The organism is Aeromonas sp. R10-2, assembly GCF_040908445.1.
GTDB lineage: Bacteria > Pseudomonadota > Gammaproteobacteria > Enterobacterales > Aeromonadaceae > Aeromonas > Aeromonas veronii.
In genome coordinates this window covers 57,672-102,800 of record NZ_JBFODS010000058.1, presented here as the reverse complement: position 1 = coordinate 102,800, position 45,129 = coordinate 57,672, and the positions used below count along the sequence as shown (strand labels likewise).

The 45,129-nt window shown below is 55.0% G+C and carries 37 protein-coding genes and 2 pseudogenes (1 of these 39 cut by a window edge); 27 read left to right on the top strand and 12 right to left on the bottom strand.

Going from position 1 to position 45,129, the window contains the following annotated elements; translation table 11 throughout:
* Positions 1-8: 8 nt before the first annotated feature.
* Positions 9-989, bottom strand: a complete 981-nt coding sequence (locus AB5Y97_RS12380; protein ID WP_368157187.1) for an IS5-like element IS5 family transposase — start codon at positions 987-989, stop codon at positions 9-11.
* Here AB5Y97_RS12380 and AB5Y97_RS12375 point away from each other — a divergent pair.
* The 12 genes from AB5Y97_RS12375 to AB5Y97_RS12320 all read left to right on the top strand — a co-directional run bounded on the left by AB5Y97_RS12375 (position 988) and on the right by AB5Y97_RS12320 (position 15,262).
* Complete coding sequence (locus AB5Y97_RS12375) at positions 988-2,079, top strand: acyltransferase family protein (protein ID WP_368158071.1); 1,092 nt, start codon at positions 988-990, stop codon at positions 2,077-2,079. The two genes, AB5Y97_RS12380 and AB5Y97_RS12375, sit on opposite strands and share 2 nt — an antisense overlap.
* A 1-nt stretch (position 2,080) precedes the next feature.
* Positions 2,081-2,887 (top strand): glycosyltransferase family 2 protein, encoded by an 807-nt coding sequence (locus AB5Y97_RS12370; protein ID WP_368158069.1) that lies wholly within the window; start codon positions 2,081-2,083, stop codon positions 2,885-2,887.
* Positions 2,887-3,843: a UDP-glucose 4-epimerase family protein gene (locus AB5Y97_RS12365; protein WP_368158067.1), complete on the top strand. Its 957-nt coding sequence runs from the start codon at positions 2,887-2,889 to the stop codon at positions 3,841-3,843. Before AB5Y97_RS12370 ends, AB5Y97_RS12365 begins: the two co-directional genes overlap by 1 nt.
* On the top strand, positions 3,843-4,868 hold the full coding sequence (locus AB5Y97_RS12360) for a glycosyltransferase family 4 protein (RefSeq protein WP_368158065.1): 1,026 nt from the start codon (positions 3,843-3,845) through the stop codon (positions 4,866-4,868). The genes AB5Y97_RS12365 and AB5Y97_RS12360 overlap by 1 nt, the downstream gene beginning before the upstream one ends.
* Entirely contained in the window at positions 4,865-6,850 is a 1,986-nt protein-coding gene (locus tag AB5Y97_RS12355; protein WP_368158063.1) for a polysaccharide biosynthesis protein, read from the top strand. Before AB5Y97_RS12360 ends, AB5Y97_RS12355 begins: the two co-directional genes overlap by 4 nt.
* 281 nt (positions 6,851-7,131) lie before the next feature.
* Positions 7,132-8,049 (top strand): IS5 family transposase, encoded by a 918-nt coding sequence (locus AB5Y97_RS12350; protein WP_368158061.1) that lies wholly within the window; start codon positions 7,132-7,134, stop codon positions 8,047-8,049.
* A gap of 400 nt (positions 8,050-8,449) precedes the next feature.
* Positions 8,450-9,721, top strand: coding sequence for a hypothetical protein (locus AB5Y97_RS12345; protein WP_227094981.1), 1,272 nt, complete (start codon positions 8,450-8,452; stop codon positions 9,719-9,721).
* On the top strand, positions 9,718-10,551 hold the full coding sequence (locus AB5Y97_RS12340) for a glycosyltransferase family 2 protein (protein WP_368158059.1): 834 nt from the start codon (positions 9,718-9,720) through the stop codon (positions 10,549-10,551). The genes AB5Y97_RS12345 and AB5Y97_RS12340 overlap by 4 nt, the downstream gene beginning before the upstream one ends.
* 1 nt (position 10,552) lies before the next feature.
* The gene (locus AB5Y97_RS12335; protein ID WP_227094979.1) at positions 10,553-11,644 is read left to right on the top strand and encodes a glycosyltransferase family 4 protein; all 1,092 of its coding nucleotides are present in this window, start codon (positions 10,553-10,555) and stop codon (positions 11,642-11,644) included.
* On the top strand, positions 11,637-12,734 hold the full coding sequence (locus AB5Y97_RS12330; RefSeq protein ID WP_227094978.1) for a glycosyltransferase: 1,098 nt from the start codon (positions 11,637-11,639) through the stop codon (positions 12,732-12,734). Before AB5Y97_RS12335 ends, AB5Y97_RS12330 begins: the two co-directional genes overlap by 8 nt.
* Before the next feature lie 76 nt (positions 12,735-12,810).
* Positions 12,811-13,947, top strand: a complete 1,137-nt coding sequence (locus AB5Y97_RS12325) for a glycosyltransferase family 4 protein (protein ID WP_227094977.1) — start codon at positions 12,811-12,813, stop codon at positions 13,945-13,947.
* Between the two features lie 43 nt (positions 13,948-13,990).
* Positions 13,991-15,262: a sugar transferase gene (locus AB5Y97_RS12320; RefSeq protein ID WP_227094976.1), complete on the top strand. Its 1,272-nt coding sequence runs from the start codon at positions 13,991-13,993 to the stop codon at positions 15,260-15,262.
* Positions 15,263-15,409: 147 nt separating this feature from the next.
* Here the strand turns inward: AB5Y97_RS12320 and AB5Y97_RS12315 are convergent.
* Positions 15,410-16,054: pseudogene (locus AB5Y97_RS12315) on the bottom strand (transposase); the annotation flags it as partial.
* Between the two features lies 1 nt (position 16,055).
* Between AB5Y97_RS12315 and AB5Y97_RS12310 the strand changes: the two are divergent.
* The 3 genes and pseudogenes from AB5Y97_RS12310 to AB5Y97_RS12300 all read left to right on the top strand — a co-directional run.
* A pseudogene (locus AB5Y97_RS12310) lies at positions 16,056-16,506 on the top strand (IS3 family transposase); the annotation flags it as partial.
* 160 nt (positions 16,507-16,666) lie between these two features.
* A complete protein-coding gene (locus AB5Y97_RS12305; RefSeq protein ID WP_227094975.1) occupies positions 16,667-18,385 on the top strand; it encodes a PglL family O-oligosaccharyltransferase in 1,719 nt (572 codons plus the stop codon).
* A gap of 600 nt (positions 18,386-18,985) precedes the next feature.
* A complete protein-coding gene (locus AB5Y97_RS12300; protein ID WP_005344269.1) occupies positions 18,986-19,396 on the top strand; it encodes an H-NS family nucleoid-associated regulatory protein in 411 nt (136 codons plus the stop codon).
* A 537-nt stretch (positions 19,397-19,933) separates the two neighbouring features.
* Here the strand turns inward: AB5Y97_RS12300 and AB5Y97_RS12295 are convergent.
* The 6 genes from AB5Y97_RS12295 to nadK form a co-directional block, all read right to left on the bottom strand.
* Positions 19,934-21,298, bottom strand: a complete 1,365-nt coding sequence (locus tag AB5Y97_RS12295) for an efflux transporter outer membrane subunit (protein ID WP_368158056.1) — start codon at positions 21,296-21,298, stop codon at positions 19,934-19,936.
* Positions 21,299-21,300: 2 nt separating this feature from the next.
* Complete coding sequence (locus tag AB5Y97_RS12290) at positions 21,301-23,274, bottom strand: MacB family efflux pump subunit (protein ID WP_227094974.1); 1,974 nt, start codon at positions 23,272-23,274, stop codon at positions 21,301-21,303.
* Positions 23,271-24,434, bottom strand: a complete 1,164-nt coding sequence (gene macA, locus AB5Y97_RS12285) for a macrolide transporter subunit MacA (RefSeq protein WP_227094973.1) — start codon at positions 24,432-24,434, stop codon at positions 23,271-23,273. The genes AB5Y97_RS12290 and macA overlap by 4 nt, the downstream gene beginning before the upstream one ends.
* A gap of 243 nt (positions 24,435-24,677) precedes the next feature.
* A complete protein-coding gene (locus AB5Y97_RS12280; protein ID WP_227094972.1) occupies positions 24,678-25,568 on the bottom strand; it encodes a manganese-dependent inorganic pyrophosphatase in 891 nt (296 codons plus the stop codon).
* Between the two features lie 307 nt (positions 25,569-25,875).
* Positions 25,876-27,540 carry a DNA repair protein RecN gene (gene recN / locus AB5Y97_RS12275; RefSeq protein WP_227094971.1) on the bottom strand — a complete coding sequence of 555 codons (1,665 nt, stop codon included), beginning with the start codon at positions 27,538-27,540 and terminating at the stop codon, positions 25,876-25,878.
* Between the two features lie 251 nt (positions 27,541-27,791).
* Positions 27,792-28,676, bottom strand: coding sequence for an NAD(+) kinase (nadK, locus tag AB5Y97_RS12270; RefSeq protein ID WP_005338038.1), 885 nt, complete (start codon positions 28,674-28,676; stop codon positions 27,792-27,794).
* Positions 28,677-28,967: 291 nt separating this feature from the next.
* Between nadK and grpE the strand changes: the two genes are divergently transcribed.
* The 8 genes from grpE to AB5Y97_RS12230 all read left to right on the top strand — a co-directional run bounded on the left by grpE (position 28,968) and on the right by AB5Y97_RS12230 (position 39,742).
* On the top strand, positions 28,968-29,543 hold the full coding sequence (grpE, locus tag AB5Y97_RS12265) for a nucleotide exchange factor GrpE (protein WP_005338036.1): 576 nt from the start codon (positions 28,968-28,970) through the stop codon (positions 29,541-29,543).
* 298 nt (positions 29,544-29,841) lie between these two features.
* Positions 29,842-31,770 carry a molecular chaperone DnaK gene (gene dnaK / locus AB5Y97_RS12260; RefSeq protein ID WP_042053028.1) on the top strand — a complete coding sequence of 643 codons (1,929 nt, stop codon included), beginning with the start codon at positions 29,842-29,844 and terminating at the stop codon, positions 31,768-31,770.
* Positions 31,771-31,871: 101 nt separating this feature from the next.
* On the top strand, positions 31,872-33,014 hold the full coding sequence (gene dnaJ, locus AB5Y97_RS12255) for a molecular chaperone DnaJ (RefSeq protein WP_005338032.1): 1,143 nt from the start codon (positions 31,872-31,874) through the stop codon (positions 33,012-33,014).
* 264 nt (positions 33,015-33,278) lie between these two features.
* The gene (locus tag AB5Y97_RS12250; protein WP_368158053.1) at positions 33,279-34,769 is read left to right on the top strand and encodes a carbohydrate porin; all 1,491 of its coding nucleotides are present in this window, start codon (positions 33,279-33,281) and stop codon (positions 34,767-34,769) included.
* Between the two features lie 115 nt (positions 34,770-34,884).
* On the top strand, positions 34,885-35,841 hold the full coding sequence (locus tag AB5Y97_RS12245) for an aminoimidazole riboside kinase (protein WP_368158051.1): 957 nt from the start codon (positions 34,885-34,887) through the stop codon (positions 35,839-35,841).
* A gap of 83 nt (positions 35,842-35,924) precedes the next feature.
* Positions 35,925-37,289 carry a sucrose-specific PTS transporter subunit IIBC gene (locus tag AB5Y97_RS12240; protein ID WP_368158049.1) on the top strand — a complete coding sequence of 455 codons (1,365 nt, stop codon included), beginning with the start codon at positions 35,925-35,927 and terminating at the stop codon, positions 37,287-37,289.
* Positions 37,289-38,704 carry a glycoside hydrolase family 32 protein gene (locus AB5Y97_RS12235; protein WP_368158047.1) on the top strand — a complete coding sequence of 472 codons (1,416 nt, stop codon included), beginning with the start codon at positions 37,289-37,291 and terminating at the stop codon, positions 38,702-38,704. Before AB5Y97_RS12240 ends, AB5Y97_RS12235 begins: the two co-directional genes overlap by 1 nt.
* 27 nt (positions 38,705-38,731) lie before the next feature.
* On the top strand, positions 38,732-39,742 hold the full coding sequence (locus AB5Y97_RS12230; protein ID WP_201974204.1) for a LacI family DNA-binding transcriptional regulator: 1,011 nt from the start codon (positions 38,732-38,734) through the stop codon (positions 39,740-39,742).
* 91 nt (positions 39,743-39,833) lie between these two features.
* On the opposite strand, the gene AB5Y97_RS12225 is transcribed toward AB5Y97_RS12230, so the two are convergent.
* From AB5Y97_RS12225 to AB5Y97_RS12210, 4 genes are all read right to left on the bottom strand, one after another.
* The gene (locus AB5Y97_RS12225; RefSeq protein ID WP_064336900.1) at positions 39,834-40,562 is read right to left on the bottom strand and encodes an MgtC/SapB family protein; all 729 of its coding nucleotides are present in this window, start codon (positions 40,560-40,562) and stop codon (positions 39,834-39,836) included.
* A 217-nt stretch (positions 40,563-40,779) separates the two neighbouring features.
* Positions 40,780-41,169 (bottom strand): hypothetical protein, encoded by a 390-nt coding sequence (locus AB5Y97_RS12220; RefSeq protein ID WP_236768535.1) that lies wholly within the window; start codon positions 41,167-41,169, stop codon positions 40,780-40,782.
* 380 nt (positions 41,170-41,549) lie between these two features.
* Positions 41,550-42,821, bottom strand: a complete 1,272-nt coding sequence (locus tag AB5Y97_RS12215; RefSeq protein WP_368158044.1) for an NAD(P)/FAD-dependent oxidoreductase — start codon at positions 42,819-42,821, stop codon at positions 41,550-41,552.
* A gap of 54 nt (positions 42,822-42,875) precedes the next feature.
* Positions 42,876-43,061: a DUF2892 domain-containing protein gene (locus AB5Y97_RS12210; RefSeq protein ID WP_005344304.1), complete on the bottom strand. Its 186-nt coding sequence runs from the start codon at positions 43,059-43,061 to the stop codon at positions 42,876-42,878.
* 88 nt (positions 43,062-43,149) lie between these two features.
* On the opposite strand from AB5Y97_RS12210, the gene AB5Y97_RS12205 reads away from it, so the two are divergent.
* The 4 genes in view from AB5Y97_RS12205 to AB5Y97_RS12190 are tightly spaced (at most 41 nt apart) and all read left to right on the top strand, a layout consistent with a single transcriptional unit that may run on beyond the window.
* The gene (locus tag AB5Y97_RS12205) at positions 43,150-43,464 is read left to right on the top strand and encodes a helix-turn-helix transcriptional regulator (protein WP_005338008.1); all 315 of its coding nucleotides are present in this window, start codon (positions 43,150-43,152) and stop codon (positions 43,462-43,464) included.
* Complete coding sequence (locus tag AB5Y97_RS12200; RefSeq protein ID WP_198303961.1) at positions 43,464-43,877, top strand: YeeE/YedE family protein; 414 nt, start codon at positions 43,464-43,466, stop codon at positions 43,875-43,877. The genes AB5Y97_RS12205 and AB5Y97_RS12200 overlap by 1 nt, the downstream gene beginning before the upstream one ends.
* Positions 43,878-43,890: 13 nt before the next feature.
* On the top strand, positions 43,891-44,361 hold the full coding sequence (locus AB5Y97_RS12195; protein WP_005338003.1) for a YeeE/YedE family protein: 471 nt from the start codon (positions 43,891-43,893) through the stop codon (positions 44,359-44,361).
* 41 nt (positions 44,362-44,402) lie between these two features.
* On the top strand, positions 44,403-45,129 hold the 5' portion of the coding sequence (locus AB5Y97_RS12190; RefSeq protein WP_368158074.1) for an efflux RND transporter periplasmic adaptor subunit. It continues 329 nt past the right edge of the window; 727 of the gene's 1,056 nt are visible here — the first part of the coding sequence; its start codon is at positions 44,403-44,405; its stop codon lies beyond the right edge, outside the window.

Here is a 45,129-nt window from a genome sequence, read left to right as displayed (position 1 = left end):
CCCAGTTTTTAGTGAGATCTCTCCCACTGACGTATCATTTGGTCCGCCCGAAACAGGTTGGCCAGCGTGAATAACATCGCCAGTTGGTTATCGTTTTTCAGCAACCCCTTGTATCTGGCTTTCACGAAGCCGAACTGTCGCTTGATGATGCGAAATGGGTGCTCCACCTTGGCCCGGATGCTGGCTTTCATGTATTCGATGTTGATGGCCGTTTTGTTCTTGCGTGGATGCTGTTTCAAGGTTCTTACCTTGCCGGGGCGCTCGGCGATCAGCCAGTCCACATCCACCTCGGCCAGCTCCTCGCGCTGTGGCGCCCCTTGGTAGCCGGCATCGGCTGAGACAAATTGCTCCTCTCCATGCAGCAGATTACCCAGCTGATTGAGGTCATGCTCGTTGGCCGCGGTGGTGACTAGGCTGTGGGTCAGGCCACTCTTGGCATCGACACCAATGTGGGCCTTCATGCCAAAGTGCCACTGATTGCCTTTCTTGGTCTGATGCATCTGCGGATCGCGTTGCTGCTCTTTGTTCTTGGTCGAGCTGGGTGCCTCAATGATGGTGGCATCGACCAAGGTGCCTTGAGTCATCATGATGCCTGCTTCGGCCAGCCAGCGATTGATGGTCTTGAACAATTGGCGGGCCAGTTGATGCTGCTCCAGCAGGTGGCGGAAATTCATGATGGTGGTGCGGTCCGGCAAGGCGCTATCCAGGGATAACCGGGCAAACAGACGCATGGAGGCGATTTCGTACAGAGCATCTTCCATCGCGCCATCGCTCAGGTTGTACCAATGCTGCATGCAGTGAATGCGCAGCATGGTTTCCAGCGGATAAGGTCGCCGGCCATTACCAGCCTTGGGATAAAACGGCTCGATGACTTCCACCATGTTTTGCCATGGCAGAATCTGCTCCATGCGGGACAAGAAAATCTCTTTTCTGGTCTGACGGCGCTTACTGCTGAATTCACTGTCGGCGAAGGTGAGCTGATGACTCATGATGAACCCTGTTCCATGGCTCCAGATGACAAACATGATCTCATATCAGGGACTTGTTCGCACCTTCCCTATCTTATTGGTTCTATTATCACATGGCAGACGCCTGTTACTTCCAATTTTTCCAGATGCTCAACTGTTCAAGTTTGGCGGTTTTCTCGGAGTTGAAATTTTCTTCGTATTATCTGGTTTTTTAATTGGTTCAATTATTATTGAAAAAAGCTGCAGTAGTGATAATAAATGGCGTTGGATTCCCAATTTTTGGGGACGTCGTTTTTTACGGACCTATCCCAACTATTTATTATTCTTACTCTTAAATTGGCTGATTATTGACACATGGCGACCTGAATCGGCACCAGAATTATGGCGTTATATGACATTTACGCAAAGCTTGTTGTTGCCCCATCCTGGTTTTTTTGGTGAGGCATGGAGCTTGGTAATTGAAGAAATTTTTTATTTTTTTATACCAATAATAATGATTTTTACTTGGCAAGGTTCGGCGGTGCGGACATTGTTGGTTACTCTTTTTATATTGTTAGTGTTTTCTTTTATGATGCGCATAATATTTGTGTGTTTAGATCCTGGTTTAACATTTAATCAAGTAAGATCGACAGCATTATTACGTCTTGATTCAATTATGATTGGAGTATTAACCTCTTATCTTTATTATCATGGTAAACTATGGCGAGATATAATAATTAAGGCTGCACCTTTCTTAGCTTTGTTGCTAATACCCGTGATTATTATCTCGATGCAGCCAGATGAAGTTATGGATGACAGCCTTTTATTAAAGGTTTTATTATTTCCAACAGCGAATATCGCTGCTGCCGGTCTGCTTATTTCTGGTATGAACTTAAGAGTGAATGATTTATTTTATAGATTGTTAAGACCTGTGGCCAGATGGTCATACTCTGCATATCTCGTAAATTTAATAGTATTAAGTGCTATGGATTTTTATTTGCCAAAAGTGACCGAAGATACTGCCATTCTATATTGGCTTGGCTTTATGTTCACTACTCTAACATTGTCTGCGGTTATTTATAAATGTTTTGAACGTAATATTTTACTATGGCGTGATTACTGGATTAAATAGTATGTACCAATCTTGTCTATCCATCGGTGTGGTAACTTATTGTACTGAAAAGGTAATTATAGCAAGCACTTTCAATAAACTGCAGAAGGCAGTAACTGAAGCTGGGATTGTTAGTTTTTTGATTGTCGTTGACCATTCGCCATCAAATGATTTCGCCATTCAAAATGAAGATATAAGAAAGGTTTTCTCAGGTGACTATCGTTTAATTATTGCACCGTCAAATCCTGGATTTGGTGTGGGTCATAACCATGCATTGTTTACTGATGCCAAATATCACCTTATTCTTAACCCTGACCTTGAGGTCGCTCCAGATGCACTTAAAAATGCCCTTGAGTATATGGAGCTGCATCCTGAGTGTGGTCTGTTGACACCCTTTGCCACTTGGGAAGATGGCACAGTACAACGGCTTTGTAAACGCTATCCAACCGTATTTGATTTATTGCTGCGTGGATTTGCTCCTGCGAGTGTGAAGCGGTTATTCCAGACGCGCTTGGCAAAATATGAGATGGCAGACCAGCTTAATAATAACGACGTGCTGTGGGATCCACCCATTGTCAGTGGTTGTTTTATGCTGTTTCGCACAGAGGTTCTGCAGCAGCTCGGAGGGTTTGACCCTCGCTTTTTCCTCTATTTTGAAGATTTTGACATCAGTTTGCGGGCTGGAAAGATCAGCCGGATTGCTTATGTCCCTCAGGTGAAGGTCGTTCATCACGGTGGGCATGCATCCCGCAAAGGCTGGCGCCATATCTGGATGTTTGGGCGTTCCATGGTGACGTTCTTCAATATTCACGGTTGGCGTTGGTGGTAATGGCAGCTATCAAAAGTACAGTCTTGGTCACAGGTGCCAACGGATTTGTAGGCAAGGCGGTCTGTGAACACTTGCTGGCGCAGGGGGCGAATGTTAAAGGTGCGGTGCGAAGTCACCCGCTGGCTTCTTACCATGTTCAGGCTCCCTCTCTGACTGCGGATGCCAACTGGACAGCCCAATTGCAATCGGTGGATGTGGTTGTTCACTGTGCTGCCAGGGTGCATGTGATGTTGGATACCACGACAGATCCCTTGGCAGCATTTCGAGCGGTGAATACAGAGGGTACCCTCACGCTTGCTCGACAAGCGGCTGAGGCTGGGGTGAAGCGCTTCATCTTTATCAGCTCGATCAAAGTGAATGGCGAGCAGACCGAGCCAGGCAAGCCATTTGATGAGAATGTGCAGAGTCCGCCAGAAGATCCCTATGGACGCTCGAAGTATGAGGCGGAACAGGGACTGATGGCACTCGCGAAAGAGTGTGGTATGGCTGTAACCATCATCCGTCCTCCTCTTATTTACGGGGAAGGTGTGAAGGCTAACTTTGCCAGCATGATGACGTGGGTGCGCAAAGGGATCCCGCTACCCTTTGCCTGTTTGACCAATGCGCGTAGCCTGTTGGCGTTACCTAATTTGTGTGACTTCATTGCCCATGCGATGGAGCACCCTGCTGCAGTGAATCAGGTCTTTTTAGTCGCAGATCCTGTCGCTGTGTCGACGTCGCAGTTATTGGCGGCGATTGCAGAAGCAGAAGGGGTTAGCTGTCGGCTCTTTTATCTCCAACCAGGAGTAATAAGAGTGCTTGGACGCTGTTTGGGGATTGATGCCAAGCTACAACGGATTTATGGCTCTCTGGAAATGGATACCCGCAAGGCTCAGAGCCGATTACAATGGTCGGCACCCTATTCGCTCTCTCAGACCCTATCTCTGATGGCGTCAATCCATAGTGAGTCGTCTTGATGCTGGCATTTGTTTTGTTGTCGATATTTTGTCTGTTTCTTTCAATCACCATGACCGGCCTGCTCAGGCGCTACGCACAGACCCGCTTGCTTGACCAACCCAATCATCGCAGTTCGCATCAGGTGCCTACCCCGAGAGGCGGTGGCATGGCTATCGTGGCGACCTTTCTGCTGGCAGCCCCGTTGTTTGTCACCCTGATCCCACTGCCCTCCGGCATATCCCAGAGCAGCTTTGCATTGATATGGGCTGCGGCGCTGGGAATTGCCTTGGTTGGTTTTATCGATGACCACATCTCTCTCAAGCCCCGAACTCGCCTGATTGTGCAGAGCATGGCGGCAGCTTTGGTGGTTTCTGCGGTTGATGGTTTGCCAGCGCTGACCTTCTTTGGTTGGCAGCTCGATCTGGCCTGGTTTGGTTACCTGCTGGCCTGGCTGGGGGTGATCTGGTTTATCAATCTCTACAACTTTATGGATGGCATCGATGGCTTGGCAGCAGGTGAAGCCGTTGTCGTCTGCCTGTTCATGGCGTTATTTCACTATCTGGTTGGGGGGGAGTGGTCGTCTGCCAGTTTGATCCTGCTACTGGGGATTTCGGCGGCTGGCTTCTTGTGCTGGAATTTTCCGCCCGCCAGGATCTTTATGGGGGATGGTGGCAGCGGATTTCTTGGCTTGATGCTGGCTTCCCTGATGCTGCTGGATGCTGCTTCTGCACCTCAATTCCTGTGGGCATGGCTCGTCATGCTCGGAGTCTTTGTGGTTGATGCGACCTGGACGTTGCTGAATCGCTTTCGTTTGAAATGCCGTTTGAGCCAGGCTCATCGGACCCATGCATTTCAGTATGCGGCGAGGCGTTGGCAAAGTCATCGAAACGTGACCTTGGCTGTGCTTCTTATAAATAGCCTCTGGCTTGCGCCGATCGCTGTCATGATTGTATTGGGCCAGCTCGATGGTGTGGGCGGTCTGGTCATTGCCTACTTGCCGTTAGCTTTTCTTGCGTATCACCTGAATGCAGGAGTACCAGAATGAGAAATGAGCTTTTACCCGGTGGGAGCTGGCTAGTGACTTGTCTGGGCTCCCTGTCACGAGCCAGCAAGCGTGCCATCTCTGTCACCGTTGATATGATCCTGATCACCATGACCTATTGGGGGGCGTACTGGATCCGGCTTGAACATAATTGGCCAATCGATAGCCCGCATCACTGGGCACTGCTTGGCGCAATTATCATTGTCAGCATCGGTCTGTTTGTACGGCTGGGGCTTTATCGCGCAGTGCTCCGATATGTCAGCTTTCGGGTGTTATGGACAATCGCGCTAGGGGCATTTCTTTCAACCTGCTTCTTTGTTCTCTCTGCGTTTTATTTCGATATCTTTCTGCCGAGAACGGTCTCGGTTATCTATCTCTCCTTTTTGGTGTTACTGGTTGGCGGTGTGCGGCTGTTTTTCCGGGCGCTCCTTAATACCACCCGTTTGGCTCGCACCCAGGTGTTGATTTACGGCGCGGGCTCTTCGGGCCGACAGTTGCAAATGGCCTTGTTGCAAGGCAATGAGTTTTATCCCGTTGCCTTTGTTGATGATGATCCAGCCAAGCAGGGGTGTGTAATCCAGGGGTGTACTGTCTATAACAGCGCCCAGCTGCCAGCCTTGATTGACCACCATGGGGTGCAGAAGATCTTGCTGGCTATGCCGAGCAGCACCAGGGCTCGCCGTCAGGAGGTGATCAATGCACTTGAGCCCCTCTCTTGCGAAGTGCTCTCTATCCCGGGGATGGCCGATCTGGTCAATGGCTCTGCCCGCATAGATCAGCTCAATGAGGTCTCCATCGACGATCTGTTGGGCAGAGATCCGGTAGAGCCTGTGACCACCTTGATGGAGGCCAATATCACAGGCAAAGCGGTCATGGTGACAGGTGCCGGTGGCTCTATTGGTTCTGAGCTCTGTCGCCAGATCTTGCGGTGCCGGCCATCCACTCTGGTACTGTTCGAACTATCCGAATACGCCCTCTATGTCCTGCACAAGAACCTGCGGGAGCAGTGTCAGCGTGAAGAAATCGAAACGGATCTGGTGCCGTTACTGGGGTCAGTGCAGCGCCAGCATCGTCTCAAGACGGTGATGCAGAGCTTCAGGATCCAGACCGTCTACCATACGGCTGCTTACAAACATGTCCCGCTGGTTGAGTTCAACATCATTGAAGGGGTACGTAACAACGTATTCGGCACTCTTTATGCGGCACAGGCGGCCATTGAGGCTGGGGTAGAAACATTCGTGCTGATCTCTACCGATAAAGCCGTACGGCCAACCAACACCATGGGGGCCAGCAAGCGTCTGGCCGAGTTGATCTTGCAAGCCTTGACCCGCGAGAAGCACAGCACCCGTTTTTGTATGGTGCGTTTTGGCAATGTTCTCGGATCTTCCGGCTCAGTGGTGCCGTTATTCAGACAGCAGATAGATAAAGGGGGGCCCATCACCCTGACTCACCCCGATATCATCCGTTACTTTATGACGATACCTGAGGCTGCCCAGCTGGTGATCCAGGCAGGCGCCATGGGGGAGGGGGGCGACGTCTTTGTGCTCGATATGGGTCAACCGGTACGGATCATGGAGCTGGCCAAGCGCATGATACGCCTGAGTGGTTTGACACTGCGTGATGAGCAGCGGCCCGATGGTGATATCGCCATCGAGGTGACGGGTTTGCGGCCGGGTGAAAAGCTCTACGAAGAGTTACTGATTGGTGATGATGCCAGAGGAACCGAGCATCCCAGGATCATGGTGGCACAAGAGAGCTGGCTGCCCTGGTCGCGACTGCGCCCCTTGCTGGCCTCACTGGATGATGCTTGTCACCGTTTTGATCAACAGCAAGTGCGTGACATCCTGATGCATGCCCCGGCAGCCTTTGAACCGACGGATGGTATTTGTGATCTGGTGTGGCTGGCAAAGCAGCAGCTACCGCCAAGCGATAATGTTGTTAAATTGCCCTCACATAGCATAGATTTCTTGCTTGCCAATCAATAGCTTTTATTCAATTGACCATCCTTGGGCAGTTTTGTTTGACGCAGGCCCAACTACGCGTTGAGAGTTGCGTTAACAAGTTGAATCTACAGCGATGTACTTGATTGAATCGAGATGTTTTACAACCAAATCCGGTGCCATGGTTCCAATAATGGGCTGTCGCCGGTAGAGTTTGAAAAGCAGTTCAATGTTCAACGGCGTTGTTTCCCAAATCGATGCAGTTTGAAGGGAACTTACCGAGGACTCGGTGATCTGATCAATACCATCCTCTTCAAATCTGCATCATGGGCACGTCGCTTCACCCTATTACCAACTGGCCTACATACAAGAAGTCTTTGATTAACCGTGGTTCACTCACCTTCTGGGTTGATGCCGAGGCCATGAACAACTGGTTCCATCACGACCATCATGGGTGGCGGGGCCGCAGCCAGCTCTACACCGACCAGACCATTTGTACCTTCCTGATGCTCAAGGGGATTTTCAACCTCACTCTGCGAGCCACTCAGGGACTACTCGGCTCTCTGTTCGAGTTGATGAATGTGCCGCTGTGCGCACCGGACTACAGCTGTGTCAGCAATCGCGCTCGCACGGTGAAAGTGTCCTATCGACAACTCGCCAAGAGGCGTATCACCAACTTGGTCATCGACTCAACCGGGCTGAAGGTCTTTGGTGAAGGCGAATGGAAGGTCAGAAAACACGGTGCTAAGAAACGGCGAGTCTGGCGCAAGTTACATCTGGCGGTAGACCAGGCAACCCACGATATCGTGGCGGCGGAAATCTCGCTGGAGAATGTCCATGATGCAGAGGTGTTACCGACCTTGCTCAATCCACTACGGCGCAAACTGGGGCGTGTTTATGCGGATGGCACCTACGACAGCAAAGCCAGTCATCAGCTTATCTTGCGCAAAGGGGCAACAGCCTGTATCCCGCCTCGCAAAAGCGCGGGGTTATGGAAAAATGGACACGCAAGAAATGACGCGGTACTGGTGATGCGCAAGGAAGGGCTGGCGTACTGGAAGAAGATATCGGGGTATCACCGTCGCTCGCTGGCAGAGACTGCAATGTATCGGTTCAAGCAGTTGCTGGCGGGGAAAATCAGTCTACGTAACTACAACGGCCAAGTGAGAGAGGTAATGGCGTATGTCAGCGCCATAAACAAGCTGAATACTCTGGGCATGCCTGTCAGACAGCCCCGAGTGTAACTGTCACTTGGGGCTGGGTAGTTGCTGCTTGATAGTTGATTTGGGAAACAACGCCCTGCTTTTATCAAGCTGGCTTTCTGCCTTCGTTACTTACGGGAACTATTGGTGGACAGAAAACCAGCATTTTGAGAACACAGCCTAGATTGAACAGAACTTTAGGGTACAAAGTGATATGGATAAACGGCACTGATGATATTTAAATATCATACACAGACAGAACTATCTGAAAGCCTGCGATTTATAACACTACGTAAAATTATAAAACAATCAGCCATTAATAAAATAACGCACACAGAATAAAATTAGTATGCAGCTCAAAAATAATTTTTTGTCAAAATGATCATAATTAAATAGTTGTGTGTTTGATTAGTGATGTCTCATTAAAGTATTTAGGTGTGTTATGGCGATAAGACATAAGGATGAAAAGTTACTTGATATGTATAGTAGGCATTTCGATATCATTAAGAATGTTGCATTTTTGTTTGTTGAGAAATTGGTTTTTATAGTATTGATATTTTATAGTGAGGCAATAATTAGTAGGGCCCTTGGTGTTCAAGATTATGGCAAATGGCTCTATTCGGTAAACCTAGTAATATTAGTGTCATCACTTGCTTTAGTTGTTGGTTCTGAGGTAACGGTACCTGCTTTGTCTAGACATCAAAAATTACAATGGCATGTATTAACAAGTTCATTTTTAGTTAGATTTGTTTTTTCGTGTTTGGCATTTTTAATTATAAATACATATAATTATTTGTTTGTTGATGATTCAGTGATCTCACAAATGGTGACATCATTATCATTTATTTTGCTGCTAACAGAACCATTTGGTGTGATAGTTAATTACTATCAGGCAAGGATTGCAATTGGTTATGTTGTGTTATCTAGGGTTTTTGCCTTGGTCGTAAGGGCGCTAACTATAACTTTTGCCTTGTGGTTTAGCTATAAGGGGCTTGTTTATTTTTCAAGAGCGATTGAAGCAATAATGCTTGCCTCTTTGTTAAGTATCTTGATCATAAAAGATGGTGGTAACTGGATATTTTCGAAAAAAATAACTAAGGCAGTATTATTTCGAGGCTTGAAGTTGTGGCTACCATTAGTATTGATGTACGTTTACATGCGTTCAGATCGTATTTTTGTTGAGCGCTATCTTGGTTTTGATGACCTAGCAATGTATGGCGTAGCGATTCAAATATTTGAGCAGTTAGGTCTGCTTGTTGGTATTATAATCCAGTCAATAGGGCCCAGGTTTATTTTTAAAAAAGTAGCGCAGCCAAAATGGAAAATAATTTCATTTATTTTGGTGATTACGGTGTGTGTCCAGACCGTATCTGCCATATTGTTACCCCCATTTATAGGCTATATCTATGGTGACAATTTTAATAAAGCAACATCCATGGCTGCATATATGTTACCAGCGTTGATTTTTTATAGCCTAGATGTAGTGTATATGCAATATATTTATCGAGACAAGTTATATAAACTACTGTTAGTTAAATGGTTGCTAATGTTAATTTTCGGTTTTTCTGCGTATTATATATGGTTTACTATTTTAGGCGCGACTTCCATAGTTCATATATTTAATTTTAATTATGTTATAATGTTTTTAATTACAATGCTGCTATATCGCTACTACAACAAACAACGAATTAATAATATTATTGAGGCTGTATGAATAAAATCCTAAAGTTTACAGTATTTACTCCCAGCTACAATAGAGCGCATACACTGGAGCGTTGTTATAAAAGCGTAATTCTGCAAAAAGAGAGTTCTCTTGAGTGGTTGATAATTGACGATGGTTCTACAGATAATACAAAATCTTTAGTTGACAGCTTTATTGATGAAAAAAAAATTACTATAAGATATATTTATCAAGAAAATTCAGGAAAACAGGCTGCATGGAATCGTGCTATTCAAGAGGCTCGTGGTGAATTTTTTGTAGGGTTGGACTCTGATGATGCTCTTCTGCCTGATTCATTAAATAAAGCGCTGGGGGGAATACCAAAGCATAGTTTAAGCGAAAAAATACTTGGTGTTAGAGCAATTGCAATTAGTTGTAAAAGAAAGGTTGCGGATAGTAAATTCTCCGTTGGTGTTGGTGTTGGTGTTGGTGTTGGTGTTGCTTCGTGGTTTGACGAGTTTGCAAGCAGACATTTTGGCGAGAGAATAGATATATTAAGTCTACGTGAGATTAAAAAGTTCCCATATCCTGTAGCCCACGATACTAAGTTTATACCTGAGATATGGTTCTACAGTATCACAGCATCTGAAGGCTATAAATTCATATATACAAATGAGCCTGTCAGATTATTCTTTGATGATCATAATCATCTTAGACTTAGTAGAAGTTCATTACGAAAGTACGCTAAAGGTCATCTCATCGCTAGAGGTGCCATGTTAAAATATATACCAATGAAGGTGTTTTGTAAAAATAAATTAGCGTTCTTAAAAACAGTAGTGCGTTATTTACAATGTTTTATCATTGTTTCATTAAGAAGAAAATAACATGAATGTGTGTTTTTTTATTGGTAATTTGAATCAAAGTGGTGGGACTGAGCGAGTCGCGTCAGTAATAGCCAATGAATTGCAGAAATGTGGGCACTCGGTATTCATGTTGAATTTGCAGTGTGGTGAACAACCATTTTTTGAATTGACTGATGGTATTCACGTAAGTCAACTGTTTAACACTGCGGGGCGTGGTATACTGCGTTTGCCACTGGCAATTGTAAAATTGCGTAGTTATTTACAACAGAATCAAATTGATATTTTAATTGATGTCGAATCAATGTTGGCGCTATATGCTTTACCTGCGGTAATTGGCTTAAATGTACGTCATATCTGTTGGGAGCATTTTTTTTATCATAATGATCTAGGTAAATCGACACGTCGATTAGCTCGTAAATTAGCCGCAAGGTTTGCTGATGATGTGGTGACGTTAACCGAGCGCGATAAACAGTTTTGGCTTAGCAATACCGCTTGCAAGGCAAAAATCAACGCCATTCCCAATCCGGTCACAATAGCGCTTCCTGCAACCATAAATCCCCATAAAGAAAAATTGTTTTTGGCTGTTGGTCATTTGACACATATAAAGGGTTTTGATTTATTGCTGCAAGCTTGGGCGCAGGTTGTCCCGCTACACCCTGATTGGCGCTTGCGTATTGTGGGTGATGGTGAAGATAAAGCCATGCTTGAGCAGTTGCGCCGCGAGTTAAATATTGAAACCAACACAGAGCTTGTGCCAAAAACCAATAATATCTCCGTCCATTACCAACAGGCGGCGTTCTTTGTGATGAGTTCACGCTTTGAAGGTTTGCCATTGGTTCTGATTGAAGCGCAAACCTATGGCTTGCCGATCGTCTCATTTGATTGTGACACCGGGCCTGCGGAAATTATTAAGCATGGTGAAACGGGGTGGCTGTGTGAGGCGGAGAATGTTACAAGCTTGGGTGAACTAATGGTGCAAGCAATAGTGGCTGGAAAAGATATCAATATTCCAGAATCTCAATGGAATGAATTAAGTAAAGCATCCATTCATAATGCTCAGCGATTTGCGTTAGAGCAAATAATTAAAAGATGGCAGGAATTACTTCGTGGTTAATCCAAAAAAAATCACCCTCATCATTACAGGCCTTGGCATGGGCGGAGCTGAGCGGCAAGTATGTGATTTGGCCGATCAATTTTCCGCTAAAGGCCATGAAGTTTTATTAATCGCCATGACCGGTGAGGCACTTAATCGCCCGCAATCTACTAAGATTGAGGTTGTAGAACTTGGTATGGCCAAAACGCCAATAGGCTTTATTAAAGCCTATTGGAAGACGCGGCGGTTAATCAAGCAATTTAAGCCTGATGTAGTGCATAGCCATATGGTCCACGCCAACCTGTTTGCCCGCTTGCTGCGTTTAACCACTCGCATGAAAAAACTCATTTGTACCGCGCACAATACCTGTGAAGGCGGGCGCGGTCGTATGCTGGCGTATCGTGTAACTGATGCCTTGTGTGATCTCAGTACTAATGTGAGTCAAGAGGCAGTCGATGCCTTTATTGTCCAAGGTGCCGTGCCAGCAACGCGAATGTTAGCGATGCCAAACGGTATTGACACCGTGCGTTTTACCTTTAATCCGGCGAGTCGTACTAGCTTGCGAGCTCAATTACAGCTGACAGATGATACGCCATTAATTTTGGCTGTTGGCCGATTCAATATTCAAAAAGATTACCCCAACTTATTAACCGCCTTTAGCCAACTGCCCAGCGATTTGAGCCACACACAATTGGCGATTATTGGCACCGGTGAAGAGCAAGCCAACATAGAAGCGCTCGCCGTACAATTAGGCTTAACCGACCGGATACATTTTTTAGGGCTGCAACGCAATGTGCATGAGTGGATGAATGCCGCTGAAGTATATGTAATGTCATCAGCTTGGGAAGGGATGCCGTTAGTGTTGTTAGAAGCCATGGCCAGCGAGCGGGTGGTGGTGGCCACCGATTGTGGCGGGGTGAAAGAAGTAGTTGGTGATTGTGGTATATTGGTTCCCCCTAAAAATAGTAAAGCCTTAGCTGATGCATTGACACAGGCGCTGGTGCTGACACCTGAACAAGCTCAGGTGCGGGGGTGTTTAGCCCGGCAGCGGATAGTAGAACGTTATTCTTTAAGTGTTCAAGCTGAGCGTTGGCTGGCGTTTTATCAGTAATTTAGTCACTGTTTTTGGTGTGAGCATAAGGGGCTAGATATCAGCAATTTATGGCATGTTATTCAGGGTTTCGTTAGTGAAAAATAAAAAGATTGCATTAGTGGCAAATACATCCTGGTCGGTGTTTAACTTTAGGGGTGGGGTGATTAAACGCTTGCTTAATAGAGGTTGTTTTTTAACTGTCATCGCACCTGTAGATGAGTTTTCTGAAAAATTACGAGCGATGGGTTGCAATGTGATTGACCTGCCGATGTCGGCAAAGGGAACTAATCCCCTGCAAGATCTTAAGTTAATGTATAATCTGTACGGTTTATACCAACGCCTTGCACCCGACTTTATTATTCATTACACTATCAAGCCAAACATTTATGGTTCCCTCGCAGCAAAGTTAGCTGGAGTTCCTTCGCTAGCTATTACTACTGGTTTGGGGTACACTTTTGTTAACACTAATCTAGTGGCTAAGGTTGCTCGTAGTTTATATAAGTTAGCATTTCGATATCCTAAAGAAGTTTGGTTTTTAAATGAAGATGATCGTCAAGAATTTTTGCAGCTTCGGTTAGTGCCTGACCATAAAGCAATGCTATTACATGGTGAAGGCGTGGATCTTAAGCACTTTGCGCCGCAATTTATCGGTCGGGTGGAAACAGAAACTAATATAGCGAAACCTATACGGTTCTTACTGATTGCCCGCATGCTGTGGGATAAAGGTGTCGGCGAATATGTGGCTGCAGCCAAGCTGATAAAACAACGCTATCCACAGACCATATTTCAATTACTTGGTTCCTGTGGTGTTGCTAATCCGAGTATGATAACGCGTGAACAGATTCGGTCATGGGAAGAAGATGGGCTAGTTACATACTTGGGGACGACCGATGATGTGCGGCCATTTGTTGCGGATGCTGATTGCATAGTGTTGCCATCATACCGTGAAGGCATTCCGAGAACTATGATCGAGTCAGCATCTATGGGTAAGCCTTTAATCGTTACTGATGTCCCTGGTTGTCGTGATGTGGTGATACCTGATCAGACGGGTTTGTTATGCCCGGTAAAGGATGCTGGAGCGTTAGCTCATTGTTGTGAAACAATCATTAATATGGATGCCGAACAGATTAAAAAAATGGGGCTAGCTGGGCGAGAATTGATGGCATCAAAATTTGATGAGGAGATAGTTATTACGCAATATATAAAAACGTTGAATAGATATCTTTCTTGACGTTAAATTTGTTATGGTTGTAAATATTTTTCAGAGGTGATTTTTGAACTACCAACGCCGTCATTCACGCTGGTATGAGCGCATCATATTTACTCCTCCTGCATTGTTTATTCTCGGAGCCCTGCTTGCGGTGTGTTTACCAGCTATCGAGCGCTGGGGATGGGGATTTTGGCTGCATATGGATGCAGTCAGAGTCAATACTCTGAGCGGGGCCTTTGTGACTTTTTTGATGATTGGAATAGTGCTGCATCGCTTCCTACGCTACCCTGGGGCAAGTCCCGTTGCCTATATGATTCCCACCGTGACTACCCTGTATGGTTTTCTGGTCGGTATTCTCTTTTTTCTGCGCTTGCCTTATAGTCGACAGGTATTACTCGAGTCATATGTGGTTGCATTGATTTGCTGTTGGTTGGTTTATTTTATCGGATGTCGTTATCGGACACCAAAATATGCTTTGCTGCCTGTTGGTAATTATCAGGTTTTGACTCAACACACATGTGTGGAATGGCGTCTGCTTGATAAGCCTGATCTTGGTGCCGTACGGTATGATGCGGTGGTGGCCGACCTTCAGGATGAGAAGCTGGCGGGTGAGTGGGAGCGTTTCCTGGCTCGCTGTGCCCTGGCCCATATCCCTGTCTATCATATTAAGCAGGTTAGCGAGACTCTGACTGGGCGTGTAAGGATTGACCATCTGAACGAGAACCAGCTGGGTTCCCTCATACCATCACCTGTTTATGCCTTTATCAAACGATGCATGGATATTGTGGCTGCCTTGATTGCGATCCCCCTTTTCTCCCCCTTGATGCTGGTGACGGCTATTCTCATCAAGCTGGAAAGTCCGGGCCCGGTGATGTTTCTGCAAAACCGGGTAGGGAAGGGGAACCAAGATTTTCGCATCTACAAGTTTCGTAGCATGAGCAAGGATTCTGAGAGGACTGGTGCCCAGTTTGCTCAGAGCGGCGATATGCGCGTGACCCGTGTGGGCAAGGTGATCCGCAAGTTGCGTATCGATGAATTGCCACAGTTCTTCAACGTACTCAAAGGGGATATGAGCCTGATAGGGCCCAGACCTGAGCAGCGCACCTTTGTCGATCAATTCGAGCGTGAGATCCCCTTTTATATGTATCGCCATATCGTGCGCCCCGGGATCAGCGGTTGGGCACAGGTGGTACACGGTTATGCTGCCGATACCGATGATACCCGAATTAAGATTGAGCACGACTTTTACTACATCAAGCACTTTTCCCTTTGGTTGGATGTATTGATTGTGTTTAAGACGATTAAGACCATTCTGACGGGGTTTGGCGCCCGCTAAATGCCTTTTGTTGTGGTCTAATCATCCCGGACACCATTTTAGGTGGTACAGTCGCCACCATGACCTGAGGTGTTCAATGACAAGATTACGTCGCTCATTTACTGCCGAATTCAAACTCGAAGCCGTATCCCTGGTGCTCGACCAGGGATAATGCCAACGGCCACCTGCCCAGACGTAGGTGATATTGCCACACCACACCTGATTGGGTTGCTGGACATCAAATTCGCGGGCCAGCAGATTGGGAATATCCGGCCGTTCTGACCGTGCCACCTTATAACGGTGTACGCCCGGCTGTTTGGATGCCAACCCGGCCTCCTTCATCAGGTTACGTACTTTGAATCGGCCAATCTGATACCCCAACTCTCGCATCATCGACATCAAGGCGCGGCTGCCCGCTGAGTTCCGGCTTTCTTTGAACAAACGGCGCAACTCACAGCGCTGTTGCATACGTTCACGGTTAATCGTCCGCCTGCGAGCCAGATAATCGTAAAAACAGGAAGTGGGCACATCGAAGGCGCAGCAGACCAGGGTGATGGGGGCTTGCTCCCTTAATCGGTCTATCAGCGCGTACGTGTGAACTCGTCCGCCATCAAGAGAGCAGTAGCTTTTTTAGAATGTCCTTTTCACGTTCGAGTCGGTTGATACGGGCTTCCAGCTCCTGGATTTTTGCTGCCCCGGAGTCAGTGCTTTGCTGATTGGGGTTGTACCACAGCGTTCGGATTGCAATTGCTGAACCCAGCGGCGCAGTACGGTTTCACCGACATCCAGTGAACGGCTGGCTTCAGGGACAGATTACCTGGCAGCGGTTCTTGACCTGTACACCCGGCGGGTCGTGGGCTGGGCGATGTCTGATAAACCTGATGCAGAATTGGCAATCGAAGCACTGGAGATGGCCTATCAGCAGCGGGGTTGCACATCTGGTGTGCTATTTCACTCTGACCAGGGCAGCCAATATGGCAGTAGGGCATTTCGGCAACGACTATGGCGTTATCGCATAACCCAGAGCATGAGTCGTCGTGGCAACTGCTGGGATAATACCCCGATGGAGCGGTTGTTCAGAAGCCTGAAGTCAGAGTGGCTGCCGGCTATGGGATATATGAGCTTGCGAGAGGCGAAAGGCGAAACGAGATATCAGTTATTACCTGATGGATTACTACAACTGGCGGCGTCCACATTGCCACAATGACGGGATACCACCAGCAAAAGCCGAAGAACGGCCTAACCAAGTGTCCGGATTTAGTTGACCACTACACTATTCGGAACAGCTATTTAGAGGAGGTAACAATACAAATTATTGATTGAGTGGAGGGGTAATAAATGGTACCCCTCTCTTGTTGTCCGTATCTTGTATGCCTTTTTGGTGTTTAGTTGAGCCTAAGGAGCTGGGCTATTGTGTTGGTGCGAATGATTGTTGTTATTAATGCGCTCTATTGGTTGCTGGGCATGCATTTTTTTATGCACAACCCGGGAGGCGCAGGGCTGTATCTGCCCTTTAACCAGTGGGGATGGGTCTTTGCCTCATTGGCTATTGGATTGGGATTGTGGCTGGTGACGTTACGTCAACGTCTGGTCTTTTCTCCATTACAAGCGGGTTTATGGATAGGAGCTCTCTTGCTGCTGCTCCCGATGCTCTATCCCGGCTTTGCACTCAAGGATTATGCTATTCCCCGATTGCTGGGACTTTTTGCTGGTCTGCTGTTTTTGTTTGGACTCTATCAATGGTGCTTTGATAAGGCGCAGCGTGATCGCTTGCTCTATCTCATCCTGATTGCGATCGCGATGGAGGCATTGCTGGGTCTGGTGCAGTTCTACCTCTTAACGCCAGGTAACTGGATTGGTTATGACACCAAGGCCAATCGCCCATACGGGATCTTTCAACAGCCAAACGTGATGGCGACGTTTATGGCAACTGGCCTTGCCCTTGCTATCTGGCTGGAATTACGACGAGAGTGTGGCCGATTGTTGATGGCGTTGCGCTATGGCGTCATTCTATCTGCAGCACTGCTGCTCGTTGTTTTGCAATCTAGAGTGGGGCAGTTAGGCGGTCTGCTAGCACTGTTTTTACTGATGCCTCAGCTTTATCGACAGCGGTTGCTATGGCGGATATTGGGTCTGGTTATTTTGGCTGTAGCGATTGGCCTGTTATCACAATATTGGCTGGCTGGAGCAAAACGTGGATTCGAGATCTATCAGTCCGGTGGTATGCGATCTATTTACTGGCCTTACGCGGCAAAACTGATTGCACAGGCTCCTTGGAGTGGATGGGGATACGGCAGTTTTGAATCTGTTTTTCTCCATCACTACATGGCTGATAAAGCACTGAATCCGTCCATGGTGCAGATTGAGTACAATCTTGACCACCCCCACAACGAGTTTCTCTATTGGGCTGTTGAGGGCGGTATTGCACCCATGGTCGGCATGGTGATCATGGGAGGCGCATTATTATCGCGTCTGGTGAGTGTGCGTTGGGTAAATGCCATGGGACTGCTTGCTCTGGTTACACCGATCTTGCTTCATACCCAGACGGAATACCCGCTCTACCATGCGATCGTGTTATGGTGGCTGTTGCTGACGCTGATTTATATCATCGATACCGAAATTGAGGAGACCAACCTGGCGAGTCAGGGTTTCTCATCATGGTGGGATATGGAGTGCCGCCCATGGCTGTTACTGCGATTTATGGCGATCGCTATCCCGCTGCTGGTCGTTCCCTTTATGCTCACAGCAATTCACACCGCATGGGTAGTCACCAAATATGAACGGGGTGGGTATAAAGAGCCGACCTTGCTACTTGATATCGTCAATCCCATGGCTTGGTTGACCCGAGTCGAGTTTGATGTGAACTCAGTTCGTCTGATGGTGGGCTTGCAGACAAATAACAAGACCGAACTGGAAGCTTATCTGGAGTGGGGGCAGGCATTCGTACACCATACACCGCGTGCCAACATATACGCCAATATGGTGATCGCGCTTAATGCATTGGGTCGTACAGAGGAAGCCAATGCGATGCGAGCTGAAGCACTTAAGCTCTATCCAACCGAGCCCCTTTTAACTGGGTCTGCTTCACAGGCAGTGATTACCGGTGTTGACCAATCAGGCAAGAATATAACCAAAAATAAATAGTGCTATTTGGATACATAGAAAGCCAGCCCTTAAAAACGGCTGGCTTTTTTATTTTTTCCCTTCTGGACAACCAGTATCTGAACAGTCTGTTTTCGGACGCATGCGTCTGTCAAACGGGCTATGAAAGGCATATTTGAAGTGTCATGTGGCGATTCCAACCAATTGATTAATATGTAATTTTGTCGATGGCGTTGAAGGGGTTGATAGTCAATTGGGAGTATTCCCTTCATCATCGGGTGAAGGGACTGGTTCTAGACGTGTAAACAGATAGGCATAGTCTTGTCACGTGATGTTGAACGTATGGTAGAAATGTTCGCTCAGGCTTATAAAGCAGGTTACCGAGTTAGTTTTGTTGGATGCTGAACTGGAAATTAATGAGTCTTGAAATACCGATGTTTCTTGAACACAAGATGGTAATCACCTCTCTACCCAGAAGATCTGCATTCCAGCCAGTTTGTTATTGATAGTGGCAAGCATTCGATCTTGATGGTGAAATTTAAGAAAAAAAGAACGTTAATATAGAAAAACTGTATGTTCTCGCGAATTGTCCATGCTATTCTGAAACGGTATCCCTGTAACCGACTTTTTTGTGAGGAAATAATGAACGAGTTTCTGAAAGTTCTGCTGAACATTCGCAGTCTGCGTGCGGCTATTCGTGAGCTGCCGTTTGAGCAACTGCTGGAAGCTAAAGAGAAGTTTGACTTGGTTTACCAAGAGCGCGCCGATTCTGTTGAACAGGAGCGTGCTGAACAGGAAGAGCGTCAGCGCAAGCTGAATGAATTCACCGAAATGCTGCAGCAGGCTGGTATTGATCCTCGCGAGCTGCTGGCGACAGCTGCTGCTCCGGCTGCTGCGACTGGCGCTGCCAAGAGCAAGCGTGCTCCGCGTCCGGCTAAATACAAGTACGAAGAAGATGGCCAGGAAAAAACCTGGACCGGTCAAGGCCGTATGCCGAAAGCCATTGCTGCTCAAGTAGCACTGGGTAAAGACCTGAACGATTTCCTGATCTAATTTGTCAGGTTCAGAGATTGAATAATGCCGCCTTTGAGCGGCATTATTTTTGCCGTTTTACTCGTGGTTATCCAATCTGCCCCTTCGCCCCACTGTTATCTACATCCTCGCTTGTATCCTTTTTACCGTCGTTTCACCGCACTGTTACTTTGCTCAATATCCCTCGCTGTTTGCGATTAATTTTGTCGTGCAGGATTAACTACGTGATATCACTATTTGTATGCGTCGTGCAGATATGCGCTTCGGATATGTCTCTCATGATTCACGGGGCGCGGCTTGGCAAGAGCCGAGCTCTCTGCTGATGGAATATCCGGTAACCGTTATCTCCGGTCAGGGTGCGTGAGGGATAGAGATAGCCGCAAGGTATAGCCGGGATATTCTGGGTCGCCGATGCATGTAATTGGCTGCGCTGCCATGACTGCCCCTGATAATGGGCAATGGAGTTCGTCTGCCGTGTGGGCGAGGGAATTCTGTGCGGTCGATGGCGATGGTATTCCCCACTCTACAGGCAGAGTGGGGAATATTGGGGGGGAGGCGTTATCGGGGCGCCACGCTATCGCTGCCACCCAGGGCACGATAAATTTTGGCGGTGGTGGTGAGCTGCTCTTTTTGCTGGGCCAGCAGGCTCTGCTGGGCATCCCACAGCCGGTTCTGCTCATCAAGCCAGGCTTGCACGCCGGTCGCACCCGCCTGGAAGCGAGCCTTGGCCAGTCGTTCGGCCTCCCGGGCATAACTCAGTTGTTCCTGCAGATAATCGAGTCGCTGCTGGCCATAGTGGCGGGCGGCCAGATTGTCTTCCACCTCCACCAGTGCGGTGTAGAGCTGTTTGCGAAACTCGGTTTCAGCGATTTGGTAATCCAGCTCTGAGCTTTCGATGGCGAGCTGGGTGCGGTTGTATTCAAGGAAGGGGAGGGCGAGGCTGGCTCCCAGCGTACCAACCGGATTTTGCAGCACCTGCGCCAATCTATCGGATGCGGTGCTGGCGCTGCCGGTCAGGGTCAGGCTGGGGTAGAAGCTGGTGCGGATCTCGTCCCCTTTTGCCAGCGTCTTGCGCAGCCGCAATTCGGCCGCTTTGACGTTGGGGCGGCGTGCCAGCACATCAGCCGGAATACCCACCGCAAGTTCAGGAATGGTCTGCTTTGCAAGGGAAGCGGGTGCATACTCCAGCGGCCCGCTGCTGCGGCCCAGCAACAGACGCAGGGCATTGCGAGCTTGCTCCTGCTGCGCCTTGAGGGAGGCCAGCTCAGCCTGTTTTCCGGCCAACTGTTGGCGTGCCTGCGCCAGATCGAGTCGGGTAATGGCGCCAGCCTGGTATTTGGTCTGGGTCAGCAGCTCGGTACGGGTCAGGTTGGCCAGCTGCTGTTCCCCAAGGGTGATGGCAGAGCCGAGATAGCCGAGCTGCCAATATTGCTCCAGGGTATTGCCGATCAGCAGCAGTCGGGTGCTGGCGAGATCCTGCTCGCTTGCCGCCGCCTCCCAGCTTGCCTGATCTCGCACCGAGGCAAGCTTGCCCCACAAATCCACTTCGTAACTGAGGCTCAGCGAGGGACCCAGACTGTTGGTGTCTTTGCCGGTTTTCAGATCCTTGTTGCCACTGGCGGCGATAGTGCCATTGACCGAGGGGGTGAGGTTGGTATCGGCCTGCTCGGCGCCCAGACGGGCGCTTTTGAGCTTGAGGGCCGCCACATGCATGTCCGGGTTGGCGGCCAGAACCGCCTCGACCAGTTTGTCGGGCTGGGGATCATGAAATTCCCGCCACCAGGGGCCTGCCTGCGTAGCCAGTTGGGCGCCCTCTGCCTGTTGCCATGCAGGGGCGATCGCCAGCTCGGGTCTTTGATAGGTGCTGTGCTGACTACAGCCGCTGAGGGCCATGCAGAGAGCCAGCCAGGAGAGCTTGTGCATTGTTATTCCCTCGCCAGTGCGACAACAGGGTCGAGCCGCGCCGCATTGCGTGCCGGCAGGTAACCAAACAGGATCCCGATGAGTGACGAGCAGCCAAAGGCCATCAGGATGGAGAAGAGCGAGAACTGCATCTTGATGGAGTCCACCAGCAGTGAAAAGAGCGCGCCAATGCCCAGCGAGAGGCCGACGCCGAAGATCCCCCCCAGTAGGCTGACCATTACAGCTTCAATCAGGAACTGCTGCAGGATATCCGACTGGCGGGCGCCCACGGCCATACGAATGCCGATCTCGCGGGTGCGCTCCACCACCGACACCAGCATGATGTTCATCACGCCCACCCCGCCGACGATCAGCGAGATCACCGCGATGGCCGAGACCATCAGGGTCATGGTGGCCGTGGTTTTCTCTACCGATTTGATGATGCTGTCGCTGCTGAAGGTGAAGAAATCCTTCACCCCGTGACGCTTGGTGATCAACTCGATCACCGCCTGCTCGGCCAGTGCCGGTTGTACCCCGTCCTTGACCCGGATGGTGATCTGGCTGAAGTGGTGCTGCGAGATGAGGCGACTCATCACCGCGCTGTAGGGCAGCCAGATATTGACCGACTGGCTGGTGGGGCCGAAGCCGGTCTCCTGCGAAACCACACCGACAATCCGCACCGGCAAGGTGCCGACCAGTACCACCTTGCCGACCGGCTCCTCCTTGCCAAGCAGGCTGGTGATACTCTTCTTGTCCACCACGGCGACGGCGGCACGCTGCTGGATATCTTGCCACTCCAGTAAGCGACCACTGACCAGCGTCATCCCCTTCACCTTGAAATAGTCGTTACCAACCCCGGTCACGTTGCCGCTGTTGGTCTTGTTGCGGTAGCGCAACTGCCCTGAGCTGCCGATCTCGGGGCTGGCGCCCGCAAGATAGGGTTGCCCCAACAGGGCATCGAGATCCCCCTTGTTGAGGGTCTGGATGCTGGCCATCTTCTCATCGCCCCATCCTTTACCCGGGAAGATTTCGATGGTGTTGGTGCCCATCGCATTGATCTGGTCGATCACCTTGGCGCGAGCCCCTTGCCCCAGCGCCACCACACTCACCACGGCGGCGATACCGATGATGATGCCGAGCATGGTGAGGAAGGTGCGCATCCGGTGGGCGAGCATGGCATGCATCGCCATCCGTCCCGCTTCCCGATAACGATCCCAGTCGTGGCCCATGGCGCCTTTAGTGGGCGCTATTTTTTGAGGGGCTACAGCGGTGGCTGGAGCCAACACGGCCGTTTGACAGGGGCCGCTATCTTGTTCAATCCGACCATCCTTGAGAGTGATGATCCGGTCAGCATGGCTGGCCACGTTCATATCGTGGGTGACCAGAATGATGGTGTGGCCCTGAGCGTGCAGCTCCTTGAGGATCGCCATCACCTCCTTGCCGCTCTGGCTATCCAGTGCGCCGGTCGGTTCATCGGCGAGGATCACTTCGCCACCATTGGCCAGCGCCCGAGCGATGCTGACCCGCTGCTGCTGACCGCCGGAGAGCTGGCCCGGGGTATGGTGACTGCGATCGGCCAGTCCCAGTCTGCCCAGCAGCTGACGCGCACGTGCCTGGCGATCCGGGCGGCTGGTGCCGGCATAGACGGCGGGGATCTCCACGTTGGCGGCGGCATCGAGATGGGGCAGCAGGTGGTAGCGCTGAAAGATAAAACCGAAGTGGTGGCAGCGCAGCCGGGCCAGCGCCAACGCATCCATGGTGGCGGTGTCTTGACCGCGAAACAGATACTGGCCGCCGCTCGGGCTATCGAGACAACCCAGCAGGTTCATCAGGGTCGACTTGCCAGAGCCGGACGCGCCGACAATGGCGATCATCTCTCCTGCCGTGATGGTGAGGTCAAGAGGGTGGAGCACGGTGACTTCGCTGTCGCCGCTCTGGTAGCATCGCTCGACCCCTTTCAGCTGGATCAACGGCAGCTGGTTCAGGGGCTCACTCATAGCATCACCGCCATCTCATCATTGTCGGCGGGGGCTCCGTGATTGAGCTGCACCTCCTCCTTCTCGGTCAGCCCGCTGATTACCTCAATGCGGATCTCGTCCTTCATACCGGTCTTGATATGACGGGTTTCGGTCGTCTCATCTTCCTTGAGCACGGTGACTTCATACTCGTTATCACCCAGCGACTTGCCGAGGGCGGTTTGCGGCACAGTGAGCACCTGCTTGCGCTCGCCGAGCACTATGGTCACCTGGGTGGTCATTGCGACCCGCAGGGTATGGTCGGGATTGGGCACATCGAACAGGGCGTAGTAGTAGACAGCCGCATTGTTGGTGGTGGTGCCTGTGGTGGCCTGATCGTTGATGTTGGTAGGCGCTAACTCCACGGCGCGAAGCGTACCCTGATAGCGGGTATCCGGATCGCCGATCAGGGTGAAGTAGACCGGCATGCCGGCTTTTACCTTGGTGACATCTGCTTCGGAGATCTGCGCCTTGACCGTCATGGTCTCGAGGTTGGCCAGCTTGAGCACGGTCGGCACCGTCTGGCTGGCAGCCAGGGTTTGGCCCTGACGGGTCACAATGCTGATGACGGTGCCATCCATCGGCGCCAGGATCTTGGTGTAGCCCAGCTCGGTCTTGGCCCGATCAACCTTGATCAGGGCATTGTCGATATTGGCCTGGCTGTTTTGCAGTTCGGCGCGGGTGACCGCCAGCTGTGCCTCGGCACTCTCCAGATCGGCCCGTGAGCTTGCCTCCTGCTTGAACATCTGCTGCTGGCGCCGCCAAGCGAGCTCGTTCTGTTTGAGTTGTGCCTGCTTGATCTTGAGCTGGGCGCGGTTGCTGGCAAGTTCCGCCTCGGCCGTCTTGAGGTTGTTCTGGGCAATCAGGGGATCGATCTCGGCCAGCAGGTCTCCCTGCTTGACCTGATCACCGGCCTCGACGGCCAGCTTGGTAACCTGACCGGAGACCTGGGCCCCCACATCCACCTGCTCCACGGCCTGCAGCACACCACTGGCCAGTACGGTCTGGGCAATATCCTCGCGGGTCACCTGAGCGGTCAGCATCGCCTTGGGTGGTTGACTGGGCCAGAGTAGCCAGCCGAGGAGCACCACGGCGATCAGAATTGTGATGGCCAGGGTTCTCTGCTTGGGGGTTATGTTCATCGATCACCTGAATTGAAACGGAAAGGTTGTGCGCGGCGATTATCCTGCAGCAAAGCCCTGATAAATAACAGCCGCAAATATGTAAGCAAAGTTATGGCGTTAACTGTCAATAAGCCGAGAAAGGAGTAAGCGAGAGGCCGCAGTCGTGAGCATGATGGTCAGCAAGAGGGGGGCGACTGGCGGTGGCGATGAGAAAGCCCTGCGCAGAGACAGGGCTTTGGAATAGGTGATGGCGAGGGAGGATCAGGCCTTGGCCAGCAGATCCATCACCCAGGGCAGACCCTGCTTCTTGCGGCTGACAAAGCCCGGGTGGTAGCTAGACTCGGCCGGTACTTTGGCGTGCTCGGTAAAGTAGATACGGCTGGCTGCGGCCGTCAGGTCAGTCACCATCAGCACGAAGAAGTCGAGCCCTTCGCTCTCCACGCGCTGGGCCATCTCCTGCTGCAGGGCTGGCAGGTGCTCGGCCAGCTGCTGTTCGCTGCCCACTTCGATCTGGCTCATGATGAAGTTGCAACCTTCCGCCTGGAATGCCTTCTCATCCTGCTGCAGCAGTTGAGCCGGAGTCAGGCCGCTCAGGTCGGTTTTCGCCATCAGCAGCTGTTGGCCGAACTCGGCCAGCGATACTTCGGCCTGCGGTGCAAGACGCTCGCAGGCGATCTTGTCCTGCTCGGTGGTGGTGGGCGAGGTGAGACAGAGGGTGTCGCTCATGATGGCACCCAGCATCAGGCGAGCCTGGCTGCGGGTTACAGTGCCTTGCTGGCTCAGCAGATCGAAGGCGATGGTGCAGGTGCAGCCGACAGCCCGGATCCACGCATCCAGCGGAGATTGGGTGACCAGAGTGCCGAGACGGTGGTGATCCACCAGGCCCAGTACATTGGCTTGTGCCAGTGTGGCAGGGCCCTGTTCCAGATCACTGAAATCCACCAGCCAGACATCTTCACCGGTCAGATCTTTGGTCAGCAACTCGGGTTCGCTGACGCCTGCCTGCTCCAGAATAAAACGGGTTTCGGTGCGCAGGTCACCCAGACGCCATGGGGTGGCCTGACGGCCCTGGCCATTGAGCCAGTCGGTGATAACCAGCGCACTGCAGATACTGTCGCTATCAGGATTCTTGTGACCAAAAACGTGGATCATAGACAAAGCCTCACAATTGGATACCCATAAAGGGGGGCAACACTATGCGAAATCCGCCACATGAAGGCAACCGGATCCACGCCCATGTTGCTGCCAGCTTCGCCTAACTCGCCATTTTATTGATCTGGGTCGGTAATCCTGACGCGAGTTCAGTTATCACAGTTGGCTATTGGCTATTGGCTATTGGCTATTGGCTATTGGCTATTACTGGCTGCGCAGGCCATAGCTCTCGCCTGTGCCTGCGCAGTCAGCATGTTCGGTCTGCACTGTCAGTCGCCATCGCTGCAAATGGGCTTTATTGCCTGATTCAGCGACGCAGCAGCTCGCGGGCATTGGCCAGGGTGTTGTCGGTGATCTGGTCGCCGCCGAGCAGACGTGCCAATTCATTGAGGCGGGCGGTCTCATCAAGGGCACTCATTTGGGTTTCGGTGGTTTTGCCATCGGTATGCTTGCTCACCACCATATGCTGGTGGCCGTTGCCAGCCACCTGAGGCAAGTGAGTGACCACCATCACCTGAGTGGACTCCCCGAGCTGGCGCAGCAGGCGACCCACCACGGCGGCAGTCGGGCCGCTGATCCCCACATCCACCTCATCGAAAATCAGGGTCGGGGTGGAGACCTTGCGAGCGCTGATCACCACGATGGCGAGGCTGATACGTGACAGTTCACCGCCTGAGGCCACCTTGCCAAGCGGTTGGATCGGTTGGCCCGGGTTGGTGGTGACCATAAATTCCACCCGATCTATACCCAGCGGAGAGAGGCTGCTCTGGGCATCGGGGCGCACCTCGATGGCAAAACGGCCATCGGGCATCGCCAGTTCGTGCATGCTGTTGGTCACCTTGGTGCCCAGCTCCTGGGCGTAACGCTGACGGCTCTGGCTCAGTGCTTCGGCGGCCTGGACAAAAGCCTGTCGGGCCTCGGCCAGCTCATCTTCCATCCCCTCTAACCGCTCTTCGTCGGAGTTGAGGCGGGCGAGATCGGAGGCTAGCTCCTGATGGTACTGAGCCAGATCTGCCGGTTTGACATGGTGCTTGCGGGCCAGATTGATCGCCTTGGAGAGGCGGGCCTCCAGCTCGTTGAAACGCTCGGGATCCAGCTCCAGCCGATCGAGGTAGCTGCGCAGTTCGCTGTGACTCTCCTGCACCCCGATCAGCGCTTCGTTCAGCATCTCCAGTACCGGGGTGAGGCGGCTGTCCATGCTGACCAGCCCCTCGGCCCGATCGACGGCCGATTGCAGCAGCCCTGCGATAGTGGTCTCTTCGTTGTCATAGAGCAGGTCGAGGCAAGCCCCACACTCTTGCATCAGTTCTGTGCCGTTGGCGAGACGCTGGTGCTCTTCCTCGATCTCTTCGAACTCCCCCGGTTGCAGGGCAAATTCGTCCAGCTCCTGCACCTGGTACTCGATAAGCTGACGGCGCGCTTCCCGCTGCTGCTGCTCGGCCTTGAGCCGGTTCAGTTCGTTTTGCAGTTGGCGCCACTGCTGATAGTGCTGGCGCACCTCGTCGAGCAGCAGATGGTGACCGGCATAGCCATCGAGCAGGGCGAGCTGGTAGTCCGGTTTGAGCAGCATCTGGTGGGCATGCTGACCGTGTACGTTGACCAGCAGTTGGCCCAGATTCTTGAGCTGGGTGAGGGGGACGGGCACGCCGTTGATATAGCTGCGTGAGCGCCCCTCGGCTGAGATGACTCGCCTGACGATACACTCACCTTCGTTTTCCAGCTCGTTGGTAGCGAGCCAGGCGCGGGCGGCCGGGTTGTTGTCGAGCAGGAAGCGGGCGCTGACCTCGCTTTTGTCGCTATCGGGTCGCACCATGCCGGCTTCTGCCCGCTCTCCGAGGCAGAGACCAAGAGCGTCGATGGCGATGGATTTACCGGCGCCGGTCTCACCGGTGATGCAGGTCATGCCCGGTTGCAGATCGAGTTCGAGAAACTTGACGATGGCGAAGTTGTTGACGGTCAGCTGGGTCAGCATGGTCTCATCCTGTATAGGTCAACATTACTGTGTATGCATCCAGTATATACTGGTCTTATATACAGTAAAGAGGGCGCCGTCATTTTTAGTACAGGAAAGGTGCGCCAGTGCGGTATGGCTATGAGAATGCGGTACTGACTATTGGCACGCGGTACGGATATGAGAGGGCAGGGGATGTTGCCACGACAGAAAAGAGAAGGGCGCCAATTCAGGCGCCCTTCTCTGGCAATGCCGTTGTCGGTCAAAGCTGATTAGAACAGCTTGCTGCCCCAGCCGAGCTTGTTGCGCAGTACGTGGAAGTAGCTGTAGTCGAGGGGATGCACCAGATGAAGCTGGTGGTGGCTCTTCTTGATGAGGATCTCGTCCCCCGGGTGGACCGCCAGCGTCACCTGGCCATCACAGCTGACCTGCATGGCATCGTCCTGATTATCCGGCGAGACCAGCAGCCGTACTTCGCTGTCGGCATCGAGCACGATGGGGCGACTGCTGAGGGTATGCGGGAACATGGGCACCAGCGTGATGGCGTTGAGCTTGGGGGTGAGGATGGCGCCACCTGCCGACAGGGAGTAGGCGGTCGAGCCGGTCGGGGTGGCCACTATGATGCCGTCCGAACGCTGGCTATACATAAAGCTGCCATCGATATAGACCTCGAACTCGATCATGTGGGCGATCTTGCCCGGGTGCAACACAGCCTCGTTGACCGCCAGATTGCTCGACTTGCGCTCGCCGTGGCGATAGACCGAGGCTTCCAGAAGGAAGCGGTGTTCGCTCTTGTAGTGGCCGGAGAGCACCTGCTCCAGCGGCAGCAGGTAATCTTGTGGCGAGAGATCGGTCAGAAAGCCGAGGTTGCCCCGGTTCACCCCGATCACTGCTACATCGAAGCGCGACAGTACTCGCGCCGCCCCCAGCATGTTGCCGTCACCGCCGACCACGATGGCGAGATCGGCCTGCTGGCCCAGTTGCACCAGATCCATCACGTTTTCATCGAGGATGCTCAGGGTCTGGGCGACCCGGCTCTCCACCAGTACCCGAAAGCCGCGGGCGGTCAGGTATTGATGCAGGCCGGTCAGCGTCTGGTTGGCCCCCTCATGGTGGGGTTTGCCAATCAGGGCGATGGTTTTGAACGGAGAATCCATAGTCAGTCAGATCTGGGATGGGTATTGCGGGCCAGTATACAGTGCTTTGCTCCGCTTGTGACGCTCTCCCGTGTGACGGGGGTGGCTATCCCCTTGAGGTTACTGGTTAAACGGTGAGCGGCAACTCGGATAAACCGCCGGTTGCGGCTATTCAGCAACCCTGATTGCCCTTTACCCCTTGAAAGCCGGGGATGCATCCCCATAATAGCGCCAACATAGTCGGTCTGTTGTCGTCCGGTCGCTCAACCAGACGTCAGGGCCCTCATAAGTAACCCCGGAATTGGAGATGTCATGAACCACGAAGAGCAAAAGGTTGAAGCGATGGAGCAAGTGGAAGCCCAGCCAGTCGAGCCGACCGATGTAGACAGTGAAGTGACAGCCGAGCAGGCCCGTATTGCCGAACTGGAAGCGCAGTTGGAAACCGCCATCCAAAAAGCGGCGGAAGAGCGTGAACGCGCCCTGCGTACCGCCGCCGAGATGGAAAACCTGCGCCGTCGTACCGAGCTGGATGTGGAGAAGGCGCACAAATTCGCTCTGGAGAAGTTCGCCAATGAACTGCTGCCGGTGCTGGACAACCTTGAGCGTGCCATCGAACTGGCCGACAAGGAGAACGAAGCCCTCAAGCCGATGATCGAAGGTGTCGAGCTGACCCTGAAATCCATGCAGAGCGGCGTGGCCAAGTTTGGTCTGGTGGCGCTTGACCCGATCAACCAGCCGTTTGACCCCAATGCCCATCAGGCGATGAGCATGGTGCCGAGTGCCGATGTGGCCCCGAACACCGTCATTGCAGTGATGCAGAAGGGCTATGACCTCAACGGTCGGGTGATCCGTCCGGCCATGGTGATGATCGCCAAAGCGGTCGACTGATTGGCTGTGGGTGCCCGAGCCCGCCCTGTGGCGGGCTTTTTGTTTCGCAGTGCAGCACCTGTTCATCTTGCCCGGTTTTACGGCTCAACGTGACCGCGCAACCATGACAAAGGGTGTGGTTTTTTAGGGTTGGGGCTTGAAGCTGCGTCTGGCGACCCCATATAGGTAGCAAGGCCGCGGCGGCACAAAAAATTTGATGCCGGGAGCTTGAAAGCCAGATTGGCAGCCCCCACCTAGCCGTTAACGCATTAAGGCGAGTTCCTCGCCAGTTTATTCAAAGTATTTGGAGATTCGTCAAATGGGTAAAATCATCGGTATTGACCTGGGTACTACCAACTCCTGCGTCGCTATTCTGGATGGCGACACTGCTCGCGTGATCGAGAACGCAGAAGGCGATCGTACTACTCCGTCCATCATTGCCTATGCCGATGATGGCGAGATCCTGGTTGGTCAGCCGGCCAAGCGTCAGGCCATCACCAACCCGAAAAACACCCTGTTCGCCATCAAGCGTCTGATCGGTCGTCGTTTTGAAGATGAAGAAGTGCAGCGTGACCTGAAAATCATGCCGTACGCCATCGCCAAAGCTGACAACGGTGACGCATGGGTTGAAGTGAAGGGCAAGAAAATGGCACCGCCGCAGATCTCTGCCGAAGTGCTGAAAAAGATGAAGAAGACCGCTGAAGACTACCTGGGCGAGCCGGTAACCGAAGCCGTTATCACTGTTCCGGCCTACTTCAACGACGCCCAGCGTCAGGCTACCAAGGATGCCGGTCGCATCGCAGGTCTGGATGTAAAACGCATCATCAACGAACCGACTGCTGCTGCATTCGCTTACGGCGTGAACAAGGTCAAGGGCGAGCGCAAGGTTGCCGTATATGATCTGGGTGGCGGTACTTTCGATATCTCCATCATCGAGATCGACGAAGTGGAAGGCGAAACCACCTTCGAAGTACTGGCGACCAACGGTAACACCCACCTGGGTGGTGAAGACTTCGACAACCGCGTCATCAACTATCTGGTAGACGAGTTCAAGCGTGAGCAGGGCATCGACCTGCGCAACGACCAGCTGGCGCTGCAGCGTCTGAAAGATGCCGCCGAGAAAGCCAAGATCGAGCTCTCTTCTGCCCAGCAGACTGACGTCAACCTGCCGTACATCACTGCAGATGCCACCGGTCCGAAGCACATGAACATCAAGGTGACCCGCGCCAAGCTGGAATCCCTGGTAGAAGACATGGTGAAAGACTCTCTGGAGCCGGTTCGTGTCGCCCTGAAAGACTCCGGTCTGGCAGTTGGCGAGATCGACGACGTGATCCTGGTTGGTGGTCAGACCCGTATGCCGCTGGTTCAGAAGACCGTTGCCGAGTTCTTTGGCAAAGAGCCGCGTAAAGACGTCAACCCGGACGAAGCCGTGGCCATGGGTGCTGCCATCCAGGGCGCCGTACTGTCCGGTGACAAGACCGACGTACTGCTGCTGGACGTTACCCCGCTCTCCCTGGGTATCGAAACCATGGGTAGCGTGATGACTGCGCTGATCGAGAAGAACACCACCATCCCGACCAAGAAGTCCCAGGTGTTCTCCACAGCCGAAGACAACCAGTCTGCCGTGACCATTCACGTGCTGCAGGGTGAGCGCAAGCGCGCCAGCGACAACAAGTCTCTGGGCCAGTTCAACCTGGAAGGCATCCGTCCGGCACCGCGTGGTCTGCCGCAGATCGAAGTGACCTTCGACATCGATGCCAACGGTATCCTGCACGTCTCTGCGAAAGACAAAGAGACCAACAAAGAGCAGAAGATCACCATCCAGGCCTCCTCTGGTCTGTCTGATGACGAGATCGAGCGCATGGTACGCGAAGCCGAAGCCAACGCGGCCGAGGACAAGAAGTTTGAAGAGCTGGTACAGGCTCGCAACCAGGCTGATGGTCTGGTCCACTCCGTACGCAAGCAGATCACCGAAGCCGGTGAAGCCCTGCCTGCCGACGACAAGACCAAGATCGAAGCTGCTCTGAGCGAGCTGGAAGTTGCCATCAAGGGTGACGACAAGGCTGCCATCGAAGCCAAACAGCAGGCTCTGCTGGAAGCGTCCCAGAAGCTGATGGAAATTGCCCAGCAGCAGGCTCAGGCCCAGGGTGCAGCCGGTGCTGATGCCGGTCAGTCCTCCTCTTCTGCCAAGGCTGACGACGACGTAGTCGACGCCGAGTTCGAAGAAGTGAAAGACGACAAGAAGTAAGCCCTACCCAGATGGGCGGAGTCCGCTTCGCCCATCGGCCTGGTCAATGAATTCACGGGCGTTGGGTAACCAACGCCCGTCTGCGTAACCACAGGATGAGTATGTCGAAGCGCGATTTCTACGAAGTACTGGGTGTGGCGAAAGATGCCGACGATCGTGAGATCAAGAAGGCGTACAAGCGCCTGGCCATGAAGTATCACCCGGATCGTAATCAGGGTGATGCCGCATCCGAAGAGAAGTTCAAAGAGGTCAAGGAAGCCTACGAGGTCCTGACCGATGCCAACCTGCGTGCCCGTTACGACCAGTACGGCCATGCCGGTGTCGACCCGAGCCAGGGTGGCGGTGGCCACGGTGGCTTTGGCGGCGGTGCCGACTTCGCCGACATGTTTGGTGACGTATTCGGTGACATCTTCGGCGGTGGCCGTGGTGGTGCCCGTCGTGGCCCGGCCCGTGGCTCCGACCTGCGTTACACCATGGAGCTGACGCTGGAAGAGGCGGTACGCGGGGTCTCCAAGGAGATCAAGGTGCCGACTCTGGTTCACTGCGAAGTCTGTAACGGCTCCGGTGCCCACACCGGCAGCAGTGCCCAGACCTGCCCGACCTGCCACGGCTCCGGCCAGGTGCAGATGCGTCAGGGCTTCTTTGCGGTGCAGCAGGCGTGTCCGCACTGTCACGGTCGCGGCAAGATCATCAAGGATCCGTGCCGCAAGTGTCACGGTGAAGGTCGCTACCAGCGCACCAAGACCCTGTCGGTGAAAATTCCGGCGGGCGTCGATACCGGCGATCGCATCCGTCTCTCCGGCGAAGGGGAGGCAGGGGAGGCAGGGGCTCCGGCAGGGGATCTCTACGTACAGGTGCACGTCAAAGAGCACGAGATCTTCGTGCGTGACGGCAACAACCTTTACTGCGAAGTGCCCATCAGCTTCACCGCAGCTGCCCTCGGTGGCGAGATTGAAGTGCCGACCCTGGATGGCCGCGTCAAGCTCAAGGTCACTCCGGAGACCCAGACCGGCAAGATGTTCCGCATGCGCGGCAAGGGCGTGAAGTCAGTACGCTCCGGTCAGGTAGGGGATCTGATGTGCAAGGTGGTGATCGAGACGCCGGTCAACCTCACCGAGCAGCAGAAAGAGCTGCTGCGCCAGCTGGACGAGTCGTTCAGCGGTGCTGCTGCCAAGACCCACAAGCCGAAATCGGAAGGCTTCTTCGAAGGGGTGAAACGCTTCTTCGACGATCTGACCAGCTGATTTCAGCGACCCGAATAAACAGAGCCGGCCTTGTGCCGGCTCTTTTTTTGCCCGCCATTTAGCCAGGATCCGCCCTATTGAGTGGATCCTGATGAGGGATCCTCCTCACAACTCCCGCCAATTCCTGCTGTACAAATGTTATCCCGCTCACACCGTTGCTGAAACGGTTTAGTTGTCATATTGAGTTGGCTAAATTGGTTTAGCTGTGCTCTGGCTGTCGATAACAACAGCGCCCGTTCGGGCCACAGATGACAGGTGAGGAAGATGATGATGTTCAAGAGCAAGTTGGCGCTGGCGGTAGCGCTGGGATTGGGGATGATCAGCCCGCTGTGGGCGGCGGATGGCGGTATCGAGGCCCGTCTGGCGGCGCTGGAGGCGCGGGTACAGGCGGCTGAAGCGAGAGCAGAGGCGGCAGAGAGCCGTGCCAGTCAGGCGGAAGTGAAGGCGAGCGCGGCCAGCGAGCAGGCGCAGGTGGCAAACAACCGCAGCCAGCAGGTGGATGAGAAGACCGCTGGTGCCCAGGGCTTCGAGTTTCACGGCTATGCCCGCTCAGGCCTCTTGGTCAACAGCAATGGCAACGGTGGGCGCGGCGGCCCCTACATCACGCCAGCCGGTTCGGTGGGTGGGGCCGTCGGTCGCCTTGGCAACGAGGATGACACCTACATGGAGGCCAACCTGCTGAAAACCCAGACCTTCGAGGATGGCAGCTGGGCCCGCTACAAGCTGATGCTGGCGGACGGGGTAGAGACCAGCAACGACTGGACCGCCAGCGATTCGAGCCTCAATACCCGTCAGGTGTTTGCCGAGATCGGCAATCTGGCGAGCTTCGACGGCCCCTTCAAGAATGCGGTGCTCTGGGCGGGCAAGCGCTTTGACCGCGACAACTTTGACATCCACTGGCTCGATTCCGACGTGGTGTTCCTGGCCGGTACCGGCGGCGGCGTCTACGACGTGCAGCTGGCCGACAGCTGGAAGGCCAACTTCTCCCTCTATGGCCGCGATTACGGCGACATCAGCGCCAGCGGTCTCTCCGATATCGAGAGCTACATCCTCACCATGAACAACCGCATCGGTAACTGGCAGTGGATGGTGAACGGTCTCTCGGCCAAGGACAATGACGCCCGCATCAATGACAAGGGGGCGGGCAGCGAGGCGGCGGACAAGGGGGCACACACCCTGCTGGCCTACCACGGCGAGAGCTTCTTTGGCATCAACCCAGGGTTTGCCAAGGCAGCGGTGCTGTACGGTCATGGGTTGGGGGCCGAGGTCAAGGGGCTGGGCTCTGACAGCGAACTGCTGCCGGACGCCGATGCAGTGCGGGTCGCCGTGTTTGGCGCCACCGATCTCAACTCGCGCTGGCGTTTTGCCCCGGCCCTGCTGGCCGAGCAGAGTCAGGATCGCTACGTGAAAGGGGACGAGTACCGCTGGCTCACCGTCAATACCCGGGTAGCGCAGGTGCTGAGCCAGAACGTCGAGCTGGTCTACGAGGCGGCTTGGCAGTACATGGATCTCGATCCCAAGGGCTACAAGGGACGCCAGGCGGTGAACGGCAATTTCACCAAGCTCACCTTCGCCCCCACCTTCAAGGCGCAGACCGCCGGTTTCTTCGAGCGGCCCGAACTGCGGGTGTTCGCCAGCTGGATGGACTGGTCCTCCGAGCTCGACAACTACGCCAGCGACGATGCCATGGGCCAGAGCAACTTCACCGCCGGTGGCGAGTGGAACTTTGGCGTGCAGATGGAAACCTGGTTCTAGTTCGTTATCCCGATCACAAAAATGGCAGCCGGTGCCGAGATCTGTTGGTTGGCTAAAGCGGTTTAGCTGATAATGCCAGCCAACAGAATAGAGTTCGGGTTTGACCGTGGATCCGATGCAGCAGTGGAGTAGCAAGGTGACGAATCGTGTGTGGGTAATGGGGGATGCGGTGGTGGACTTGATCCCGGAAGGGGCGTTGCACTACCTCAAGTGTCCGGGTGGCGCACCCGCCAATGTGGCGGTTGGTGTGGCACGGCTGGGCGGCGATGCGGCCTTTATCGGCCGGGTCGGAGCCGATCCGTTCGGCCGCTTTATGGCCGATACCCTGAGCGGGGAGGGGGTGGATATCGGTGCGCTGCGGCTCGATCCAGACCATCGCACCTCTACCGTGCTGGTGGCACTGGATGATGAGGGGGAGCGCAGCTTCACCTTTATGGTGCGCCCCAGTGCCGACCAGTTCCTCACCCCGGATGAGTTGCCCCGCTTTGATGCCGGTCAGTGGCTGCTCACCTGCTCCATCGCGCTCGCCAACGAGCCGGTGCGCACCAGCTGCCTGCAGGCTATGGCCGCCATCAAGGCGGCAGGCGGGCGAGTCTGCTTCGACCCCAACCTGCGTCCCGAGGTGTGGGGCAACCCCGCCGAGATGCTGCCGCTGGTGCGTCAGGCCATCGGGCAGGCGGATGTGGTCAAGCTCTCCATCGAGGAGCTGCAACTGCTGAGCGGCGAGGATGATCTGGTCGCCGGGCTTGCGACTCTCTCTGGCCCGGCGCTGGTGCTGGTGACCAGAGGGGCGGTCGGGGTGGTGGCTCGCCTTGATGGCGAGATGCTGGAGTGGGTAGGGCAGAAAGTGACGCCCATCGACACCACGGGGGCGGGGGATGCCTTCGTCGCCGGTCTGCTGGCGGCGCTGGCCGGGCGCTCGTCGCTGCCGACGCTGGCCGAGTTGCCCGCCATTCTGGCTCAGGCTCACGGCTGCGGGGCGCTCGCCACCACCGCCAAGGGGGCCATGACGGCGCTGCCGACCCGCTGCGAACTGGATGCCTTTTTGCGATCAGACGCAAGCGGCTGTTGATCTGCGGCTAGAAGCCCGGCTCGACAGCCCCTACTCTCATGTGACAAGGGCCCGCCAGCGTGGCGGGTCATAAGAGGAAGAATATGAATATCAGTGCGATAGCCAAGGATCTGGTGCCCCTGCTCGGGGGCAAGGAGAACATTGTCAGCGCTGCCCACTGCGCCACCCGGCTGCGGTTGGTGCTGGCCGATGACAGCAAGGTAAACAAGGCCGCCATCGACAAGCTGGAGGGGGTCAAGGGGTGCTTTAGCAACGCGGGCCAAATTCAGGTTATCTTCGGCACCGGTCTGGTCAACAAGGTCTATGCGGAGTTTGTGACGCTAACCGGTACCGGCACCGCCAGCAAGGCGGAGCTGACCGACATGGCGGCGGCCAAGCTCAACGTGGCCCAGCGGCTGGCGCGAACCCTCTCCAACATCTTCGTGCCGATCATTCCGGCCATCGTCGCCTCCGGCCTGCTGATGGGGCTGCTCGGCATGGTGCGCACCTACGGCTGGGCCAATGCCGACAGCGCCCTGTTTGTGATGCTCGATATGTTCAGCTCGGCGGCCTTTATCATATTGCCGATCCTCATCGGCTTTACGGCGGCGCGGGAGTTTGGCGGCAATCCGTACCTCGGGGCGACCCTTGGCGGCATCCTCACCCACCCGGCGCTGACCAACGCCTGGGGCGTGGCCGGTGGCTTCAAGACCATGGATTTCTTCGGGCTCGATGTCGCCATGATCGGCTATCAGGGCACCGTCTTCCCGGTACTGTTGGCTGTCTGGTTTATGTCCCATCTGGAGAAACAGCTGCGCAGGCGCATTCCGGATGCGCTGGATCTGATCCTCACGCCGTTTCTCACCGTCATCATCACCGGCTTCGTGGCGCTGCTCTTTATCGGCCCTGCGGGTCGGGTGCTGGGGGATGGCATCTCGTTTGGTCTGAGCGCCCTCTATGAGCAGGCAGGCTGGCTGGCGGGGCTGGTATTTGGCGGCACCTATTCGCTGATCGTCATCACCGGCATCCACCACAGCTTCCACGCCATCGAGGCGGGGCTGCTGGCCAATCCGCAAATTGGCGTCAACTTCCTGCTGCCCATCTGGGCCATGGCCAACGTGGCACAGGGTGGGGCTTGCCTCGCGGTCTACTTCAAGACCCGCGACGTGAAGATCAAGGCCATTACCGTGCCGGCTGCCATGTCCTGCCTGCTGGGTATCACGGAAGCGGCGATCTTCGGGGTGAACCTGCGCTACATCAAACCCTTCCTCGCCGGTCTATTTGGCGGGGCCTGCGGCGGCGCCTACGTGGTGGCGGCCAAGGTGGGGATGACGGCGGTGGGGCTGACCGGTATTCCCGGCATGGCCATCGTCCAGCCCATGAGCCTTGTTCATTACATCATCGGGCTGGTGATCGCCTTTGGTGCCGCCTTCGCCGCTTCCTACCTGCTCAAGTACAAGGTGGAGTGATGAAGGAAAGCGATCTTCTCAACCAGATTGTCCGGTCGTTGCTGGCCGGACAGCTCAAGGCGGCGGCCGATCCCCATCGGCCCCGCTGGCATCTGGCAGCCCCGGTGGGGCTGCTTAATGATCCCAACGGCTTTATCGAGCACGATGGGCGCTACCACCTTTTCTACCAGTGGAATCCGCTTGGCTGCGAGCACCGCAACAAGGGCTGGGGCCATGTCACCTCCACCGATCTGCTGCATTGGCAGCACGAGCCGGTGGCGCTGTTGCCCACCGAAGCCTATGAGAGCCACGGCTGCTATTCGGGCTCGGCGGTGAGCGACGAGCAGGGGCGCCTGACCCTTATCTACACCGGCAATGTCAAATACCCGGATGGCAGCCGCACCGCCTATCAGTGTCTGGCCCGCGTCGACGGTGAGGGTAGTTTTGCCAAGCTGGGGCCTGTGCTGGATCTGCCCGAAGGCTACAGCGGCCACGTGCGCGACCCCAAGGTGTGGCATGACGGCCAGCAGTGGCTGATGGTGCTGGGGGCCCGCACCCTGGATGACAAGGGCGAAGTGCTGCTCTATCGCGGCGACACCCTGCAAAGCTGGCAGCGGGTGGGCCCCATCGCCGGTAGCGGGCGCGGGGGGCTGGGTGAGTTTGGCTATATGTGGGAGTGCCCGGATCTCTTCCCGCTGGGGGAGCGCCATGTGTTGATCAGCTGCCCGCAGGGGATTGCCCCGGCAGGCGAGGATTATCGCAACCTCTACCAGTGCGGCTGGCTTTCTGGCAACTTCGACAGCGAGCGCTTCGAGCACGGGGCTTTCCACGAGCTGGATCGGGGCTTCGAGTTCTATGCGCCGCAAACTACCCTGGACACTCAGGGTCGCCGCCTCCTGTTCGGTTGGCTGGGGCTGCCGGAGGAGAACGAGATGAGTCAGCCTACGATCGCTCACGGCTGGCTCCACCAGATGAGCTGTCCGAGGGAGCTGTTCTGGCAGGATGAGTGGCTCTGCCAGCGGCCGGTGGCTGAGCTGGCAGCATTGAAGGGAGAGCTGACCCGCTTCGAGGGGACGCTTGGCGAGTTTCCGGGGCTGGCCATCGACTCGGCCTGGCTCGATCTGGACCTGTGTGGTGAGGGGAGCCTCTGGTTTGGTGCCGTGGCCGAGCTGTGCTGGCAGCCGGGGCGCATCACCTTGCGGCGCCAGAACTGGCAGAGCGGAGCGTGGGAGACCCGCAGCAGTCCATGGGCTGGCGGGCGGATCACCGTCCTGTGCGATCGCTCCAGTCTGGAGTGTTTCATCGATGAGGGGCGAAACAGCTTGTCAGCGCGCTACTTCCCCGGGGAAAAGCCGCAACTTTCATCAGGTAACGGCGATGATGGCTGCAAAATTTGCCTCAATCACTGGCCGCTGTCGGCGTGCCTAGTACAATAGCCCGGTTCTAGTCAGCCGGGAGGCCAGGTGGAGAAGAAGAAACGGATCACGATTGCCCAGATCGCCGAACTGGCGGGGGTGTCCAAGGCGACCGCCAGTCTGGTGCTCAACGGGAAGAGTGCGGAGTACCGGATTGCCGACGATACCCGCAAGCGTATTCAGGCGGTGGCGGAGGAGTGTCACTACCTGCCGAGCTTTCACGCCCGCTCCCTGCGTGAGACCCGCAGTTACACCTGGGGACTGGTGATACCCGATCTCACCAACTTCGGTTTTGCCCGCATTGCCCGCGCCCTCGAGGCGCACTGCCGGGAGGCGGGCATCCAGCTGCTGATCGCCTGCTCCGAGGATGATCCCGCTCTCGAGCAGCGGGTGGTGGACAACCTCATCAGCCGTCAGGTGGATGGGCTGATTGTCGCCTCCAGCGGCCACAGCGATGACATCTATGCCCGCATTCACGACCGCCTGCCGGTGGTGCAGCTCGACCGCCATATTGGCGAGTCGCGCCTGCCCATGGTGATCTCCGATGCCTGCAAGGCGACCGCTGAGCTGGTGCGGGACATGGCCAGCGAGTGCGGCGAGGAGATCTACTACTTCGGCGGCCTGCTGGATCTCTCCCCCAGCCGTCACCGGCTGGCGGGCTATGAGCTGGGGCTCCATCGCGCCGGTTTTGAAGCCGATGCCGCCCGGGTGCGCCATCGCGACTACCAGCCGAGCTCCGGTTATCAGCTGATGGCCGAGCTGGTGGCCGAGCTGGGGGCGCCTCCCAGGGGGCTCTTTACTGCCTCCTTTACCCTGCTGGAAGGGGTGCTGCGCTACCTCAACGAGGCGGGGCTGATGGAGACGGGCATGCGCCTGTGTACCTTCGATGATCACGACCTGCTCGACTGCATTCCCATGCGCATCGACTCGGTGGCGCAGGATTGTCCGGCGCTGGCCCACGCCGCTTTCGAGCTGATGCAGCAACTGATAGCGGGCAATCCTCCCGCGCAGACTGCCCAAGTGATCACCCCCAGGGTGCGCTGGCGCAGTCGCCGCTAGCCACTCTTCGCCCATCCATATGAAAAAGCCCCGCCATTGCTGGCGGGGCTTTTTGCTGTTGGCGGATGGAGCCATGACTCTGGCTGACAGCTCAATCGGTGGTACTGGTGCGCCAGAACACCTGCTTGATATGGGGGTGGATGGCCAGCTTTTGCATCAGGGCATCCAGCTCGTCGCCATCGATGGAGGTAGCCAGCAGCACCGCCGAGATCTCCAGATCCCCCGCGCCAAACGGCTCGATATCGAGTTCGCTCAAGGGGTAGTTGGCCTGCTCCAGCATTTCTTCCAGCCAGTGAAGTACCTCTTTTTGATGCTCGCGCTGGGTCAAGGCCGTCACCTTGTAGGTCACTTCGGTGTCGGTATTGTCCACCGGGCGGCGGTTGATCTGATTGACAAGCGGTCGCAGCAGGGTGTTGGCGGCCAGCACGAACAGGGCGCCCAGAATTGCCTCCATGGCCAGCCCGGCGCCACAGGCGGCGCCGACCGCTGCTACGCCCCAGAGGGTGGCTGCGGTGTTGATGCCGCGGATATTGCCCGACTCGCGCATGATGACGCCGGCGCCGAGAAAGCCGATGCCGGAGACGATATAGGCCACTACATGGACCACGTTGTAGTTGCCGCCGTGCAGGTCATAGATACGCTGGGCCAGACTGACGAACAGGGCGGCCCCTACGGCGACCAGCACGTTGGTGCGCAGGCCCGCGGTACGTTGGCGGTACTGGCGCTCCAGTCCGACCAGACTGCCAAGCACAAAGGCGAGCAGCAGGCTGGCCAGGGTGTCGAGCAGGGAGATCATGTCAATTTGTTGCCACATCTTCATGGCGTACTCCTTCTGATAAGCGCTGGCTTGACGCAATCCATGATGAAACGCCGGGGGGCGGATGGATCAGGGGATGATTGCGCGGATGGCCAGCAGACAAACAAAACGCTGCGTCCCGGGGCGCGAGCATCATCGGATGCCCTGACGCTCGGAGAGGACGCAACAAGCGGGGCCAGCGTGGCTGGCCCCTTTCACTGTGGTTAACGCAGGTGTGCGGTCAGTTGAGTTCGGGATCGCAGTCGATGCGCGGGCGCAGTTGCCAGCGCACCGGATGTGCTACTCCGACCTGATGAACGAACTGCACCAGATAGCGTCGCTGGGGCGGGGTGCACTGCAGGTTGAGCACCAGCTCTCGCCCGCCGCCGCGACCCGGCTTCATCGATTGCATCGGTTGCAGGGTGTGGTTCACCATATCCAGCACCTGCTCCATATCGGCGCGATCCTCACAGCGGATCTGCAGCCGGTAGTGGTGCTGACGCTGTTTGCCGCCCAGCCAGCGTGGCAGCATGCCACGGCCGAGCCTGCTCAACAGGGGGTGAGCCCGGGTAGCAACAGAACCTGTTGCGACCGCGCGATCCGCAGCCGGTTTGATTGAGATAAAACGCATAGCAGCCTCCTTGTGGGAAGCAGAAACTATGCAGGCATGGCGACCGTGGCGGTTGGCCACTGGTTGCCAGACGTCAAGTGTAAAAAGGGAGAAGAGGGGAGTGGATTTCCGCTTCTCGCAGGGTTGCGAGTTGCGGCAGAGAAAGACCTGCGGCTAGCTCGCGACCTTGGTACCGACGATGAGGGTCGGTCTACAACTGTCACTTGATGAGTTGCCCACTGATGGTCTCCGCTATTGATAAGAGGCTCGAATGATAGCCGAGGTGGCAGGCAGGGTAAACCCCGCGCCGCCCGCAGCAACATCTTGAAACATAATCGAAAGCTCCGTTTTGCCGCGCAGGGCCGCCAAAAGCAGACCCGGCGAGGGCCGGGTCTGCGGGGTCATTCGGTCTTGTCGATGCCGAGGTATTTGAGCATCAGTTTTTCGTAGATGGGCTCGGTATCCCCCACCTGCATCTTGTGCAGGAAGTACTTCTCAAAGGCGATCTTGGCCAGATGGACCCACTTTCCTTTCTTGAACCAGGCGACGTTGCGCGGCGGGATCTGCGGCATGGCGACGAAGGCGGCACCTGTGTCCCCCATGTCTGCCAGACAGATGGCATTCCACACTGCCTTGGTCACCGGCGGCTGGCCGCTGAGCTCCGCCTTGATGTTGTGGCTCAGGGTGCGCACCATCGCCTCAATCATGTAGCCGGTCTTGGGCACCCCGGTCGGTACCGGCGTCTTGTGCGGCGGTGCAATGGCGATGCAGACCCCGGCGGCGTAAATCTGCGGGAAGGCGGGGTTGCGCTGGTGTTCGTCGACGATGACAAAACCGCGGGGATTGACCAGCCCCTCGATGCCCCGCAGCGGCGCAATGCCGACAAAGGCGGGCAGCATCATGGCGTGTTTGTAGGGCAGGGTGTGGGTGCGCTTGAGGTTGCCCTCATCGTCCAGCTCCTCCACCGTCATCTGGCCATCTTGCGCCGCCACGGTGCGGGCATTGCAGATCCACTGCACGTCGCGCATCCGCAGTTCGCTCTCCAGCATCCCCTTGGAGTCACCCACGCCGTTGAGACCCAGATGGCCGATGTAGGGCTCGCTGGTGACAAAAGTCATGGGCACATTTTTTCTCACCTTCTTGTCGCGCAGGTGGCGATCGAGGATGAATGCGTACTCGTAGGCGGGGCCGAAGCAGGAGGCGCCCGGCATGGCGCCGACAATCACAGGGCCGGGCTCATCGACCAGTGCGCTGACGCTGTGACGGCACTCTTCGGCGTGGGAGAGGGTACAGACGCTGGTGGTGCCACCGGATTCGGGGCCAGCCCCCGTCACCTCGTCAAAGGCGAGGGCCGGACCGGTGCAGATTGCCAGAAAGTCGTAACGCAGGGTCTGGCCATCGGAGAGGGTGAGCTGCTGCTCCGCCGGTTGCAGCTCGGTCAGGGCGGCATGGATAAAGCGGATCCCCTTTTTCTTCACATGGGGTTCGATGGGGATCGAGGTCTCCTTGCGCTCCCGCCACTGGACGGCAATCCAGGGGTTGGAGGGGGTGAATTCAAAGTCCGGCTTGTCATTGATGAGGATCACCTCATGCTGCTTGCTCAGTTCGGCCTTGAGTTCGTAGGCGGCAGACATGCCCCCGAGACCCGCGCCGATGACGATTACCGTTGCCATGTTCAGCCTCCTGCGTTTATTACACGCTCATGTGAGCCGGGTCATCCGACCCTGTTATTTAAATCCTATCCGTTTGAGGATCATCGCTGCCGGGCAGAAACCGGTGAATGCGCTCTGGATCAGGTTGACCCCGACAAAGGCACTCAACCAGACAAAGCCCGGATGAACCCAGGTGGTAAGGATCAGCGAGAGCAGCAACATGCAACCCGCGACGATTCTGACTCCGTTATCTACTGTCATGGTCCTTCTCCTTATCTACTTTAGATATTGCTAATTTAGTGTTGTTTTATACAATAGAACAAATATCAGCAATTGCTAATTTACTCTTATGAGCCAATTCGACGAGATGAACAGACATGCGACAGCCGCCGCCTCCCTGCTCAAGGCGTTGGCTCATCCCGAACGCCTGATGGTGCTCTGCCAGCTGGTGGAGGGGGAGAAGGGGGTCGGGGAGCTGCTGGCCCATAGCCAACTCGGGCAGTCGGCCTTCTCCCAGCAACTTTCGGTATTGAAGCGCTACGGCCTGATCCGTTCGCGCAAGGTCTCCCAGCAGATCTACTACTCGCTGGTGAGCGAGGCGGCCGCCGATGTGTTGGGCGCGCTGCAAACCCATTTTTGTCACTCAGAAAATAAGGAATCTTGATGATGGAAAGCCAATGGCTGCTCTCTTTGGGCGGTGGCATGCTGGTGGGGCTGTCGGCCCTGATCCTGATGTTGTTCAACGGCCGGGTGGCCGGGATCAGCGGCATTTTGGCCGGTGCGCTGCAACACCGTGCACCGTGGCGGGTGCTGTTTCTGCTGGGGCTGGGGGCGGGCGCCTGGTTGGCGCTGACTCTGGGTTGGGCCACCATGCCCGCATTCACCACCTTGCCCGGCTGGCCTGTAGTGCTGCTGGCCGGTCTGCTGGTCGGCATCGGTACCCGTCTTGGCAATGGCTGCACCAGCGGCCACGGCATCTGTGGCATGGGGCGGCTCTCCCTGCGCTCCATCGTCGCCACCCTGACCTTTATGGCGGCTGGCTTTATCACCGTCTTCGTCACTCATCATCTGCTGTAAGGGGCTGATCGCCATGAAGTTGCTGACAAGTTTGTTTGCGGGTGTGTTGTTCGGACTGGGGATGGCCATCTCCGGCATGATGGATCCCGCCCGGGTCACCGGTTTTCTCGATCTGGCCGGGGCCTGGGATCCCAGCCTCGCCTTCGTGATGGGAGGGGCCCTGCTGGTCTTTATGCCGGGTTATTTTCTGCTGGTGAAACCCCGTCGCCAGAGTGTGCTGGGGGAGCCCATCGCAGCCGTACCAGCCCCTCGGCTGGAGCGCAGGCTGATCGGCGGGGCCGCGCTGTTTGGCATCGGCTGGGGATTGGTGGGTATCTGCCCGGGGCCTGCTCTGAGTCTCATTTCCAGCGGGCAGCCCATGATAATGTTGTTTATAGCGGCCATGGTGGCCGGGATCTTGCTGTTTGACAGAGGGCTGGCCAGGGTGCTGACCAAGGCGCCAGTTCGGGGAGTGGATAAGGTGCGCCAGTCCCATACCGCCTGATCCCGTGAAGTGACAGATTACGCCAGGGAAGGAGAGTAATGATGGAAAAGATCCGGTTGCTGGGGATCACCTTGTTGGTGATGACATCGCAGGCCATGACATCCACCCAGGCCATGGCTACAGACGGGGAGCCTATTGCCCCACTCAAAGAGCCCCCGTTGACAGTGGCGCCACAGCCGGTGACCGACTGGCTGACGCTGGATGGCACCGTCAGTGCCATCAATCAGGGGACGGTGGCGGCCCAGACCAGCGGCCGGGTCTCCCGCATGCTGGTGGATGTGAACGATCAGGTGCAGGCGGGGCAACCGCTGCTGGAGATCAGCGGCAAAGAGCAGTTTGCCGCCGTCACGGGGGCCGAGGCGCGGCTGGCGCGGGCGCAGGCTCAGCAAGTGGAAGCCGAGCGCCAGCTCGCCCGCTTTCAGGCGCTGATTGCCAAGGGGGTGATCACCCGCGCCCAGCTCGATAATGCCCAGGCGACGGATCGCGCCGCCCGCGCCGAGGTGAACGCTGCCGATGCGGCTCTCACTCAAGCCCGCGAGGCCTACGGTTATACCCGCATTCTGGCTCCCTATGCAGGGGTAGTGACCAAACGGCTGGTGGAGTTGGGGGAGACTGTCGCCCCCGGTACCCCGCTGCTCTCCGGCTTCTCCCTCGACACATTGCGGGTGGAGGTGGAGTTGCCCCAATCCGCCCTGACGCTGGCTCGTGAGCCTGCGGATGTGCAGGTGCTGCTGCCGGATGGCAAGCTTGTTACCCCGGTCAAACTGA

Coding starts and splice junctions, on each gene's coding strand:
- AB5Y97_RS12375 (WP_368158071.1), top strand. CDS start 988: ATGATGAACCCTGTTCCATGGCTCCAGATGACAAACATGATCTCATAT.
- AB5Y97_RS12380 (WP_368157187.1), bottom strand. CDS start 989: ATGAGTCATCAGCTCACCTTCGCCGACAGTGAATTCAGCAGTAAGCGC.
- AB5Y97_RS12370 (WP_368158069.1), top strand. CDS start 2,081: ATGTACCAATCTTGTCTATCCATCGGTGTGGTAACTTATTGTACTGAA.
- AB5Y97_RS12365 (WP_368158067.1), top strand. CDS start 2,887: ATGGCAGCTATCAAAAGTACAGTCTTGGTCACAGGTGCCAACGGATTT.
- AB5Y97_RS12360 (WP_368158065.1), top strand. CDS start 3,843: ATGCTGGCATTTGTTTTGTTGTCGATATTTTGTCTGTTTCTTTCAATC.
- AB5Y97_RS12355 (WP_368158063.1), top strand. CDS start 4,865: ATGAGAAATGAGCTTTTACCCGGTGGGAGCTGGCTAGTGACTTGTCTG.
- AB5Y97_RS12350 (WP_368158061.1), top strand. CDS start 7,132: ATGGGCACGTCGCTTCACCCTATTACCAACTGGCCTACATACAAGAAG.
- AB5Y97_RS12345 (WP_227094981.1), top strand. CDS start 8,450: ATGGCGATAAGACATAAGGATGAAAAGTTACTTGATATGTATAGTAGG.
- AB5Y97_RS12340 (WP_368158059.1), top strand. CDS start 9,718: ATGAATAAAATCCTAAAGTTTACAGTATTTACTCCCAGCTACAATAGA.
- AB5Y97_RS12335 (WP_227094979.1), top strand. CDS start 10,553: ATGAATGTGTGTTTTTTTATTGGTAATTTGAATCAAAGTGGTGGGACT.
- AB5Y97_RS12305 (WP_227094975.1), top strand. CDS start 16,667: ATGATTGTTGTTATTAATGCGCTCTATTGGTTGCTGGGCATGCATTTT.
- AB5Y97_RS12300 (WP_005344269.1), top strand. CDS start 18,986: ATGAACGAGTTTCTGAAAGTTCTGCTGAACATTCGCAGTCTGCGTGCG.
- AB5Y97_RS12295 (WP_368158056.1), bottom strand. CDS start 21,298: ATGCACAAGCTCTCCTGGCTGGCTCTCTGCATGGCCCTCAGCGGCTGT.
- AB5Y97_RS12290 (WP_227094974.1), bottom strand. CDS start 23,274: ATGAGTGAGCCCCTGAACCAGCTGCCGTTGATCCAGCTGAAAGGGGTC.
- macA (WP_227094973.1), bottom strand. CDS start 24,434: ATGAACATAACCCCCAAGCAGAGAACCCTGGCCATCACAATTCTGATC.
- AB5Y97_RS12280 (WP_227094972.1), bottom strand. CDS start 25,568: ATGATCCACGTTTTTGGTCACAAGAATCCTGATAGCGACAGTATCTGC.
- recN (WP_227094971.1), bottom strand. CDS start 27,540: ATGCTGACCCAGCTGACCGTCAACAACTTCGCCATCGTCAAGTTTCTC.
- nadK (WP_005338038.1), bottom strand. CDS start 28,676: ATGGATTCTCCGTTCAAAACCATCGCCCTGATTGGCAAACCCCACCAT.
- grpE (WP_005338036.1), top strand. CDS start 28,968: ATGAACCACGAAGAGCAAAAGGTTGAAGCGATGGAGCAAGTGGAAGCC.
- dnaK (WP_042053028.1), top strand. CDS start 29,842: ATGGGTAAAATCATCGGTATTGACCTGGGTACTACCAACTCCTGCGTC.
- dnaJ (WP_005338032.1), top strand. CDS start 31,872: ATGTCGAAGCGCGATTTCTACGAAGTACTGGGTGTGGCGAAAGATGCC.
- AB5Y97_RS12250 (WP_368158053.1), top strand. CDS start 33,279: ATGATGATGTTCAAGAGCAAGTTGGCGCTGGCGGTAGCGCTGGGATTG.
- AB5Y97_RS12245 (WP_368158051.1), top strand. CDS start 34,885: ATGCAGCAGTGGAGTAGCAAGGTGACGAATCGTGTGTGGGTAATGGGG.
- AB5Y97_RS12240 (WP_368158049.1), top strand. CDS start 35,925: ATGAATATCAGTGCGATAGCCAAGGATCTGGTGCCCCTGCTCGGGGGC.
- AB5Y97_RS12235 (WP_368158047.1), top strand. CDS start 37,289: ATGAAGGAAAGCGATCTTCTCAACCAGATTGTCCGGTCGTTGCTGGCC.
- AB5Y97_RS12225 (WP_064336900.1), bottom strand. CDS start 40,562: ATGAAGATGTGGCAACAAATTGACATGATCTCCCTGCTCGACACCCTG.
- AB5Y97_RS12220 (WP_236768535.1), bottom strand. CDS start 41,169: ATGCGTTTTATCTCAATCAAACCGGCTGCGGATCGCGCGGTCGCAACA.
- AB5Y97_RS12215 (WP_368158044.1), bottom strand. CDS start 42,821: ATGGCAACGGTAATCGTCATCGGCGCGGGTCTCGGGGGCATGTCTGCC.
- AB5Y97_RS12210 (WP_005344304.1), bottom strand. CDS start 43,061: ATGACAGTAGATAACGGAGTCAGAATCGTCGCGGGTTGCATGTTGCTG.
- AB5Y97_RS12205 (WP_005338008.1), top strand. CDS start 43,150: ATGAGCCAATTCGACGAGATGAACAGACATGCGACAGCCGCCGCCTCC.
- AB5Y97_RS12200 (WP_198303961.1), top strand. CDS start 43,464: ATGATGGAAAGCCAATGGCTGCTCTCTTTGGGCGGTGGCATGCTGGTG.
- AB5Y97_RS12195 (WP_005338003.1), top strand. CDS start 43,891: ATGAAGTTGCTGACAAGTTTGTTTGCGGGTGTGTTGTTCGGACTGGGG.